Origin of the sequence: Plantibacter sp. LMC-P-059a, assembly GCF_030209505.1 — a bacterium.
Lineage (GTDB): Bacteria > Actinomycetota > Actinomycetes > Actinomycetales > Microbacteriaceae > Plantibacter.
The window spans coordinates 54,649-108,112 of record NZ_JARVRZ010000004.1 but is presented as its reverse complement, the minus strand read 5'-3'; the positions used below and the strand labels follow the sequence as shown (position 1 = coordinate 108,112).

General features: G+C 70.2%; 60 protein-coding genes (2 of these 60 running past the window's edge). 33 read left to right on the top strand and 27 right to left on the bottom strand.

Features of this window, described 5'->3' with window-relative positions; genetic code table 11:
* On the bottom strand, positions 1-221 hold the start of the coding sequence (locus QRN27_RS10115; RefSeq protein WP_285042135.1) for a LysR family transcriptional regulator. Its footprint begins 706 nt before the window's first position; only the first 221 of its 927 coding nucleotides appear in the window; the start codon lies at positions 219-221; its stop codon lies off the left edge, out of view.
* Positions 222-293: 72 nt separating this feature from the next.
* On the opposite strand from QRN27_RS10115, the gene QRN27_RS10110 reads away from it, so the two are divergent.
* Positions 294-1,232 (top strand): DMT family transporter, encoded by a 939-nt coding sequence (locus tag QRN27_RS10110; protein WP_285042134.1) that lies wholly within the window; start codon positions 294-296, stop codon positions 1,230-1,232.
* A gap of 6 nt (positions 1,233-1,238) precedes the next feature.
* Here QRN27_RS10110 and QRN27_RS10105 read toward each other — a convergent pair whose 3' ends face one another.
* From QRN27_RS10105 to QRN27_RS10090, 4 genes are read right to left on the bottom strand one after another with little or no spacing between them, the layout of a single operon-like run.
* Positions 1,239-1,589 (bottom strand): hypothetical protein, encoded by a 351-nt coding sequence (locus QRN27_RS10105; protein WP_285042133.1) that lies wholly within the window; start codon positions 1,587-1,589, stop codon positions 1,239-1,241.
* Positions 1,589-2,209, bottom strand: coding sequence for an Asp23/Gls24 family envelope stress response protein (locus QRN27_RS10100; protein ID WP_285042132.1), 621 nt, complete (start codon positions 2,207-2,209; stop codon positions 1,589-1,591). The genes QRN27_RS10105 and QRN27_RS10100 overlap by 1 nt, the downstream gene beginning before the upstream one ends.
* Positions 2,206-2,757, bottom strand: coding sequence for an RNA polymerase sigma factor (locus QRN27_RS10095; RefSeq protein WP_285042131.1), 552 nt, complete (start codon positions 2,755-2,757; stop codon positions 2,206-2,208). Before QRN27_RS10095 ends, QRN27_RS10100 begins: the two co-directional genes overlap by 4 nt.
* A 7-nt stretch (positions 2,758-2,764) precedes the next feature.
* On the bottom strand, positions 2,765-3,067 hold the full coding sequence (locus tag QRN27_RS10090; protein WP_285042130.1) for a hypothetical protein: 303 nt from the start codon (positions 3,065-3,067) through the stop codon (positions 2,765-2,767).
* Positions 3,068-3,198: 131 nt separating this feature from the next.
* On the opposite strand from QRN27_RS10090, the gene QRN27_RS10085 reads away from it, so the two are divergent.
* Positions 3,199-3,723 (top strand): MarR family winged helix-turn-helix transcriptional regulator, encoded by a 525-nt coding sequence (locus tag QRN27_RS10085; protein WP_285042129.1) that lies wholly within the window; start codon positions 3,199-3,201, stop codon positions 3,721-3,723.
* A 255-nt stretch (positions 3,724-3,978) separates the two neighbouring features.
* On the opposite strand, the gene QRN27_RS10080 is transcribed toward QRN27_RS10085, so the two are convergent.
* Complete coding sequence (locus QRN27_RS10080) at positions 3,979-4,296, bottom strand: DUF7882 family protein (protein WP_285042128.1); 318 nt, start codon at positions 4,294-4,296, stop codon at positions 3,979-3,981.
* Between the two features lie 97 nt (positions 4,297-4,393).
* Positions 4,394-4,708 carry an ArsR/SmtB family transcription factor gene (locus tag QRN27_RS10075; RefSeq protein WP_285042127.1) on the bottom strand — a complete coding sequence of 105 codons (315 nt, stop codon included), beginning with the start codon at positions 4,706-4,708 and terminating at the stop codon, positions 4,394-4,396.
* 82 nt (positions 4,709-4,790) lie between these two features.
* Here QRN27_RS10075 and QRN27_RS10070 point away from each other — a divergent pair, with 82 nt between their 5' ends.
* Positions 4,791-6,026 carry an MFS transporter gene (locus QRN27_RS10070; RefSeq protein ID WP_285042126.1) on the top strand — a complete coding sequence of 412 codons (1,236 nt, stop codon included), beginning with the start codon at positions 4,791-4,793 and terminating at the stop codon, positions 6,024-6,026.
* Positions 6,027-6,065: 39 nt separating this feature from the next.
* Here the strand turns inward: QRN27_RS10070 and QRN27_RS10065 are convergent, their stop codons facing one another.
* The gene (locus QRN27_RS10065) at positions 6,066-6,557 is read right to left on the bottom strand and encodes an Lrp/AsnC family transcriptional regulator (protein WP_285042125.1); all 492 of its coding nucleotides are present in this window, start codon (positions 6,555-6,557) and stop codon (positions 6,066-6,068) included.
* A gap of 92 nt (positions 6,558-6,649) precedes the next feature.
* On the opposite strand from QRN27_RS10065, the gene QRN27_RS10060 reads away from it, so the two are divergent.
* On the top strand, positions 6,650-7,300 hold the full coding sequence (locus tag QRN27_RS10060) for a YitT family protein (RefSeq protein WP_194668645.1): 651 nt from the start codon (positions 6,650-6,652) through the stop codon (positions 7,298-7,300).
* On the opposite strand, the gene QRN27_RS10055 is transcribed toward QRN27_RS10060, so the two are convergent.
* The 3 genes from QRN27_RS10055 to QRN27_RS10045 form a co-directional block, all read right to left on the bottom strand.
* Positions 7,297-7,728, bottom strand: coding sequence for a hypothetical protein (locus tag QRN27_RS10055; RefSeq protein WP_285042124.1), 432 nt, complete (start codon positions 7,726-7,728; stop codon positions 7,297-7,299). The genes QRN27_RS10060 and QRN27_RS10055 overlap by 4 nt on opposite strands.
* A gap of 10 nt (positions 7,729-7,738) precedes the next feature.
* Positions 7,739-8,965 (bottom strand): pyridoxal phosphate-dependent aminotransferase, encoded by a 1,227-nt coding sequence (locus tag QRN27_RS10050; protein ID WP_285042123.1) that lies wholly within the window; start codon positions 8,963-8,965, stop codon positions 7,739-7,741.
* Positions 8,966-9,047: 82 nt separating this feature from the next.
* Entirely contained in the window at positions 9,048-10,121 is a 1,074-nt protein-coding gene (locus QRN27_RS10045) for an ankyrin repeat domain-containing protein (RefSeq protein ID WP_285042122.1), read from the bottom strand.
* Between the two features lie 228 nt (positions 10,122-10,349).
* On the opposite strand from QRN27_RS10045, the gene QRN27_RS10040 reads away from it, so the two are divergent.
* From QRN27_RS10040 to QRN27_RS10020, 5 genes are all read left to right on the top strand, one after another.
* Positions 10,350-11,336, top strand: a complete 987-nt coding sequence (locus tag QRN27_RS10040; RefSeq protein WP_255515293.1) for a 3-oxoacyl-ACP synthase III — start codon at positions 10,350-10,352, stop codon at positions 11,334-11,336.
* A gap of 35 nt (positions 11,337-11,371) precedes the next feature.
* Positions 11,372-14,008, top strand: a complete 2,637-nt coding sequence (locus QRN27_RS10035) for an alpha/beta fold hydrolase (protein ID WP_285042481.1) — start codon at positions 11,372-11,374, stop codon at positions 14,006-14,008.
* Positions 14,005-14,973: an NAD-dependent epimerase/dehydratase family protein gene (locus tag QRN27_RS10030; protein ID WP_285042121.1), complete on the top strand. Its 969-nt coding sequence runs from the start codon at positions 14,005-14,007 to the stop codon at positions 14,971-14,973. Before QRN27_RS10035 ends, QRN27_RS10030 begins: the two co-directional genes overlap by 4 nt.
* A gap of 58 nt (positions 14,974-15,031) precedes the next feature.
* Positions 15,032-15,568 (top strand): GNAT family N-acetyltransferase, encoded by a 537-nt coding sequence (locus QRN27_RS10025; RefSeq protein ID WP_285042120.1) that lies wholly within the window; start codon positions 15,032-15,034, stop codon positions 15,566-15,568.
* 84 nt (positions 15,569-15,652) lie between these two features.
* A complete protein-coding gene (locus tag QRN27_RS10020) occupies positions 15,653-16,783 on the top strand; it encodes an epoxide hydrolase family protein (protein ID WP_285042119.1) in 1,131 nt (376 codons plus the stop codon).
* Between the two features lie 17 nt (positions 16,784-16,800).
* Here the strand turns inward: QRN27_RS10020 and QRN27_RS10015 are convergent, their stop codons facing one another.
* The gene (locus tag QRN27_RS10015; RefSeq protein ID WP_285042118.1) at positions 16,801-17,247 is read right to left on the bottom strand and encodes a MarR family winged helix-turn-helix transcriptional regulator; all 447 of its coding nucleotides are present in this window, start codon (positions 17,245-17,247) and stop codon (positions 16,801-16,803) included.
* An 80-nt stretch (positions 17,248-17,327) separates the two neighbouring features.
* Here QRN27_RS10015 and QRN27_RS10010 point away from each other — a divergent pair, with 80 nt between their 5' ends.
* The 7 genes from QRN27_RS10010 to QRN27_RS09980 all read left to right on the top strand — a co-directional run bounded on the left by QRN27_RS10010 (position 17,328) and on the right by QRN27_RS09980 (position 23,195).
* Positions 17,328-17,696 carry a VOC family protein gene (locus tag QRN27_RS10010; RefSeq protein ID WP_056009736.1) on the top strand — a complete coding sequence of 123 codons (369 nt, stop codon included), beginning with the start codon at positions 17,328-17,330 and terminating at the stop codon, positions 17,694-17,696.
* Positions 17,697-17,762: 66 nt separating this feature from the next.
* The gene (locus QRN27_RS10005; protein WP_285042117.1) at positions 17,763-18,296 is read left to right on the top strand and encodes a P-loop NTPase family protein; all 534 of its coding nucleotides are present in this window, start codon (positions 17,763-17,765) and stop codon (positions 18,294-18,296) included.
* A gap of 154 nt (positions 18,297-18,450) precedes the next feature.
* Positions 18,451-19,497, top strand: a complete 1,047-nt coding sequence (locus QRN27_RS10000) for an NAD(P)-dependent alcohol dehydrogenase (RefSeq protein ID WP_285035556.1) — start codon at positions 18,451-18,453, stop codon at positions 19,495-19,497.
* A gap of 176 nt (positions 19,498-19,673) precedes the next feature.
* On the top strand, positions 19,674-21,035 hold the full coding sequence (gene glnT, locus QRN27_RS09995) for a type III glutamate--ammonia ligase (protein WP_056009729.1): 1,362 nt from the start codon (positions 19,674-19,676) through the stop codon (positions 21,033-21,035).
* A 5-nt stretch (positions 21,036-21,040) separates the two neighbouring features.
* Positions 21,041-22,039: an alpha/beta fold hydrolase gene (locus QRN27_RS09990; RefSeq protein WP_285042116.1), complete on the top strand. Its 999-nt coding sequence runs from the start codon at positions 21,041-21,043 to the stop codon at positions 22,037-22,039.
* 54 nt (positions 22,040-22,093) lie between these two features.
* Positions 22,094-22,870 (top strand): TetR/AcrR family transcriptional regulator, encoded by a 777-nt coding sequence (locus QRN27_RS09985; RefSeq protein WP_285042115.1) that lies wholly within the window; start codon positions 22,094-22,096, stop codon positions 22,868-22,870.
* Positions 22,854-23,195 (top strand): hypothetical protein, encoded by a 342-nt coding sequence (locus tag QRN27_RS09980; protein ID WP_285042114.1) that lies wholly within the window; start codon positions 22,854-22,856, stop codon positions 23,193-23,195. Before QRN27_RS09985 ends, QRN27_RS09980 begins: the two co-directional genes overlap by 17 nt.
* 141 nt (positions 23,196-23,336) lie before the next feature.
* Here the strand turns inward: QRN27_RS09980 and QRN27_RS09975 are convergent, their stop codons facing one another.
* The gene (locus QRN27_RS09975) at positions 23,337-23,801 is read right to left on the bottom strand and encodes a prevent-host-death protein (protein WP_285042113.1); all 465 of its coding nucleotides are present in this window, start codon (positions 23,799-23,801) and stop codon (positions 23,337-23,339) included.
* A gap of 165 nt (positions 23,802-23,966) precedes the next feature.
* Between QRN27_RS09975 and QRN27_RS09970 the strand changes: the two genes are divergently transcribed.
* The 6 genes from QRN27_RS09970 (at position 23,967) to QRN27_RS09945 (ending at position 29,720) form a co-directional block, all read left to right on the top strand.
* Positions 23,967-25,286 carry an ammonium transporter gene (locus QRN27_RS09970; RefSeq protein ID WP_056009719.1) on the top strand — a complete coding sequence of 440 codons (1,320 nt, stop codon included), beginning with the start codon at positions 23,967-23,969 and terminating at the stop codon, positions 25,284-25,286.
* 112 nt (positions 25,287-25,398) lie between these two features.
* Entirely contained in the window at positions 25,399-26,082 is a 684-nt protein-coding gene (locus tag QRN27_RS09965) for a DedA family protein (protein ID WP_285042112.1), read from the top strand.
* Between the two features lie 5 nt (positions 26,083-26,087).
* Positions 26,088-27,329: a sensor histidine kinase gene (locus QRN27_RS09960; protein WP_285042111.1), complete on the top strand. Its 1,242-nt coding sequence runs from the start codon at positions 26,088-26,090 to the stop codon at positions 27,327-27,329.
* Complete coding sequence (locus tag QRN27_RS09955) at positions 27,326-27,994, top strand: response regulator (protein ID WP_285042110.1); 669 nt, start codon at positions 27,326-27,328, stop codon at positions 27,992-27,994. The genes QRN27_RS09960 and QRN27_RS09955 overlap by 4 nt, the downstream gene beginning before the upstream one ends.
* 121 nt (positions 27,995-28,115) lie before the next feature.
* Positions 28,116-29,480: an acyltransferase family protein gene (locus QRN27_RS09950; protein ID WP_285042109.1), complete on the top strand. Its 1,365-nt coding sequence runs from the start codon at positions 28,116-28,118 to the stop codon at positions 29,478-29,480.
* Positions 29,481-29,489: 9 nt separating this feature from the next.
* Positions 29,490-29,720 carry a hypothetical protein gene (locus tag QRN27_RS09945; RefSeq protein ID WP_285042108.1) on the top strand — a complete coding sequence of 77 codons (231 nt, stop codon included), beginning with the start codon at positions 29,490-29,492 and terminating at the stop codon, positions 29,718-29,720.
* A 21-nt stretch (positions 29,721-29,741) separates the two neighbouring features.
* Here QRN27_RS09945 and QRN27_RS09940 read toward each other — a convergent pair whose 3' ends face one another.
* The gene (locus QRN27_RS09940; RefSeq protein ID WP_285042107.1) at positions 29,742-30,314 is read right to left on the bottom strand and encodes a TetR/AcrR family transcriptional regulator; all 573 of its coding nucleotides are present in this window, start codon (positions 30,312-30,314) and stop codon (positions 29,742-29,744) included.
* 45 nt (positions 30,315-30,359) lie between these two features.
* On the opposite strand from QRN27_RS09940, the gene QRN27_RS09935 reads away from it, so the two are divergent.
* On the top strand, positions 30,360-31,430 hold the full coding sequence (locus QRN27_RS09935) for an NAD(P)-dependent alcohol dehydrogenase (protein WP_285042106.1): 1,071 nt from the start codon (positions 30,360-30,362) through the stop codon (positions 31,428-31,430).
* A gap of 3 nt (positions 31,431-31,433) precedes the next feature.
* On the opposite strand, the gene QRN27_RS09930 is transcribed toward QRN27_RS09935, so the two are convergent.
* From QRN27_RS09930 to QRN27_RS09915, 4 genes are all read right to left on the bottom strand, one after another.
* Complete coding sequence (locus tag QRN27_RS09930) at positions 31,434-33,332, bottom strand: FAD-binding monooxygenase (protein WP_285042105.1); 1,899 nt, start codon at positions 33,330-33,332, stop codon at positions 31,434-31,436.
* Between the two features lie 126 nt (positions 33,333-33,458).
* Positions 33,459-33,995 (bottom strand): hypothetical protein, encoded by a 537-nt coding sequence (locus QRN27_RS09925; RefSeq protein ID WP_285042104.1) that lies wholly within the window; start codon positions 33,993-33,995, stop codon positions 33,459-33,461.
* Positions 33,996-34,029: 34 nt separating this feature from the next.
* On the bottom strand, positions 34,030-34,926 hold the full coding sequence (locus QRN27_RS09920) for a pentapeptide repeat-containing protein (RefSeq protein WP_285042103.1): 897 nt from the start codon (positions 34,924-34,926) through the stop codon (positions 34,030-34,032).
* Between the two features lie 266 nt (positions 34,927-35,192).
* Complete coding sequence (locus QRN27_RS09915) at positions 35,193-36,005, bottom strand: isocitrate lyase/PEP mutase family protein (RefSeq protein ID WP_285042102.1); 813 nt, start codon at positions 36,003-36,005, stop codon at positions 35,193-35,195.
* Between the two features lie 80 nt (positions 36,006-36,085).
* Here QRN27_RS09915 and QRN27_RS09910 point away from each other — a divergent pair, with 80 nt between their 5' ends.
* On the top strand, positions 36,086-37,207 hold the full coding sequence (locus QRN27_RS09910) for an NUDIX domain-containing protein (protein WP_285042101.1): 1,122 nt from the start codon (positions 36,086-36,088) through the stop codon (positions 37,205-37,207).
* A 36-nt stretch (positions 37,208-37,243) separates the two neighbouring features.
* On the opposite strand, the gene QRN27_RS09905 is transcribed toward QRN27_RS09910, so the two are convergent.
* The 4 genes from QRN27_RS09905 to QRN27_RS09890 form a co-directional block, all read right to left on the bottom strand.
* Entirely contained in the window at positions 37,244-37,633 is a 390-nt protein-coding gene (locus tag QRN27_RS09905; RefSeq protein ID WP_285042100.1) for a VOC family protein, read from the bottom strand.
* 20 nt (positions 37,634-37,653) lie between these two features.
* On the bottom strand, positions 37,654-38,223 hold the full coding sequence (locus QRN27_RS09900; RefSeq protein WP_285042099.1) for a dihydrofolate reductase family protein: 570 nt from the start codon (positions 38,221-38,223) through the stop codon (positions 37,654-37,656).
* A 111-nt stretch (positions 38,224-38,334) separates the two neighbouring features.
* Positions 38,335-38,931 (bottom strand): HAD family hydrolase, encoded by a 597-nt coding sequence (locus QRN27_RS09895; RefSeq protein ID WP_285042098.1) that lies wholly within the window; start codon positions 38,929-38,931, stop codon positions 38,335-38,337.
* 52 nt (positions 38,932-38,983) lie between these two features.
* Entirely contained in the window at positions 38,984-40,669 is a 1,686-nt protein-coding gene (locus tag QRN27_RS09890) for a 2-isopropylmalate synthase (protein ID WP_285042480.1), read from the bottom strand.
* Positions 40,670-40,807: 138 nt separating this feature from the next.
* Here QRN27_RS09890 and QRN27_RS09885 point away from each other — a divergent pair, with 138 nt between their 5' ends.
* Both QRN27_RS09885 and QRN27_RS09880 read left to right on the top strand, forming a co-directional pair.
* On the top strand, positions 40,808-41,509 hold the full coding sequence (locus QRN27_RS09885) for a FadR/GntR family transcriptional regulator (RefSeq protein WP_285042097.1): 702 nt from the start codon (positions 40,808-40,810) through the stop codon (positions 41,507-41,509).
* A 73-nt stretch (positions 41,510-41,582) separates the two neighbouring features.
* Entirely contained in the window at positions 41,583-41,999 is a 417-nt protein-coding gene (locus tag QRN27_RS09880; protein WP_285042096.1) for a hypothetical protein, read from the top strand.
* A 24-nt stretch (positions 42,000-42,023) separates the two neighbouring features.
* Here the strand turns inward: QRN27_RS09880 and QRN27_RS09875 are convergent, their stop codons facing one another.
* Positions 42,024-42,869 (bottom strand): helix-turn-helix transcriptional regulator, encoded by an 846-nt coding sequence (locus QRN27_RS09875; protein WP_285042095.1) that lies wholly within the window; start codon positions 42,867-42,869, stop codon positions 42,024-42,026.
* A 100-nt stretch (positions 42,870-42,969) separates the two neighbouring features.
* Here QRN27_RS09875 and QRN27_RS09870 point away from each other — a divergent pair, with 100 nt between their 5' ends.
* Positions 42,970-43,731: an SDR family oxidoreductase gene (locus QRN27_RS09870; protein ID WP_285042094.1), complete on the top strand. Its 762-nt coding sequence runs from the start codon at positions 42,970-42,972 to the stop codon at positions 43,729-43,731.
* Positions 43,732-43,744: 13 nt separating this feature from the next.
* Here QRN27_RS09870 and QRN27_RS09865 read toward each other — a convergent pair whose 3' ends face one another.
* Positions 43,745-46,177 carry a glycoside hydrolase family 2 TIM barrel-domain containing protein gene (locus QRN27_RS09865; RefSeq protein WP_285042093.1) on the bottom strand — a complete coding sequence of 811 codons (2,433 nt, stop codon included), beginning with the start codon at positions 46,175-46,177 and terminating at the stop codon, positions 43,745-43,747.
* A gap of 154 nt (positions 46,178-46,331) precedes the next feature.
* On the opposite strand from QRN27_RS09865, the gene QRN27_RS09860 reads away from it, so the two are divergent.
* Positions 46,332-47,390, top strand: coding sequence for a LacI family DNA-binding transcriptional regulator (locus tag QRN27_RS09860; RefSeq protein WP_285042092.1), 1,059 nt, complete (start codon positions 46,332-46,334; stop codon positions 47,388-47,390).
* Here QRN27_RS09860 and QRN27_RS09855 read toward each other — a convergent pair whose 3' ends face one another.
* Positions 47,391-48,281 carry an NAD-dependent epimerase/dehydratase family protein gene (locus QRN27_RS09855; RefSeq protein ID WP_285042091.1) on the bottom strand — a complete coding sequence of 297 codons (891 nt, stop codon included), beginning with the start codon at positions 48,279-48,281 and terminating at the stop codon, positions 47,391-47,393.
* A gap of 65 nt (positions 48,282-48,346) precedes the next feature.
* Between QRN27_RS09855 and QRN27_RS09850 the strand changes: the two genes are divergently transcribed.
* Positions 48,347-48,658: a metalloregulator ArsR/SmtB family transcription factor gene (locus QRN27_RS09850; protein ID WP_056009664.1), complete on the top strand. Its 312-nt coding sequence runs from the start codon at positions 48,347-48,349 to the stop codon at positions 48,656-48,658.
* Positions 48,659-48,698: 40 nt separating this feature from the next.
* Here the strand turns inward: QRN27_RS09850 and QRN27_RS09845 are convergent, their stop codons facing one another.
* A complete protein-coding gene (locus QRN27_RS09845; RefSeq protein ID WP_285042090.1) occupies positions 48,699-49,595 on the bottom strand; it encodes an alpha/beta hydrolase fold domain-containing protein in 897 nt (298 codons plus the stop codon).
* Positions 49,596-49,690: 95 nt separating this feature from the next.
* On the opposite strand from QRN27_RS09845, the gene QRN27_RS09840 reads away from it, so the two are divergent.
* On the top strand, positions 49,691-50,023 hold the full coding sequence (locus QRN27_RS09840) for a DUF4333 domain-containing protein (protein WP_285035610.1): 333 nt from the start codon (positions 49,691-49,693) through the stop codon (positions 50,021-50,023).
* Between the two features lie 137 nt (positions 50,024-50,160).
* The gene (locus QRN27_RS09835; RefSeq protein ID WP_285042089.1) at positions 50,161-50,655 is read left to right on the top strand and encodes a GNAT family N-acetyltransferase; all 495 of its coding nucleotides are present in this window, start codon (positions 50,161-50,163) and stop codon (positions 50,653-50,655) included.
* Between the two features lie 24 nt (positions 50,656-50,679).
* Here the strand turns inward: QRN27_RS09835 and QRN27_RS09830 are convergent, their stop codons facing one another.
* Positions 50,680-51,573: a DUF808 domain-containing protein gene (locus QRN27_RS09830; RefSeq protein WP_285042088.1), complete on the bottom strand. Its 894-nt coding sequence runs from the start codon at positions 51,571-51,573 to the stop codon at positions 50,680-50,682.
* Positions 51,574-51,778: 205 nt separating this feature from the next.
* On the opposite strand from QRN27_RS09830, the gene QRN27_RS09825 reads away from it, so the two are divergent.
* Complete coding sequence (locus tag QRN27_RS09825; RefSeq protein ID WP_285042087.1) at positions 51,779-52,990, top strand: hypothetical protein; 1,212 nt, start codon at positions 51,779-51,781, stop codon at positions 52,988-52,990.
* A gap of 194 nt (positions 52,991-53,184) precedes the next feature.
* A protein-coding gene (locus tag QRN27_RS09820) for an alpha/beta fold hydrolase (RefSeq protein ID WP_285042086.1) crosses the window boundary here: on the top strand, positions 53,185-53,464 show its 5' portion. It continues 665 nt past the right edge of the window; only the first 280 of its 945 coding nucleotides appear in the window; its start codon is at positions 53,185-53,187; its stop codon lies beyond the right edge, outside the window.

The following is a 53,464-nucleotide window of genomic DNA, read 5'->3' as shown; positions in this document are numbered from 1 at the left end:
GCCTCCTCCACCCGCGCGGCTGCGACGGCGAGGGCCTCACCGGCCTCGGTGAGCACGAGCCGCCGGCCACGTTTCTCCGTGAGCGGCACCGGCAGGGTCGCCTGCAGGGCGGCGAGCTGCTGCGACACGGCGGAGGGGCTCACGTGGAGCGCTTGGGCGACGGCGACCACACTGCCGCGGTCACCCAGTTCGCGGAGGAGTCGGAGTCGGGCCGGGTCCATACGCGTCTCCTTCATCGTCGATCCAGACACTGGTGGTTGTTCTACCGGGTCCGTCTCCTGGAGAGTAGCGGCATGGCCCGCCGCGCACCCGCTGAACTCCTCGTCGACATCCTGCTCGTCGGTGTCGCGGCCGTCTGGGGCGCGAGCTTCCTCGCGGCCAAGGACCTCGCGGCCGTCACGGGGGTGCCGTCCGCCGTGGCCCTGCGCTTCCTCGTCGCGGTGATCGCGGTCGGACTCATCTGTCTCGTGCGCCGGGAACGGTTGCCGCGCGGCCGCGGGTTGCTCATCGCGGCTGGACTCGGCTGCTCGCAGGCCGCGATCATCGGCCTCGAGACCTGGGGCGTGCACCTGACGTCCGCGACCAACGCCGGTCTGCTCATCAGTCTCGCGCTCGTCATGACCCCCGTCCTCGACGGCGTCGCCTCACGATCCTGGCTGCCGCGCTCCTACTTCGTGGCGGCGGTCGCCGCCGTGGTCGGGGTGGCCCTGCTCGTCTCCGACGGCGGTCTCCGGGCACCCACCGCGGGCGACGCGCTCGTGATCGCCGCCGCGGTCGTCCGCGCCGTCCACGTGACGTCGAGCGCCCACCTGACGCGCGGTCGTCGGGACAGCACCCTCGGCGTGGTCCTCGTCCAGATGATCGTCTGCGCCGGAGTCTTCACGCTCCTCGCCGGTGGCGGGCTCGCGACGGCGGTCTCCCGCCTCGACACCCGCGGCTGGGTCGACGTGCTGTTCCTCGGCCTGCTGTGCTCCGTGTTCGCGTTCGTCGTCCAGCTCTGGGCCGTCCGCCGGACCTCGGCGTCCCGGGCGAGCATCCTCATGGGGACGGAACCCGTCTGGGCGCTCCTCGTCGGGGTGCTCGTCGCGGGCGAGGCGATCGGTCCGCTCGGGGCGTTGGGAGCAGCCCTCATCATCGTCGCCAGCTATGCGGGCCAGGCCATCGAGCGGCGTCACCGGCAGCGCACGGTCGGTACCGCACCGCCGTCGCAGCAGGAGCCGGCGCCGGTCTGAGCGCGCTCACGGTGCGGTGTCGACGCCCTCTTCGATCCGGCACACCCGCACGTCGATCCCGGTGATCGTGGCCGCGTCGTCGCGCTCGAGCAGGACCGCGCGGACCGCGTCGCCGACGAGCCGCATGGTCGCCGGGACGGGTGCCCCATCGGTCACGCCGATCGTCACACCAACCACCACGCCGTCGTCTCCGCGCGTGACGGCCACCTTCGCGGGTTCGTCCTCTCGGCCGAACGCCTCGGCGGCGACGCGCAGCACGGCACGGATCGGCGACCCTGACGCGTACACGGCGGTCACGCCCGGCGTCGCCGCGACGGCGGTGGTCAGCAGGCGTGAGAGCTCCACCTCGGTGTCCATCAGGAGTCCTCCGGCCGCATGAGGCGCTGCGTGTGGATGTCGATGATGGTGACGTCGACGGCGGTGACGTTGAGCTCGGTGTGGATCGCGAGTTCCGCGGTGACGCGATCGCGGATCCGCTGCGACAGCTGCTCCAGGTTGTTGCCGAACGCCGCCGAGGCGGTGATCGCGACCGTGACCGGGGCGTCGAGGACGGTCACGTCGCCGTCGAGGCGGACGCGTCCGATGATCGCGCCCCCGACGTCGTCGCCGACCCCGCGGATCAGGGTGCGGACCGAGCCCTCGGTCAGGTGCAGCCGCACCTCGGGATCCGGGTGTCTCAGCGGGATGTCGCGACCGGCGTGCGCCTCGAGCGAGATGTTCTGCAGCACGGCATGCATCCAGGACCGGTCGTGCTCGGAGTGGGTCGCGGCTTCCGACTTGAGGAGCGCCCAGGTCTGGGTGCGGAGCCGGAGCAGGGCGTCCAAGGCGAGCTGGCAGCCGGGGGAGTCCTCGATGCTCGGATCGCGCGGTTCGCGGCCGCGGTCGAGGTACTCGGAGAGCTCGTCGATCGTGTGTCCGTCGAGGTCCGCGCCGTCGAGACCGTCGAGGGTCGCCTCGGGGTCGACGTCGTCGTTCATCGCCACACCTCCATCTCGCGCAGGACGGTCTGTCTGGCCCGGGCGAGCTGCCCACGGACCGTCGACGCCGGCACGCCCAGCGACTCGGCGATCTCCACGTAGGAGAGGCCGCCCGTCTCCTTGAGCATCCAGCATTCGCGCTGCATCGCGGGGAGGGCGTCGAGGACCGCGGCGAGGGCGCTCATCTGCATGCGCACCTCGACGACGCGTTCCGGCGACTGATGGGACGGTGCCGGGGCATTCCAATCCTCGATGTCGCTGTGTTCGCGTCGGCGTCGGAGGCGGTCGATCGCGCGGTTGGAGACCATGCGCATGAGCCAGGACTTCACGGCGTTCGGGTCGTTCAGTCGGTCCAACTGCCCCCAGGCCTGGATGAGGACGTCCTGGACGACGTCCTCCGCCTCGGACCGGTCCCCGAGCACGCGCACGGCGTACGCACGCAGGAGGGAGCCGTGTCGGAACACGATGACCTCGAAGGCGGCGACGTCTCCGTCGGCCGCGCGCTCGGCGAGGATGCCGTCCGGGAGGAGCTCGAGTGAGCGCTTCACGGAAGGGTCAGAGGACGGCGAACGCGGTGAAGGCGACGGCGGTGGCGGACACGAGCGCGGACGCGGCGACCGTGGCCACGTACGGAAAGGGGAGCGACTTCGACGGACCGTTCTCCACCGCTTCCTTCGCGCGGAGCAGGGAGACGAAGATCCCGAGGTCCTTCCCGGTGCTCGAGGCGGCCACGAAGCGGCCGTCCCGGAACTCGACCATCCCGGCGTACTCGCCGTCGATCGAGGCGACCCAGAGGGTCGCGTCCGGCTCGGCCCAAGCGACCGTGGTCGTCGCGCCGCGCTCCAGCACCGTGCTCATGACTGCTCCTTGCTCAAGGTAAGTATTGTTAGAGAATCTAGCGATCCATGCGTCTGCATGTACCCCGCTTGACATCACGATCAGGACTCCGCTAGACGTTCTCGTTACGAGAACGACTACTGTTGGATTCCATGAACGCCCAAGCCGTTGCAGCGCAGCACTACTGGTACGAACAGGACGAGCACGAGCGCGGTCGCCGCATGCTCGAAGCCATGCGTCTGTACCGCGCTGCAGAGGCCGCCATGCGTCGCCGCACCCGCGACGAGATGCACATGGGTGAGAACGACCTGCTGGCCCTGCGCTTCATGCTGCGCGCCAAGCAGGAGCAGCGCCTCGTCAGCCCCACGGATCTCGGTGCCTACCTCGGCATCAAGACCTCATCGGTCACCGTCATGCTCGACCGCTTGGAGGCGGCGGGCCACGTGGTCCGCCGGCCGAGCGAGACCGATCGTCGCCGCGTGACCGTCTCGACCACCGATTTCGCCGACGCAGAGGTCCGCAAGACGCTCAGCCACATGCATCACCGCATGATGGAGGCGACCACCGGGATCGAGCCCGAGATCGCGGCCGGCATCGTCGACTTCCTCGACCGCATGCGCGAGGCCGTCGACTCGATCGACCGGTCGCCGGAGGACGTCGCCGAAGCGCAGCACTGATCGGCGCCCCGACCGGCCGCCGCATCGGCGGTGGGATGTACGAGGCGGGCCGCACGGTCTGATCCGTGCGACCCGCCTCCGAATGTCTTCGACGATTTCGACTACGCGCTGCGGGCCCTCCAGGCACCGCTCGAGCCGACTCTCAGAAGTCCCCGACCTTCGATGGTCTCGATGGTAATCGAGCGCCTGTCGGGCAGCTGATGCTTGAACCGCCCGAGCCGCTGTGCTACCCGCAGTCGTGTCCGCCCGGCCGACTTAGTGGTCGCCGGAGGTCTCCGGGTAGTCGCCCTCGGGCATCAGCTCGAGGCCTGCCGGCGTGTAGGTGCGGTCGAGCATGGCCTGCAGCCACGCGCGGTTGAGGGCCACCGGTCGGGAACCTGTGAACCGGAACACGATGGGCACGCCGGTCTCGATCCAGATCGCGTACCGGCCGGAGCCGTGAGCCGGGTCGATGGTCCAGGACAGCAGGAACGCCTCGCCCTTGCGGAGTTTGGAGACGACGACCATCTGCACGTGGGCGAGCGTCCGATCCTCGAGCTCCAAGGCTTCGTTCCCGTAGCGCAGCGTTCCCATGTTCCCCCTCGGAGTCGTCGTGTGAGCGGGCCTCCCCGCCCGCCAATTCTGACAGTTTCCCCGAAGTGAGGTGGGCACCTTCTTCGGGAGGGTCCGATCAGTCCGCGTCGAGGACGGCGTCGAGGAGGCCTGGGAACCGCGTGTCGAGATCGTCACGCCGCAGGGTGAGGGTCCGACGGCGGCCGTTGGGTTCGTTCCGGATGATGCCGGCCTCGCGCAGCACCTTCATGAGGTGGGACTTGGTCGACTTCGGGATCGTCGGGTCGAGGGCCGTGCAGTTCGCCGCGTCCATGGGGCCGTCCCGGAGCTGGCGCACCATCTCGAGTCGATCCGGGTCGCTCAGGGCGAAGAGGACGGCCGGCAACTCGATCGCTTCGCGGTCGGGGTGTGCGAGGTCGGCGGCGGCTGGCATGGTTCGATAATAGTTGAACAATCGTCGAGAAGCGCGTATCGTCCAACCGTTCGACTTTTTTGGAACCGAAGGACAGCGCCCCGTGTACACGACGACCCCGTCACCCCCGACCCGACCAGTGCCCACCTCTGCCGTCGGCGCGCCCGCGCTACCCCGCCGCCGCTTCGGCTTCATACTCGCGGGGCTCGGCAGCACGCTCATGCTCGCCGGTGCCAGTGCGCCGTCGCCGTTCTACCCGGAGCTCCAGGAGCGACTGGGTATCGGTCCGATCGGCGTCACCATCGCGTTCTCGGTCTACGCCCTCGCGCTCCTCATCGCCCTGCTGACGATCGGTTCCCTCTCCGACCACGTCGGCCGCCGCCCGGTCATCACCGTCGGGTTCATCGTCCTCGCCGGGAGCATGCTGCTCCTCTGGCACGTCGACTCCGGCTCGCTGCTCTACCTCGCCCGTATCCTGCAGGGGCTGGCGAGCGGTGCGCTCCTGTCCACCCTGTCGGCGACCATCATCGACCTCGCGCCGCCCGGCCGCCCGCGAGCAGCGACCCTGTTGAACGCCATCGCTCCCATGATCGGCCTCGCCGCCGGCACCATCCTCGCGGGCGTCCTCCTGCAGACGGTCGCCGATGCGTCGAGCTGGACCTTCCTGCCGCTGGCGGTCGCCTACGTGCTCATCGCCGGGCTCATCCGGCTCGTCCCGGAGACCTCGGCCCTCGCTCCCGGGTGGGCGCGGGCCGTCCGACCTCGCGCCGCGGTGCCCGCCGAGGCCAGGCGGCTCTTCGTCGTCAGCATCCCGATCGTCCTCGGCGGCTGGGCGACCGGCGGGCTCTTCCTGTCCCTCGGGCCGAGCATCATGCACACCGAACTCGGGGTGGACGGCCAGCTCGGAGGGGCGCTCCTCATCGGCCTCCTGCCGGCCGCCGGTGCCGTCGCCGCCGCGGTCCTGCACCGACGCCGACCGGTCGTCGCAGCCGTCTACGGTGCCACCGCGCTCTCCGTGGGCACGATCGTCCTGCTCGTCGCCCTCCTGCTCGGCTCGCTCCCGATCGCGGTGGTCGCCGTCGTGATCGCCGGGACCGGCTTCGGGACCGCGTTCATGGGCACGATCGCGTCACTCGTCCCGCTCGCGCCGGCCGACGAACGAGCCGAGCTGTTCGCCGCGCTCTACATCGTCGCCTACCTGTCCTTCGGGGTCCCGGCCGTCATCGCGGGGCTCCTCGCATCGGCGATCGGGCTCCACGCCACGGTCCTCGGCTACGGGACGGTCGTCGCGATCGCCGCGGGCACGGCCGCCGTGGTGCGCGCCCGATCGGGGCGCTGACGGATTCAGCGCGCGGACGGATTCAGCGCGCTGACGGCTTCAGCGCGCTGACGGTTCCTCGACCAGTCGGGCGAGGAGGCTCGACGGGCGGTAGGGGATCACCTCGATGAGGGAAACCTTCGTGTTCGTCCGGACCACCCCCGGTGCGGCGAGCAGCACGCCGGCGATGCGGTGCAGGTCCTCCGTGTCGCGCGCGACGACCTTCGCGAAGAGATCGGCGTCACCGGTGGTCGCGTGCACCTCCACGATCTCCGGAATCGACTCGAGCGCCGCATAGGCCTCGGTCGCGAGGTCCTGCCGGATGGAGATCTCGATGAAGGCGGTGAGCGGGTAGCCGAGTGCCGACAGCCGTACGCGTCGGCTGGGCGCGGCGAGTGCACCGCTCGTCTCCAGTCGCCGCAGGCGGGCGTGGACGGTGTTCCTCGCCACACCGAGTTCGCGCGACAGAGCGAGGGCGGTCATCGTCGGGTCGGTGTCCAGCTGGTTCAGGATGCGGGCATCGAGCTGGTCGACGGTCACGGCATGAAGCATGATGATCACCCTTCTGGTGTTCGACTGAGCAGGAAGCCCACTGCACTCTAGTCGTGTTGCGCAGGAGCCCGGGCTGTCGCATCGTTGGCGGAATGACCACTCCGCAGCCGAGCGCGCCGCCCGCCGCTCAGCAGACGCCAGCACCGTCTCCCGTCCGACACGGTGTGGTCGAGGACATCCTCGGGTTGCTCGTCGGCGTGACGGTCGTGTCGTTCGGGCTGTTCATCCTCAAGGCCGGCTCAGCGGTCACGGGTGGGACGGCGGGGCTCTCGTTGCTCGTCAGCTACCTCGCGCCCGTGCCGTTCCCGGTGCTGTTCATCGCGATCAACCTGCCGTTCTTCCTGCTCGCCATCCGCGGCAAGGGGTGGGTCTTCACGTTGCGGAGCGGTGGCGCGATCGTGCTCGTCTCCGTGCTGTCCGGCGTGCACCCGCTGTTCCTGCCGGTCGCGCACCTCGACCCGTTCTACGCGGCCGTCGTCGGCAACGTGCTCTGTGGCGTCGGCATCCTCATCCTGTTCCGGCATCGCGCGAGCCTCGGCGGGTTCAACATCGTCGCGCTCATCCTGCAGGACCGCTTCGGCCTCCGTGCCGGCTACGTGCTCATGGCCGTCGACACCGTCGTCGTGCTCGTGTCACTCGTCGCCGTGCCGCCCCTCAACGTCCTCGTCTCCGCGCTCGGTGCGGTGCTCCTGAACCTGATCCTCGCGCTCAACCACCGTCCGGGCCGGTATCTCGGCGTCTAGCCCGCGGCCGGCTGGTGGCGGACGCTGCCGCCGAGGCGTCGTTGCGCCTCCGCCTGCTGCGCCCGCACCGTCGTGACCGTCGCCGGGTCGACCGGTTCGAACGTGGGGACGGTTCCGCCGACTCCTGCCGCCGTCAGCCGGTAGGCGACGAGGCCGCCGCCCTGGTCGCGGGCCATGCCGCTCGGCCACACGCCCGGTTGGGCGCCGGCCACGCCGATGCGCCACCCCTGCGGCTCCAGCGTCTCGCGGATGAGGCAGAGCGCCTCGAACGCGTCCTCCGCGTGCACCTCGATCGGTTCGAAGGCCGCGGACGACAGGTTCACGACGTAATCGAGATGCCCGACGCACCGCCAACTCAGTGAAGCGTCGTGCAGCGCGCCGTCGAGACTCACCTCGATCGCCTGCGGACTCGTGAGCTGCGCAGCCATCGTCCGGTCTCTACTGCTTGTAGGAGGACAGGAAGTTGCCGAGTCGCTCGATCGCGTCGGTGAGGACGCGTTCCTCCGGCAGGGTGACGACGCGCAGGTGGTCGGGGTCCGGCCAGTTGAAGCCCGTGCCCTGAACCAGCAGGATGTGCTCCGCCACCAGCAGGTCGTGGACGAGTTGGGCATCGTCGTGGATCTCGTGGACCTCGGGATCGAGGCGCGGGAACGCGTACAGCGCGCCCATCGGCTTGGTGCAGGAGACGCCGGGGATCGAGTTGAGACCGGTCCAGGTGGCGTCGCGCTGCTCGAGAAGGCGGCCGCTCGGCGCGATCAGGGCGTCGATCGACTGCACCCCGGAGAGCGCCGCCTGCACCGCGTGTTGCGCGGGTACGTTCGGGCAGAGGCGCGTGGACGCCAAGAGGGTGATGCCCTCGAGGAAGCCGCTCGCGTGGTCGCGCGGCCCGGTGATGACGAGCCAGCCCGAACGGTAGCCGGCGACCCGGTACGTCTTCGACAGGCCGTTGAAGGTGAGGCAGAGCAGATCCGGAGCGACCGTCGCCATCGGGATGTGGACGGCGTCCTCGTACAGGATGCGGTCGTAGATCTCGTCGGCGAGCAGCAGCAGCCCGTGCTCGCGCGCGATCCCGGCGATCTGCTCCAGCACCTCGCGGGAGTACACCGCGCCCGTGGGGTTGTTCGGGTTGATGATGACGATCGCCTTGGTGTTCGGCGTGATCTTGGAGCGGATGTCCTCGATGTCCGGCGCCCAGTCGGCTTCCTCGTCGCAGCGGTAGTGCACCGGGGTGCCACCGGCGAGGCTCGTCATCGCCGTCCAGAGCGGGTAGTCGGGTGCCGGGATGAGGACCTCGTCGCCGTCGTCGAGGAGCGCCTGCATCGTCATCGTGATGAGCTCGGAGACGCCGTTGCCGAGGAACACCCACTCGGGGTCGACCCGCGGGAAGCCTTCCATCTCCTCGTAGCGGTAGGTGACGGCCTGCCGGGCGGAGAGGATGCCGCGGCTGTCGCTGTACCCGTGGGAGTGGGGGAGCGCCGCGATCATGTCGCGGACGATCTGGTGCGGCGCCTCGAAGTCGAAGATGGCGGGGTTGCCGGTGTTGAGCTTGAGGATGCGGTGTCCGTCGGCCTCGAGACGCACGGCCTCGACGAGGGCCTTCCCCCGGATCTCGTAGAGGACGCTTTTCAGCTTGGAGGACTGGTCGAGGGTGCGGCGGGTGGTCATCCCCACAGGCTACTGCGGCGGGTCGAGCCCGCGGCAGTGCCGATTGCGGGATCGCGGCTCCTCCGGTCGCCGGCTTCCGGTGTCAGACGGCCAGGGCCTCAAGGCGGGCGAGGAGTACCGGACGAGGAGGACGTGCCGCGCGGACGACGTCGAGCGCGGTGCGGCCGTCGTCGAGGACGACGGCCGGGTCGAGGCCGGGCGCAGCGAGGAGCACGTTGTACAACGGTTCGAGTCGGCTCTCGGGGAAGTTGCCCTGGCCGGCGAGCGCGGTGAACGGAACGCCGTTCGCGGGTGACGCCGCGTTGACGTCCGCACCCGCGGTGATGAGTGCGTCGAGCACCCGGGCGTCCTGTTCGGCCTCCCGCGCACCGGAGGGGTCGAGTGCGAGGTGGAGGACGCTGTCACCCCCGGCGGTGCGCAGGGTGACGTCGGCGCCGTCGGCCAGCAGCTGCGGAACGAGCACGGAGCGGACGGTGAGATCCGGGTTGCGCAGCACAGCGTGGAGCAGACTGTCACCGTTCTCATCGACGGCGGTGGCGAGTCCGGGCGTGTAGACGGCGCGGATCTCGTCGAGGTTCTGCCAGGTCGCCGTACGGGTCAGGGCCTCGCCGCTGGGAGCGAGTCCGGCTGCGTCCAGATACGCCGTCACCAGGTCGAACAGCTGCGGCCGCCGGAAGCGACTCGAGCGAGCGCGGTCGAGCACCGACCGCCCGTGCGGGTCTGGCGCGAGGAGCTCAAGGCCCGCCTGGTCGAAGAACGCCCGATAGTAGGGTTCGAGCTCCTCAGCGGACAGCTTCGGGTGGTCGACCTCCTCCACCGGGCGGCGCTGGTGTCGTCCGGCGGGACGATTCGGGTCGGCACCGGCAGCGATGAGGCGACGCACGAGGGGAGGGTCGAGCTCGGGATCCCTGGCGCGCTGCGCCAGCAGAACGTGGAGCAGGGTGTACCCCTCGGCGAGGATGACCGTCGCGTCCGCGCCATCGTCGAGGAGTCGCCCGGCGATGAACGCGCGCGTCGCCGGATCCCGGTTGGACATCGCCTCGGCCAACAGCGGCAGACCGGTCGGATCGGTGTACGTGGGCCAGGTCTCGGGGTCGTAGGCCGCCTCGAAGTCCTCGATGCTCGCGCGCTTCAACCAGTAAGGGCGGACCACCATCGGGACATCCTCCGATCAGGCGGCACCTGCGGAATGCGCCGCGGCCACCAGCCTAGGCGGACGCCCCGCGCGCTGTCCGGCTGGACCTCCGCTGTCAACGTCGGGGACACGATTCGTCCACGTTCAGGGTAGAGGAGTACCGTCAGACGCTGGCGGTCAAGACTGCCTGGTCAGAGGCACGGAGGAATCGTGACCGGAAACGCAACTACCCGATTCGACAATGTGGCCATGTTGTCGGTGGCGAGCACGCTGCCGTCCGCAGTGGTGACCTCGGTGGAGATCGAAGAGGGCCTCGCCGCCGCGATGAAACGCGCGCGGCTCCCGAAGGGCATCCTGCGACGCGTCGCCGGCGTTGTCGAGCGACGACACTGGGGACCCGGTGAGAACTCGGACGACGCCACGGTGTCCGCCGGTCGCCGCGCGCTCGCCGAGGCCGGTGTCTCGCCGTCGCAGATCGGTCTCATGATCAACACCTCGGTCACGCGGCAGCACCTCGAACCGTCCGTCGCCGTGCGCATCCACGACGGCCTCGGGCTCCCGAGCTCCGCCATCAACTTCGACATCGCCAACGCGTGCCTCGGGTTCGTCACCGGCATGACGATGGCCGCCGCGATGATCCAGTCCGGACAGATCGAGTACGCGCTCATCGTCAACGGTGAAGACGCGAGCGAGGTCCACGCCAACACGATCGAACGGCTGAGCGGCAGCACGATCGACCGCGACGACTTCATGAGCGAGTTCGCCTCACTCACGCTCGGCTCGGGGGCGGCAGCCGCCGTCATCGGCCCGGCCGACCGCCACCCCGAGGGTCACCGCATCCTCGGTGGCGTCACCCGCGCCGCGACCGAGTTCAACCACCTGTGCGTCGGCAGCGTCGACGGCATGTTCACCGACGCACGCGCTCTCCTCAAGGGCGGCCTCGACCTCGTCGTGTCGGCGTGGAAGGAAGCCGCCGGCGACGAGTGGCGCTGGTCGAAGATGGACCGCTACATCACCCACCAGGTTTCGTCCATCCACACCGACTCCATGGTGAAGGCTGCGTCGCTCGACCGCAGCCGCGTGCCCGTCACCTACCCCTACCTCGGCAACGTCGGCCCCGCGTCGATCCCGATCACGCTCGCCGACCAGCAATCGACCCTCACCAAGGGCGACCGCGTCCTGCTCATGGGCGTCGGCTCGGGGTTGAACACCGGCCTCATGGAACTCGCGTGGTAGCGGGCACCGTCGCCGCCAACATCGGGCTCCGCACCATGGGCGTCCGCGCCGCAGGGCTCCCCGGACTCCCCGCCCGGTACTCGCACCGCATCGACGTGCCCGGCCGGCTCGCGGACGAGGGCACCACGCGCAACTGGCACTACCTCGACACCGCCGAGGCGCTCGCCGAAGCCGGAGTCGAACCCGTCGGCACCATCCTCGCCGTCCACGGCAACCCGACCTGGTCGTACCTGTGGCGCTCGCTCGTCACGCAGTCCGTGGAGCAGGCCCGCGAGGGCGGCACAGCCTGGCGCGTCGTCGCCGTCGACCAGATCGAGATGGGTTGGTCGGAGCGCACCGAGCTCACGCGGACCCTGGAACAGCGGATCGCCGACCTCGCCGCCTTCACCGAGGCGCTCGGGCTCACCGGCCCCGTCGTCACCCTCGGCCACGACTGGGGCGGCGTCATCTCGCTCGGGTGGGCCACCGAGCACCCCGACCTCCTCATCGGATCGATGCTCCTCAACACGGCCGTGCACCACCCGGACGGCACGCCCATCCCTGCACCGCTGCGGCTCGCCGGAGCTCGCGGCATGCTCGGTGCCGGATCCGTCCAGACCACCGCGTTCCTGGACACCACCCTGGCGCTCGCCGCTCCGCCGCTCGCCGGCGACGTCCGTGACGCCTATCGCAGCCCGTACTCGGCTCCGGCTCGGCGCCGCGGGATCGGCGCGTTCGTCGCCGACATCCCGGCGACGCCCGAGCACGTCAGCTTCCCCCGCCTGGAGCGGCTCGCCGCCGACGTCGCCGAGCTCCGCGTCCCGGCCCTCATGCTGTGGGGCCCACGCGACCCGATCTTCAGCGACCGGTACCTCGACGACCTCGCCGACCGCCTGCCTCACGCCCAGGTGCACCGCTTCGCCGGTGCCGGCCACCTCGTCATCGAGGACGCCCCGGTCGCCGAGTCGCTGCTGTCCTGGCTCGACGAGCACCTCCCGCAGGGTCAGGCGACCACGGCCGAGGCGGCCGTCCTCGCCGACGCTCCGGCGGCCGACGCCGCCTTCGAACCGCTCTGGCGACGACTCGACGAGCGCAGTGCAGACGACGCCGACGCCATCGTGGAACAGCGTGGCGCCGGCTCCGCACGTCGCGTCAGCTGGCGCCAGCTCGACGACCGCGTGACCCGCCTCGCCGCAGGCCTCCACCGCATCGGCGTCCGCCGCGGCGACCGCGTGTCATTGCTCGTGACGCCGGGTGCCACACTCACCGCCGTCATCTACGCCTGCCTGCGCATCGGCGCGGTCGTGGTCGTCGCGGACGCCGGGCTCGGTGTCCGTGGGCTGTCGCAGGCCGTCCGTGGCGCATGGCCCGCCTACGTCATCGGAGAGACGAAGGGGCTCGCCGCCGCTCGTGCACTCGGTTGGCCCGGGGTGAAGATCTCGGCAGCGCGACTCCCCGGCGCGACCGCGGCCGCCCTCGGCGTCTCGCACAGTCTCAAGGACCTCCTCGACGAGAGCGCGGCTCCTGCGCTCCCGTCGGAGCCCGGCCCGGACGACCTCGCCGCGATCCTGTACACCTCGGGTTCGACCGGCCCGGCGAAGGGGGTCCGGTACTCGCACGCGCAGCTGTCGTCCCTCAGGGACGTCCTCTCCGCCCACTTCGGAATCACCGCCGAGTCCGGCCTCGTCACCGGGTTCGCTCCGTTCGCGCTCCTCGGCCCGGCGCTCGGTGCCCGTTCCTCGACGCCCGAGATGGACATCTCGGCCCCGCGCACGCTCACGGCCCGTGCGGTCGCCGCCGCCGTGGCCGAGGCGGACGCCGACATCGTGTTCCTCTCACCGGCGGCCATCCTCAACGTCGTGGCGACGGCCGGCGAACTCGACGACGCCGATCGTCGGGCCCTGCAGGGCGTCCGCACGGTGCTCTCGACGGGCGCACCGGTCAGCCGCCAGTTGCTCACCGCGCTCGTCGGAGTGCTCCCGAACGCGTCGGCGCACGCCGTCTACGGCATGACCGAGTGCCTCCTCGTCTCCGACATCACGCTCGACACGCTGCCCGGCGACGACTCCGAGCACACGGGTGTGTGCGTCGGGACGCCGATCGGCGGTGTCGACGTGCGTATCAGCCCGCTCGACGCGGCAGGCCGGGCGACGGGCGAGCTGACGCAGGACGCGGACCGCCTCGGTGAGGTCATCATCTCGGCGGCGCACCTCAAGTCGCAGTACGACCGCCTCTGGCTGACCGACCGCGCCGCCGTGCGCGACGTCGCCGAGGACGGCCGGTGGCACCGCACGGGCGATGTCGGGCACCTCGACGCCGACGGGCGTCTGTGGATCGAAGGCCGCCTGCCGCACGTCATCACCACGCAGGACGGGCCGGTCGCACCGGTCGGACCGGAGCAAGCGATCGAGACGGTGCCGCTCGTGCGTCGTGCCGCGGTCGTCGGTGTCGGCCCGGACGGCCTCCGGCAGTGCGTCGCGATCGTGGAGACGACCCCCGGTTCGAAGCGGGTTCGGCTCGCAGACGCCGCGCTCGCGGCCGAGGTGCGGGCGGCTTCACCGCAGCCGCTCGTCGCCGTCTTCGTGGTGCCGGAGCTGCCGACGGACATCCGACACAACTCGAAGATCGACCGCACGAGGCTCTCCGAGTGGGCCGACCGCGTCCTGGCCGGCGAACGACTGAGCGCGCCGTGACCGTCCTCGTCACCGGTGCGAGCGGCATGCTCGGTCGCGAGGTCGCCGTGGAACTGCTGCGCGGTGGCCACCATGTCCGGGTGTTGCAGCGCGGTCCGGCCAGGCTCGACGGCGTCGAGGAGGTCCGCGGATCGATCACCGATGCTGCCGCGGTCGGTCGGGCGATGCAGGGTGTCGACGCGGTCGTCCACCTGGCAGCCAAGGTGTCGTTGGCCGGTGACCCGGCGGAGTTCGAACAGGTGAACGTCGGCGGGACCGAAGTCGTCCTCGATGCCGCGGAGACGGCTGGGGTGTCGCGGTTCGTCCACATCTCCTCGCCGTCCGTCGCCCACGGCGGTTCGGCACTCGTGGGCGTCGGCGCGGAACCGGCCGACCCCGGGGCTGCGCGTGGCGAGTACGCGCGGACGAAGGCGCAGGGTGAGTTGCTCGCCCTCGAGCGCGATCGTCGCGGCTTCGCGGTCGTCGTCGTGCGGCCGCACCTCGTCTGGGGTCCCGGCGACCCGCAGCTCGTCGAGCGCATCGTCGACCGCGCGCGTCGCGGACGGCTGCCGTTGCTCGACGACGGGACGGCCCTCATCGACAGCACCTACGTCGCGAACGCGGCGTCGGCCGTCGCAGCGGCACACGAGCACGCCGAGACGGCGCACGGGCGGGCGTTCGTCGTGACGAACGGGGAGCCCCGGCCGGTCGGCGAGTTGCTCGCGGGCATCTGCCGTGCCGCCGGCGTGAAGCCGCCGTCCTTCAGCGTCCCGGCTGGCATCGCTCGCGCGGCCGGCGGCCTGGTCGAGCGTCTCTGGAGCATCCGTCCGGGTGCGGACGAGCCGCCGATGACGCGGTTCCTCGCGGAGCAGCTCTCGACCGCGCACTGGTTCGACCAGCGCGACACCCGCGAGGCCCTCCACTGGACGCCGGCGGTCTCGATCGACGAGGGTCTCGAACACCTGGCCGCCCACTACCGCGCCTGACGACGGACGCCGGAGACGGCACGCTCACCTGACGGCATGCTGCTGCCAGACTGTGCGCATGGTCGACTCGCTCTTGCGCCCCTGGAAGTCGACGGACGCGCCCTTCCTGCGCGCCGCGTTCGTCGAGAACCCAGACCTGGGCCCGCAGTTCGGCGGAGCGGACCTGTCGGACGTCGACGCTGCCGCCCGGTTTATCTCGCAGGTGCTGCAACCGTCCGACACCCGCCGCAACTGGGCGATCGTCAGCGACGGCGTAGTGGTGGGCAACGTCGGTCTGTCCGCGATCGAGCGTCGGCATGCCACTGGATGGCTGTCCTACTGGTTGAGCGGCGACGCCCGGGGTCGAGGTCTCGCAACGCGAGCGGTCGACGCCGTCGCCGAGTGGGCCTTCACAGACGGGCTGTTCCGCTTGGAGCTGGGGCACCGGGTCAACAACCCGGCGTCCTGTGCGGTCGCGACCAGGTGTGGATTCCTCGTCGAGGGTGTCGAGCGCCAGAAGCTCGTGTACGGCGAAGAGCGGTTCGACGTCGAGCTGCACGCTCGCCTGGCGACGGACCCGGGACCGAGCGGCGATCGCCTCGCGATGCCGGTGTAGAGGCCGTCTGTCGGTCGCAACGCCGCGAGACGTATGACGGCGACGTCGCTCACCCTGTCGGAGGTGTGCTCTACGTTCGAGCGCATGCGTTCGTTCCGGATCCAGGTGCCCGATGCCGACCTCGACGAGCTGCGGCGGCGACTCGAGGGGGCCCGCCTGCCGGGTGCGATCGGCGACGCAGCGGAGGAGAGCGCGCTGCCGCTCGATCGACTGCGGGCGCTCGTCGACCACTGGCGCGACGGCTTCGACTGGCGGCGGGTGGAGCGTGAGCTGGAGGCCGTCCCGCAGTTCGAGGCGGAGGTCGATGGCCAGCGACTCCACGTCGCGCGGCTGCCCGCGGCGGAGGGGGCCACGGAGACGGTCCCATTCATCGTGTTCCACGGGTGGCCCTACTCGTTCGTCGAGATGCTGCCGCTCGCGACGGCGCTCGCCGGCCGGGTCGTCGACCTCGGCGGTGGCCGGGTGCTCGGCTTCGAGGTGGTCGTCCCGTCGCTCCCCGGATACGGGTTCTCCGCGCCCCTCACCGCCGACCGCCCGTTCACGGGCCCGGTGGTCGCCGAGCTCATGCAGGGGCTCATGACCGAGGTGCTCGGCCACGCGCGGTATCTCACGTACGGCGAGGATGTCGGATCGACGACGAGCGACTGGCTCGCCGCACTGCACCCGGAGGCGGTCATCGGGCAGTTCGCGACGCACGCCGCGTTCCCTGCGGCGTCCCGGGCGCACGACCTTTCGGTGGCCGAGCAGGAGTGGCTCGACCGCCACGATCAGGAGTGGGCACGTGGGCTCGCCTACGCGCGCGTCCAGGCGACCCGACCCGAGATCCTCGCCGCAGCGCTCAACGACTCACCCGTCGGGCTTGCCGCCTGGATGATCGAGAAGCTCCTCGCCTGGGCTGGCGACGGCGCGTGGTGGACGGACGACGAGCTGCTGACGACCGTGTCCTTGTACTGGTTCACGCAGAGCATCGGGTCCTCGTTCCGCCCCTACCGCGACCACCCGAAACAGCCGGAACTGCCGCTGATCGAGGTGCCCGTCGCCGTCGCCGTGCAGACCGGAGAGCGTGGGCTTCCGCGCTCCTACGCGGCGCGGACGTACACCGACATCCGCAGTTGGACCGAGCTGGACGAGGGAGCCCACTTCACCGCCTGGCAGGTGCCGGTCGAGGTGGCCGACCGGATCGAAGCGTTCGTGGTGACTCTGCTCGACGACTGACCGGCCGGGGCGGGTCCTCAGGCGTCCGCGTCGCGAAGTGAACGGATCATGCTGCGCAGGATGGTGAGCGCCGCCTGCTGCTCGTCCGGGGTCAGCCCCTGCAGCATCCGCACCTCCACCGAGCGGACCGCTGCCGTCGCCCGCCCCAGGTGCTCACGGCCGAGCGGGGTGAGCTGCGTGGGCAGGGCTTTCCCGACAGGCGCCTGCTCCGGGCGGCTGACGAAGCCGTCCCGTTCGAGCGCCTGCAGGAGGACGTTCATCGACTGCCGGGTCACGAAGGCGCCGCGGGCGAGCTCCGAGTTGGACAGGCCGGGCCGCTGGGCGAGGAGTTCCAGGCACGAGTAGTGCGTGATCGTCATGCCGAGTGGGCGCAGGACCGCCTCCATCGCGGAGCGGAGCGCGCTCGACGCCTCCTTCAGGAGATACCCGAGCGAGGTGTCCAGTTCGATCCCGTCTTGACTCATGTCAGTATTCTGACATAGGCTGATGGTGTCAGGTAACTGACATGCCGCTTCGGCCGCCACCACGAGAACAGGAACACACCATGCCCGTCACCGGACCCGACTTCATCTCCCTCCAGGTCACCGACCTCGACGCCTCGCAGGCCTTCTACGAGCAGTACCTCGGCCTTGTCCGCTCGCAGGCCGGCCCGCCGCACGCGGTCGTCTTCGAGACCACGCCTACCGCCTTCGCCCTGCGCGACATCGTCCCCGGAACCGACCTCGCGGCCGTCGACCAGCCCGGCGTCGGAGCCGCGATCTGGTTCCACGCCACCGGCGTCCAGGAGATCCACGACGCCCTCGCCGCAGACGGTCACACGATCGTCTCGGCTCCCATCGACGGGCCGTTCGGGCGCACCTTCACCTTCGCCGACCCCGACGGCTACCAGCTCACCCTCCACGACCGCGCCTGATCGCGACCGGCCCCGCCCGGCGCCCGCGCTCGACCCGCGCGGAGCCCGACGCGTCAGAATAGACGGATGCGACGTTCGAGAGTGCACGTGATGGGGGCCAGCGGCAGCGGCGTGACGACGCTCGGGCGGGCGCTCGCCGACCACTGGTCGGCGGCGCACGCTGACGCCGACGACTACTTCTGGGTGCCCACCGACCCGCCCTACGTCACGAAGCGGGCTGATGCCGAACGGGTGCGGCTCATGCGGGAGATGTTCGTTCCGCGTGAGGCCTGGGTCCTGTCTGGTTCGATGCCGGGTTGGGGGGACGAGATCGTCGCGGAGTGCGACGCCGTCGTCTTCGTCGTCCTCGACCCGGCCGAGCGCCTGCGTCGACTGGAGGCCCGCGAGGTCGAGCGGAGGGCCGGCGAGCGGTTCGACGAGGCGGCCTGGGAGGCGTTCCGGGAGTGGGCGGCCGGCTACGACGACCCTGCGTTCGACGGACGCAGCCGCGCCTCGCATGAGGCGTGGCTGGCCACCCTGCCGCAGCCCGTCCTCCAGGTCGACAGTGCGATGTCGAGATCCCAGCTCGTCGAAGCGGTACTGGCCTGGGATCCGCGCTGAGTCACGGAGCGCGAGCGCAGGGCGTCGGCGTTGTCAACCGCGCGCCCCGCTGCCGATGGGAGGCGCATACTGGAACCGTCAGACTTATCTGACACACGTCGCTTAGTGAGCGACTGCGGCGTGCGGTTCCGACGCTCGAGGAGGATGTCCCACCATGAAGGCACTGCGGTACACGAAGATCGGCTCGGCCCCTGAGGTCGTCGAGATCGAGAAGCCGACGCCGGGGCCGGGTGAGATCCTCCTGAAGGTCACCGCTGCCGGCGTCTGCCACTCCGACGACTACGTCATGAGCCTGCCCGAGCAGGACTACCTCGAGCAGCAGTACCCGCTGCCGCTCACGCTCGGTCACGAGGGTGCGGGCGTCATCGAGGAGTTCGGGCCCGGCGTGGAGACGAGCCTGCAGCTGGGCGAGGCCGTCGCCGTCTACGGCCCGTGGGGCTGCGGGCACTGCCTGAACTGCTCGCAGGGCAAGGAGAACTACTGCACGAACGCGGCCGCAGAGGGCATCCGTCCTCCCGGGCTCGGCGCCCAGGGCTCGATGGCCGAGTACATGATCGTCGACGACGTCCGCCACCTCGTGCCGATCGGCGACCTCGACCCCGTGAAGAACGTGTCGCTCACCGACGCAGGTCTCACGCCGTACCACGCGATCAAGCGCAGCCTGCCGAAGCTCGGCGCCGGCACCTTCGCGGTCGTCATCGGCTCCGGCGGCCTCGGTCACGTCGGCATCCAGATGCTGAAGGCGCTCTCCGGTGCCACGGTCATCGTGCTCGACGTCAACGACGAGAAGCTCGAGCTGGCGAAGCACGTCGGTGCCGACGTCACCCTCATCAGCGACGAGTCGGCGGCGGGGAAGATCCGCGAGCTGACCGGCGGTGTCGGGGTCGACGCCGTGTTCGACTTCGTCGGCGCGAACCCGACCATCGCGACGGCCACCGCGGTCGCAGCGACGGAGGCCGACGTGACGATCGTGGGTATCGGCGGCGGTTCGGCCACCATCGGCTTCGGTTCGATTGCGTACGACGCCGCCGTCCGGATCCCGTATTGGGGTTCGCGCAGTGAGCTGATCGAGGTCTTCGAGCTCGCGAAGGCGGGCAAGGTCGACGTCGAGGTGCAGCCGTACTCGCTCGACGACGCTCCGAAGGCCTACGAGGATCTGCACGCGGGCACGATCCGCGGCCGGGCGGTCATCGTTCCGTAACGCTGTCCCCGAGGACCGGCGTGTGCTGCAGCTGCGGCACACGCCGGTCCTTTATTGCAGGGTTCACACCCCGGAAACATTTTCGACACCCTATTGAAACTGCGCACGCGCATACTTTCAATACAGTATCGAAATGAGTCGCAGCGACTGCAGCGACGCAACCGGAGGAGCATCCCATGACCGTCGTCGAGACCGTTACCACCGTGGAGTCCGTCCGCGCCCGCCTGCAGGAAGCCGGCGTCAAATACGCCATGGCGAGCTTCGTCGACATGCACGGCAGCATCAAGACCAAGTTCGTCCCGCTGTCACACCTCGAGCGGATGGCCGGGGGATCGGAACTCTTCACCGGCGCCGCGCTCGACGGCCTCCCGCAGGCGATCAGCGACGAGGAGCTGTCGGCCCGCCCCGACCTCGACAGCGCCGTCCAGCTGCCGTGGCGGAAGGACGTCGCCTTCTTCGCGAGCGACCTCTACACGAAGGGCGAACCGTTCGAAGCGGCCTCTCGCAACATCCTCAAGCGTCAGCTCGACGCGGCCGCCGAGATGGGCTTCACCTTCAACCTCGGCATCGAGACCGAGTTCTTCGTCCTGAAGGACACCCCCGAGGGCGTGACCGAGGTCAGCGACCGTGACGACCTCGCGAAGCCCTGCTACACGGCCACCGCGGCACTCGACAACCTGGACTGGCTCACCGAGCTCGTCGAGGCGATGACTGAGATGGGCTGGGGCGTCTACTCCTTCGACCACGAGGACGCCCCCGGGCAGTTCGAGATCGACTTCAACTACTCCGACGCGCTCACCATGGCCGACCGCGCCGTGTTCTTCCGCCTCATGGCGAACGAGATCGTCCGCAAGCACGGCTACTTCGCCACCTTCATGCCGAAGCCCTTCGCCGACCGCAGCGGTTCCGGCGCGCACTTCAACATGTCGCTCGCCGACATCGAGACCGGCGAGAACCTCTTCGAGACCGACGACGACCCGCGCGGCTGCGGCATCTCGGAGCTCGGCTACAAGTTCATCGCCGGTGTGCTCAAGCACGCACCCGCTTTGTCGGCGGTCATCGCACCGACCGTGAACAGCTACAAGCGTCTCGTGCGGCAGGGCAGCATGTCCGGCTCGACCTGGGCGCCCGTGTTCGTGAGCTACGGCAACAACAACCGCACCAACATGCTCCGCGTGCCGCTGCAGGGTGGACGCGTGGAGTGCCGCGCGGCCGACATCAGCTGCAACCCGTACCTCGGTGCCGCCCTCATCCTCGCCGCAGGCCTCGAAGGCATCCGTGAGGACCTCGACCCGGGTGCGCCGCACACCGAGAACATGTACGACTACACCGAGGCGGAGGTCGCCCAGCTCGGCATCGGCATGCTGCCGCGCAGCCTGGGTGAAGCGGTCGACGAGTTCGCCACGGACTCCCTGTCGCGGTCGGTGTTCGGCGAGGCGATGTACGACGCGTTCATCGACTACAAGCGCCAGGAGTGGAACGAGTACCAGGCGCACGTCTCCGACTGGGAGACCGCCCGCTACCTGAAGTTCTTCTGATCCCGATGCACCAGGTCCTCGACCTCGGGAGGTTCGGGCTGGAGTCCGGCGCAGACCTCCCCGAGGCCTGGCTCGCGTACACGACGCACGGTGTGCTGAACGCCGCCGGTGACAACGCGGTGCTGGTCCCGAGCTACTACACCGGCACGCATGCGAGCGCCGAGCCGTGGATCGGGACAGGCAGGGCGCTCGATCCGGCGGAGTGGTTCATCGTGTCGGTGGACCTGTTCGGCAACGGGGTCTCGACCTCGCCGTCGAACGCCGCCGCGGAGGTCCGCGGGGCCGCGTTCCCCACGGTGTCGATCGGCGACAACGTGCGCGCCCAGCACCGGCTGGCCGAGCGACTCGGCGTGCGACGGTGGCGGCTGATCGTCGGCTGGTCGATGGGGGCGCTGCAGGCCTACGAGTGGGCGATCCGGTACCCAGAGCTCGTCGACGCGTTCCTCCCCATCGCCGGTGCCGCCCGCTGTTCCCCGCACAACGCGGTCTTCCTGGCCGGTGTCGAGGCCGCGCTGCGGGCCGACCCCGTGTTCGACGGCGGCCGGTACACGATGCCGCCGCTCGCCGGACTTCGCGCCTTCGGGACGGTCTACGCGGGCTGGGCGTACTCGCAGGCCTTCTTCCGCGACGGCGTGTACCGCGAGCTCGGCTATCCCGACGTCGCCGCCCTGCTCAAGGACTGGGCCGCCGACCACGAGCGGTGGGACGCGAACGACCTGCTCGCCATGCTGCGCGCCTGGCAGCAGGCGGATCCAGGACGGGGCGCCGACGGCGGTCTCGCTGCAGCGCTCGGCGGGGTGCGTGCGCGGAGCATCGTGATGCCGTCGTCGACCGACCTCTACTTCACCGTCGACGACAACGTGCTCGAGTCGGCGATGATGGCTCGGAGCGAGGTGCGGGTCATCGTGTCCGACCTCGGCCACGTCGCCGGGCGACCCGGGGTGCGGGCCGCTGAGACGGCCGTGATCGAGGCCGCGATGCGTGAGCTGCTCGCGGATCGCTGAGGCCGCCCGCCCGTAGGATTGGCGGAGGTGTCCGCGAGCAGGGAGTGGTGATCGATGGCCGGCCGCACAGGAGCATCGCCGGGCCGTCCGCGCGCGAGTGGGATCGCCGCCGAGGATCCGCGCGAGGAGATCATCCAGGTCGCGACCCGGTTGTTCGCCGAGCGCGGCTACGAGCGCACGAGCATGACGATGCTCGCCGAGGCGTGCGGGATGAAGCAGTCGTCGCTGTACTACTGGTTCGCGAACAAGCGTGAGGTACTGCGGGCGACCGCCGCCTCGAACCGCCAGTCGGTCGGTGCTGCGGAGGCCCTCGGTTCGATCGAGGCCGCGGTCACCGCGAAGCTGTACCGGGTGTTGTACGAGGACGGTGTCGCCATCTGCGAGGCGCCCTTCGACTACAACGAGATCGAGCGGCTCGCGGCGGAGCACCCGGACGACCTCGCCTCGTTCTGGGACGACTACCGCGCGCTCTTCACCTTCATCGCCGGGCTCATCCGTGACGGCGTCGAGCAGGGCGTGCTCATCCTGGGCGGCAGCGAGACGCCGGAATGGGCGGCGGCCGCGGCGCTCCACGCGAACGAGGGCATGCAGAAGGCCTACCGGTACGGCTCCGGCGACATCGCCGCCCAGTACCCGCCGGTCGAAGCCGCGGAAGGAGCAGGCGACGCGGACCGCATCCGGGCCTTCGCCCGCCGGACGGCCGCCGCGACCGTGCACAGCCTCCTCGTCGACCGTGCGGCGCTCGCCGACGTCGAGCGCGACGCCCTCGCGCTGGACCTCGCCGTGCGATCCGCCGGAGCTGTGGGCGGTGCTCATGGGCTTCGAGACTGAGGCCGACTTCTGGGGCGACCAGGGTCGGCTGGGCGTGATTCGAACCGGTGAGCTGACCGATCATCACCTCTTCGCCTATCCAGAGAGCGTCGAGCCGTGGTGGACGGTGGTCGTTGAAACCCTGCCGGAGGCGGACGTGCCGGATGAGCGATTCATCCGGGGTTCCGGCTCATTCGCGCTGCTCATGAGGGAGTGGGACGTGGAATGGTTCCCCCGCGGGCGGGTGGAACAAGACGTCGAGTCTGCCTTATTCGGTTGGAGACCACTGGTCGGTTCGAGTTGGACGCAGGCGAGTACCGAACGGGCCCGGTTCGGCAACGCGTGATTCGTTGACATCTGGCGTTCGTCAGTCGTGCAGTCCAGTCCTGCCACCCGCTGCTGGCCTCTGCGGTGGCGAACCGAATTTCGTACTCGACCTTTCTCGGTGGGCGCGGGACCAGCTCGCCCATCTTGGATGCAGCCACAGTCAGGGACGCGCCACGGGCTCGTCGTCGTCGGTCTCGAGCCAGACGAGATCGACCGCGCCGAGACCCGCAGCCAAGGCCGTGGCCGTCTCCTTCCAGGACGTCAGTCGCGTGATCGCCAGGTGCGGCTGATCGGTCGCGATCGAAGCACGGGCGGCGTCGACGAGGTCCTGCGCGCACGTCGTCCGGTCGGCGCTGGAGAGCGCGAGCATCCACGGGAACGCTCGCGACATCCGCTCTGCGAGGGTGCCCCTGTCGTCGAGCGTCACGGTGATGAGTTGCGCGGCGAAGTCCAGGAGGTGGGCGCGCGCCTCGGCTTCGCGCTGTGACATGAGGACGAGGGGCTCGCCGTCGCGGCGAGTCACCGTGACGGGGTGGTCGTCAGCCTCGGCGAACACCTCGGCCGAGTGCTTGCTCAGGTCGGAGGATCGGCGACTGAGCGTCGGGAGGAATGTCGAGGTGGCCATGCATCGACGCTATTCGGAACGTATTCGGAAATCCAGTCGCGTTCATCCCGTAACGAACACGAAACGGATTCGATACTGCATTGAAACCGGTCGTCGCGACAATTGGATGACCTATTGAAAATGCGGTCGTCCGTTTCGGATCCCGCGCGAACCCTGGAGGTCCGAATGGACACGGCTGCAATCGCGGGCAACACGGCATGGCTCCTGACGGCGGTGGTCGCCGTCGCACTCATGCTGCCCGGCCTCGCCATGTTCTACGGCGGGATGGTCAGCCGCCGCGTCACCATGAACATGATGATGATGATCTTCGCGTCGTTCTGCCTCGTCGGGATCCTGTGGGTGGCGTTCGGCTATTCCATGGTGTTCGGCGACAGCATCGGCGGCCTCGGACTCGTCGGCGACCCGACCGAATACCCCGGCCTCGGCCAGCTCCTCGTCGCACCCGAGGGGAGCGCACTGCCGCCCCTCGCGCTCGCCGCCCTCCACCTCATGTTCGCCGGTCTCACCATCGGGATCGTCGCCGGTGCCGCCGCCGGCCGGATGAAGTTCAGCGCGTGGATGGTCTTCGCGGGCGTCTGGTCGACGCTCGTCTACTTCCCCGTCGCGCACTGGGTCTTCGCGTTCGACTCCGCCGACGGCAGCGTGCAGGGCGGCTGGCTCGCGAACACGATCGGCTCGATCGACTACGCCGGCAGCACGGCCATCCACGTCAACTCCGGGGTCGCGGCCCTCGCGCTCGCGCTCGTCCTCGGCAAGCGCAACGGCTTCCCCTCGCAGCCGAAGGCGCACAGCCTCCCGCTCACCCTGCTCGGCGCCGGCCTGCTCTTCGTTGGCTGGATCGGCTTCGACGGCAGCGCGCTCGGTGCCGCAGACAACAACGCCGCCGTCGCGGTCTTCAACACCGTCGCCGCGACCTGCGCCGGCGTCATCGTCTGGCTCGTCGTCGAGAAGCTGCGCGACGGACACCCGTCCACCCTCGGCGCCTGCTCCGGCGCGATCGCCGCACTCGTCGCCATCACGCCCTCCTGCGGTGCGGTGACCCCGCTGGGCTCGCTCGCCATCGGTGCCGCCGCAGCGGTCGTCTGCTACTTCGCCGTCAGCCTCAAGGTCCGCTTCGGCTTCGACGACGCGCTCGACGTCACCGCCCTCCACTTCGTCGGCGGGGTCGTCGGTGGTCTCCTCATCGGCATCCTCGCGGTGCCGCTCGCACCCAGCGGTGGTGAGGGGCTCCTCGCCGGTGGCGGCTTCCTCCTCCTCGGCAAGCAGGCCCTTGCGATCGTCGCCGTCTTCGTCTACACGTTCTCCATCACGTGGGTGCTCGCGAAGGTCCTCGACAAGACGATGGGCATCCGGGTGTCGGCCCAGACGGAGGCCCAGGGGCTCGACGTCGTGCTCCACGCCGAGAACGCCTACGAGATCAGCACGCACGAGGCGCTCTCACCCCGCGGGCACGCGGAACCGAAGGTCCCGGCCGTCGTCGACTGAGTCCGGTCCGCCGAGGGCTGGTCCGGGCGGCGCCGCAGAACACCACCGGGGTAGGGGGTACCGGATACCTCGGGGTGATGCTGCGGCGCCGCCCGCTTCGTAGCGTCGAAGCATGGACGTCATCAACGAACTCATCCTCTCCGCCGTGACCTCGCCGTGGCTGTACGTGGTGATGTTCCTGGCTGCCGTGATCGACGGCTTCTTCCCGCCGATCCCGAGTGAGACGGTGCTCGTCGCTGCGGTGGCCGTCGCGGTCTCGACCGGCGGATCGAACCTGCCGCTCCTCGTAGTGGTCGCGGCGCTGGGTGCCGCGATCGGCGACAACCTCGCGTACCTCATCGGTCGGGGCGTCGGCACGACCCGGTTCGCCTGGATGCGACGACCTCGGATCGCCGCGGGTTTCGACCGGGCCGGCCGCGCGCTCGGCCACCGCGGTGCGCCGCTCATCCTCGGCGCACGCTACATCCCCGTCGGTCGCGTCGTCGTCAACATGACAGCGGGCGCGCTCCACTACCCGTGGCGACGATTCGTCCCACTGAGTCTCATCGGCGGGGCGACCTGGGCTGCCTACAGCGCGCTCATCGGCATCGTCGCCGGGAAGCTCTTCGAGGACCAGCCGCTCCTCAGCTCCGTCATCGGGGTGGCGGTCGCCCTGGTGCTCGGCCTCGTGGTCGACCGGGTCGCCTCGGCCCGCCGTCGACGCCGGGAGCGCTCGGCGGCCACCGCGGCGCCCGACCGTGTGGAGGCGGACGCCGACGCCGACGCCCGACCGGTGCTGGTGCCGGTGGGAGAATGACGATCATGGATCGCACGTCGCCCGGCATCACTCGCCGGACCGTCATCCTCATCGTCCTCGCGGGCGTCGGGGTGGTCCTGCTCAGCGTCCTCGTGCCGATCCAGAGCCTCCTCTACGGCACAGTGCTCCCGGCGTCGTTCCTCCTCGGCGCCGCGATCTGCGGCGCACCGGTCCTCTCCGTCGCGCTTCCCCGGGTCGCGATCGCGCTGTTCTCCGCCGCCGCGTTCGTGCTCCCACTCGTCGCCTCAGCCGATCACGACCCGGTCTGGCCGTGGCCGTGGTCGGTGCCGGCGCTCATCGCGTTCGCCGTCCTCGTCGGGGCCGTCACCTTCCTGCACGGCTGGTTGCCCGGGCTCATCACCCTGCTCGTGAACGTCGCCGGCTCGCTCGTCGCGGCGCTGCTCGTCCCGTCCGCGGCCGACGCGACCGCCATGGCCGCGGACCTCATCGTCGCGTCCTCCATCGCCGCGGTGGCGTTCCTCGTGGCGCTCCTCGTCTCCGGGCGCGTGCGCATCGGGGAGGAGCTCACCCGGGAGCGCGAGGTCTCGGCGTCCGAGCAGTCCCGGCGGATGCTCGTCGAGGAGCGCACGCGGATCGCTCGAGAACTGCACGACGTCGTCGCGCACAGCATGTCGGTCATCCAGGTGCAGGCCTCGACCGCCAGGTACCGGGTGCCGGGCCTCGCGGACGAGGCCACGGCCGAGTTCGACGACATCGCGGCGACCGCCCGTGCGTCGCTCGTGGAGATGCGGCGCCTGCTCGGCGTCCTGCGTACGGAGGATCAGGCGGCCGAGCTCGCGCCGCAGCAGGGCATCGACGACCTTCCTGCCCTCGCGGAGGGGCTGCGTCGAGTGGGAGCCGACATCACCCTCGAGGTGGGCGACCCCGGCCACACCGTCGTCCCGCCATCCGTCCAGATCGCGGCGTTCCGCATCGTCCAGGAGGCCATGAGCAATGCGGTGCGGCACGCGCCCGGCGCGCGCGTCACCGTGGCCGTCGGCATCGACCCCGATGCGGTCCGCCTGCGTATCCACAACGGGGCTGCCCGGTCCGCCGGGGAGCACGGGGCCGGACACGGGCTCCGTGGCATGCTCGAACGCGCCGCACTCCTGGACGGCACCCTGAGCGCCGGCCCGGACGGCGAGGGCGGCTGGCTCGTCGTCGCGACCCTGCCCGTCGCCCCTCCGCCTCCGCCGCAGGTCTCGACCTCCTCGGCCCGACCCGTCTCCACGAAGGACCACCAGTGACCATCGACGTCCTCATCGCCGACGACCAGGCCATGGTCCGCGCCGGGTTCGGTGCCCTCCTCGACGCGCACGAGGGCATCAGGGTGACCGGCCAGGCGGCGAACGGTGCGGAGGCCGTGAAGCTCTCCGCACGCCTCGACCCCGACGTGATCCTCATGGACGTGCGCATGCCGGAGCTCGACGGGATCGAGGCGACCAAACGCATCCTCGGGCCGTCGTATCCGGCGGCGAAGATCCCCAGGATCATCATGCTCACCACCTTCGACATCGACGACTACGTCTACGACGCGCTCCAAGCCGGCGCGAGCGGATTCCTCCTGAAGGACGCGCTCCCCGAGGACCTCGTCCACGCCGTGCGGGTCGTGGCGGCCGGTGACGCCCTGTTGGCGCCGAGCGTGACCCGCCGGATGATCGCTCAGTTCGCCGCGCAGAAACCGCGGGTGGGCCAGGGGGTCGCCCGGCTCGCGGAGCTCACGGACCGCGAACGCGAAGTGCTCGTCCTCATCGGCAACGGCCACTCCAACAGCGAGATCGCCGCGAGCCTCTTCATCGCCGAGCAGACGGTCAAGACCCACGTCGGCAAGGTGCTCGCCAAGGTCGGCGCCCGCGACCGCGTCCAGGCCGTCATCTTCGCCTACGACACCGGGCTCGTCGCACCCTCCTGACCGGATCCGCCCTCGGCGCTCCACCTCACCCCTCGGTACGGGGCGGGTCGACACCGTCGGGTGATGTGTCTCCCCGCGCCCCGTTCGTAGCCTCCTCGGACCACCACCGAGGAGGACCGCCATGGCCATCACCCACACCCCGCCGCAGCACGCCGGACCCGCGCTCAGACCAGGGCTCGCGCCCGCAGTCGTCGCGTCCAACACCCGTGACACGGGCATCGACCTCGTCCGCGCCTGCTGCATCGTCGGAGTCGTCGTCCTCCACGCGATGATGGTCGGCGTGACGGTGACGTCCGCCGGCCCCGTGTTCGAGAACGCGAGCGACGGTACGGCGTGGATCGCACCGCTCAGCTGGATCCTACAGGTCATGCCGCTCTTCTTCGTGATCGGCGGGTTCGCTGGGCTCCTCGCCTTCCGACGGCAACGAGCCCGAGGTGTGTCGGCCTCGGCATTCGTCGCGGCACGCCTGCACCGGCTCCTCCTCCCGGCAGTCGTCACCATCGGCTGCACCGCAGTTGCGCTCGCGATGCTGACCCTGGCCGGAGTACCAGCCGACCTCGTCGCCACCGCGGGTTTCCGGTTCGGGCAGCCGCTCTGGTTCCTCGCCGTCTTCCTGCTCTGCCAGGCACTCCTCCCCGCGCTCGCGACAGCCCATGAGCGAGCTCCGCTGCGCTCGATCATGGCGCTCGCCGCCGCGGCCGTCCTCGTCGACATCCTGCGGGCGTCCACCGGTGTCGACGCCCTCGGGTTCCTCAACCTCGTCTTCGTGTGGACCGCGCTCCAGCAGCTCGGGTTCTTCCTGGCGGACGGTTCGATCGACGCGCTGGCCAAGCGGGTCCGGGTCGCAGCCGGTGCCGGAGCGGTCGTCGTGCTCGTCGTCCTGTGGTGCGCCCGGGTGTACTCGGCCGACCTCATCGCCAACATCAATCCGCCGACCGCCGCCCTCCTCCTCGTCGGGGTCGCACACACGGCCCTGCTCTCGCTGCTGCGCGAGCGGCTGACCCGACTCAGCCGGCGACCCCGGGTCGCGAGCGTGACGGCTTTTCTCACCACGCGGGCCATGACGGTCTACCTCTGGCACATGCCGGTCCTGCTGGCGATGGCGGGAACGTCCGCGGTGTTCGCGCTCACCACGGGTGTCGCGCTCCCGGAACCGAGCAGCCTCGGATGGTGGCTCGGCCGGCCGTTCTGGCTCGCCGCGGCGCTCGGGCTGACCGCCGCCGTGGCCACCGTGTTCGCGCGCGTCGAGGCGGTCACGATGCCGGTCGCGACGCGCTCGTGGAGCCGGATCACGGTCGCCGTTCTCCTCGGGCTGACCGCGGTGACCCTCCTCCTCGTCGTCGGCACCTCGGTGATGACGGGGACGCTCGCCGTGTTGATGATCCTCACCTCGCTGCACGTGTCGCGGTCGTCCTCGCGAGCCGCTCGACCGGCGGTCCTGCTGCCGCGCCCAGCGGACGGCGGGGTGCTGACGAGGGCCGCCTAAGGTGAGTCCATGGACTCCTCGACCGTGCTGATCGTCATCGGCATCGTGTTCGTGGTGCGGCTCGTACCCGTGTTCATCCTCGTGCTCGTGTGGAACCGGATCCGCGGGCAGCGCGACGCCCGGCGCCGCCAGGAGCGGTACGGCGACCCGGCAGCTCGGCACGCCGGCGGGTATCAGTCGCAGCGTGGTCGTGTCTACAAGGACGGTCTGACCAACCGCCAGCGGACGCCGAACACCTGATGAGCTCGGGCCACTGCCGCGTCAGCGCGTGCAGAGGCCGTCGCGGACGGTGGCAGCCAGCGCGGTCCGGCGACGCTCGTGGACCTCGGGCGCATCCGCCGAGGTGGCGACGACCGTCATCGACGACTGCGCCCAGGTCGCCGCGGTCGAGATGAGCATCGCCCAGATGTCGGCCGGGTCGAGATCGGGGCGGATCGACCCCGCGCGCTGTTCGGCCTCGATGTCGCGGATGTGCTGGACGTCGTGGTCTTCGAGGCTGGGGTAGAGGTAGCCGGTACTCTCCCGCTCGAGGCGCTTCCACATGACCAGGCGGGCGAGCGCCGGGTCGGCGAGGTAGTCGTCGTAGAGTCGGGCCGCGTACTCGGGGAGCTCGGCCGCGGTGAACGGGACCCGGTCGCCGTTGGCGATGACGTGGGCGTGGAACACCGCGTCGAAGAGCTGGTCCTTCGCTCCGTAGTACGCGTAGATCATGGGCTTGCTCATGCCGGACCGACGGGCGATCCGGTCCACCCGGGCACCTGCGATGCCATGGGTGGCGAACTCCTCGGTCGCGGCGTCGAGGATGCGCTGGCGAGTCTGCTCCGCGGTGGTCATCGATCGAGTGTATCGAACCTACCAACTAGTAGGTAGTATCGAGCCATGCGCACAACCGCCCTCATGTCCACCGCCACGCCACGGTCGCTCCGGCGGACCCTCATCGAACGCCGCGACCTCCGGCCCGACGACGTCGACGTCAAGGTCACCTACTGCGGGGTCTGCCACAGCGACCTGCACGCTCTCGACTCCGCCGGGCCCGCAGCCGGACTGGTGCCCGGCCACGAGTTCGTCGGTGAGGTCGTCGCCGTCGGCTCCGCGGTGACGTCGTTCGCTCCCGGAGACCCGGTCGCCGTCGGCAACATCGTCGATTCCTGCGGCACCTGCGCCATGTGTCTGCGCGGCCAGGAGAACTACTGCGCGGAGTTCCCGACCCTCACTTACGGCGGACGGGACCGCGTCGACGGGAGCACCACGCTCGGTGGCTACGCCGGACGCTACATCGTGCGCGACAGCTTCGTGTACCACCGCCCGCTCGCCCTGAATCCGGCCGGTGTCGCGCCCCTGATGTGCGCGGGCATCACCGTCTGGGAACCGCTTCGCAGCAACGGGGTGGGAGAGGGTACGCGACTCGGGGTCGTCGGTCTCGGCGGTCTCGGGCACCTCGCCGTCCGGCTCGGTCGTGCGCTCGGCGCCGACGTCACCGTCTTCACCACCTCCGAGGGCAAGGCGAGCGACGCCCTGCGGCTCGGGGCGTCACGGGTGGTGGTGTCCACCGACGCGGACGCCATGGCCGCTGCGGCCGGCAGCCTCGACCTGGTGATCGACACGGTCTCCGCCCAGCACGATCTCGCGCCGTACCTCCGCGTCCTCGACCTCGATGGGACGCTCTGCTCGCTCGGCACCCTCGGGCCGATCTCCATCCAGACCATGGACCTCCTCCTCGGCCGGAAGCGCCTGACCTCGTCCGGGAGCGGCGGTCGCCCGTGGACGCAGGACCTCCTCGACTTCTGCGGTGCACACGGCGTGACGGCCGACGTCGAGGTCGTCCGATCCGCCGACGTGGACGTGGCCCTCGACCGGCTCGCCCGCAACGACGTCCGGTACCGCTTCGTGCTGGACCTCGCCGACCTCGACGCCGAGCTGGACGCGGAACGGGACGCTCTGCCCGCCTGACGATCAGGCGGGTGTCGTCGCCTCGCGTCCCATCACGCCGTCGAAGAACGCGGCGAGTTCCGCCGTGGCGGTCAGCGGCAGCACGTGGGCGACGTACTGGTCGGGTCGCACCACGACGATCGCGCCATCGCGATCGATCCCGCGCTCCTCGAAGATGTCGACCTCGGGGTGCACCGCGTAGACCTTCTCGTAGTCGACGAGGTCGAACGGGCCGACGCGCGGGAGGAAGACCTGCGGCACGGTCCCGAGCTCGATGTCCGTGTGGTGCTCCTGGTAGACCACCTTCACGTCGAACCAGTCGTCCGCCCGCACGCCGTCAGGCACCTGGTTCAGCGGCGATTCCGGTGCGTCCTGGAGCCAGGCCGCCAACTCGGCCGAGCGGCCCGTGGCGGGGGAGGCGGCGTCGGCGAACACGTAGACCCGCCACCGCCCGTCGGCCGTGGCGTGATGGCCGAGGTGGACGTGGTTGGCGTCGGCGACCCGCGAGGTGAGGGCCGACTTGAAGCGCTTGCCGATTGGGAAGCCGGTCGCGAGATGCTGGTGGGTCGCCTCGCCGACGATGGCCGACGGGGCGTATTCGGTCATGAACCCCGCCGGGAACTCGGCCGTCCGCACGTAGAAGTCGGCGAGCTCCGAGGGGTCGGCGAACTCCTCCGGGCGCTTCGCCATGAGCGTCGACCACTCGCGGTCGAAGTCGATGAGGTCCTGTGCGACGACCTGCCGCTCTGCCGAGTATGTAGCGAGCAGGCTCTCCGGGCTGCGGCCCTCCAGCACGTGTCCGAGTTTCCAGGCGAGGTTGAAGCTGTCCTGCATCGACACGTTCATGCCCTGCCCGGCCTTCGCGCTGTGCGTGTGGCAGGCGTCGCCGGTGATGAACACTCGTGGTGTGCGCGTGCCGAGTTCGTCGAGCGGGACGTCGTCGAAACGGTCGGTCAGTCGGTGCCCGACCTCGTAGACGCTGTGCCAGGCGACGTGCTTCACGTCGAGGCGGTACGGGCTGAGGATCGCGTTCGCGTGCTCGATGATCTGCTCGATCGAGGTGGATCGGACCGCTGCGCCGCCGCCCGCCGGCACCTCGCCGAGGTCGACGTACATGCGGAACAGGTGTCCGCCCTCACGCGGGATCAGCAGGATGCTGCCGCCCGAGCCCGACTGGATCGCGCACTTCGTCCGGATGTCCGGGAAGTCCGTGACGGCCAGGGCGTCCATCACACCCCAGGCGTGGTTCGCCTGGTCGCCGGCGAGGGTGCAGCCGATCGCCTGACGCACGCCGCTCCTGGCGCCGTCCGCCCCGATCACGTATTTCGCGCGCACCGTCCTCGTGCCGCCGGTCGAGTCCTCGCTGCTGTCGAGCAGGGTCACCGTCACCGGGTACTCGGCGGTGTCGTCGATCTCGAGGCCCTGGAACGCCCAGCCGTAGTCGGGTCGCATGCGCGTGGGCGCATTGGCCATGTACTCGGCGAAGTAGTCGAGCACACGCGCCTGGTTCACGATGAGGTGCGGGTACTCGCTGACGCCCGTCGTGTCGTCGAGGGGGCGGGCGCCGCGGACGATGCGGCTCGGGTCGTCGAGGTCGGGCTTCCAGAACGCCATCTCGGTGATCCGGTACGCCTCGGCGGTGATGCGCTCCGCGAAGCCGAACGCGTTGAACGTTTCGACGCTGCGCGCCTGGATGCCGTCCGCCTGGCCGATCGCGAGGCGTCCCGGTCGTCGCTCGACGATGCGCGTGGTGATCGTCGGGAATCGGGAGAGCTGGGCGGCGGCGATCATGCCGGCGGGCCCACTGCCGACGATGAGGACGTCGACCTCGTCGGGCAGCTCGTCGGGCCGGTCGACCCCGACCCCCGCGGCGGGGAGCACGCGCGGATCGCCGGAGACGTAGCCATGGTGGTGGAACTGCATCGATTCCTCACTTCGTCGTCAAGAATTCGATAATGGAACACAGTGTTCGCTTATCGCACGGCAGACATTACCCTGCGTCGACGCGCGGCGGAAGGCCGGGCGCCGATGCAGGTGATGTCGTCGCGCTCAGTCCTTGGTCGCCCAGGTGCCGAGGTCCTTCACCTCGATCGCCGTGGGGAGCGCGTCGGCGTCACCGAGGAACGCCTGGCAGGCGACGAGCGGCGCATCGGGTGCGACCCCGGCGGTCGCGTTGCCGTCCGGCGTGCAGTCGAACTGGCCGATCACCTGGATGGGCCGGTAGGTGCCCTTGCCGGTGAGCTTCCACTCGTCGGTCTTCGGCACCGGCAGGGCCGAGCGGTCGGCGTCCGCGATCTCGCCGTCGGTGAGCGTGACCGAGTACGTGACGAAGTACGGGACCTTCCCGTCGTCCGAGGGGGTCGACTGCAAGCCCATCTCGGCGAGGTCGCTGAGCTTCCCCTCCCGGACGTCGTCGATCGAGAACGACATCTCGACCCCGGTCCCGACCTCGACGGCCACGCCCGTGCCGATCGCCAGGGCGTCATCGGGAGCCTGCTGGGCGCCGGCGGAGCATCCGGTCAGGGCGACCCCGAGGGTCGCGGCGATGAGGGCGGTCAACGTGAGGGCGCGGCGGGAGTGGGTCATGTCCTCGACGCTATCGGGGACGGGGCGCCCCCGCCTACGGGGACAACTCCCCATCCGTCGTCGAGGTGGGTGGGGACTTCGTCCAGTGCCCCGGCCGGTCGATGGTGGCCGGGAGCAGGGTCGCCGCATCACCCCGAGCGGCGTTCACCTGCGCCTGCGTGAGGAACAGGGCGTCCGCGAGGTCGGCTGCGTCGAGTCGCGCGCCGCGGAGGTCGGCACCCAGGAGGTCGACGCCCGCCAAGTCCGTTCTGCGGAGGTCGGCGCCGATGAGGAGTGCCCCGCGCAGTTCGGCTCCGCACAACCGCCGATCGCGGAGGTCCCGGCCGACCAAGTCCGCCGAGGGCTCGAGCGTGTCGTCCGGCTCGGTGTCCGCGCTCGCCAGGTACCCGCCGCGCGCCTCCTCGCTGATGTCGACCAACACCGCCCGGACGGTCGAGCGGAGCCCGTCGACGTCGCTGCCGAGGATCTCGGCCGTCCCGCCGTCGAGGACCCTCACGATCTCCGCCTGGAGGCGGGCCACCGATTCAGCGAGGTCGGTGTCGCTCGCGCGTTCGGCGGCCTCGACGAGGTACCAGCGCATCTCCTGCAGCTGCCGGACGACGCCGAAGGTGCGGAACATCTCGGCGCTCGTCTCAGGGCATTCCCGCCAGCTGGTCCCGCCGTACAACTCCTGCGACACGAGCTGCCCGGCGCCGAAGCAGTCGAACACGGTGCAGCCGCGGAAGCCTCGCGGCCGGAGGGATTCGTGGATGGTGCAGGAGAAGTCGTCGGCGAGGTTCTGGCAGGGTGTACCCGCCGGTTTGTCGATCGGGAAGTCCGCGGATCGTTGGAACCCGAAGGCGGTGCAGCAGAGGGCGAAGCAGTCAGCGCAGTTGGCGCGAAGTGCTGAGCGGGCGTCGGGAGAGTTGACGGAAGCGTCGTTGGAAGGCATGCGTGTGTGGTCTTTCCGGAGTGGTTTCGAGTGATGGCCGGGATGCGGGGGAACTCCGCAGGGAGCTCCCCTTCCGGGCGCACGAAATCACCGCCCCTCGTCGGAGGAGCGAACGGGTGTCGCTTGAGGGACTCTGGGTCACAGAGGGAAAGAACGGTTCACTGCCGAACAGAATATCGCCGGTCCGCCACTTCCCGGTCTCCTTCACGATCCGGACGCCGACGTCGGAACGGCGCGTTCGATTCGACGGCTGACTCCGCAGCGGTTCAGTCCCGGATCAGGCCGTTCATCGCGGCCCACCCGAGTGCGGGCGGCTGCGCCGGTGCCGCATCGGGGGACTCGAGCATCGCCGAGGCCCACTGGTGCGCGAGGCTGTAGGCGGCCTCGGCGATCGATGAGCCGGCGCTGATCCGGCTCGCCCCGGCCTTCGCGAGCTCGCTGATCGACAGGGTTCCGGGACCGAAGGCGACGTTGACCGGGAGCGTGGTCGCGTCCGCGAGTCGTTCGATCGTGTCGGCGCGGAGGGCGCCGAGCACGAAGATCCCGCTCGCGCCTGCCCTCGCATACGCGGCGGCACGGGTCACGGTCTCGTCGAACCAGCGGTCGCCACCGATGTCACCGAGTCGATGCGTGTCGATCCGCGCATTGATGAAGAGGGGGATCCCGGCATCGTCGGCTGCGCTTCGTGCGGCGGTGATCCGGTGCTCCTGTTCCCCGACCGGGCGGAGCGAGTCCTCGAGGTTCACCCCTGAGACGCCCGCCTCGATGCAGGCGGCGACGGTGCGGACGACCTCGGCCGGGGTGTCGCCGTAACCGCCCTCGATGTCGGCGGTGACCGGGACCGGCACAGCGGCGGCGATCCGGCGCACGGCGTCGAGAGCCGTCTCCCGGCTGAGCTCGTTCCCGTCTCGGCGCCCGAGCGACCAGGCCACACCGGCGCTCGTGGTCGCGACCGCCTGCGCGCCCGCCGCGAGCACGGCTCGGGCTGAGGCGACGTCCCACGCGTTGGGGAGGATCAGCGGGTCGCCCTGGACGTGCATCGAGTGGAGGGCGAGGGCGCGTTGGAGGTGATCGGTCATCCTCCCAGTCCAGCACATGACCGAGGTGTCGCCGACCGCGCCGCTGCTTGCTAGCGTGGGCGTCGATCGAAGGCGGGTTCATGCGTCCAGTGGTGTTGTCAGGCGGCCCCGCGGTCGGGAAGTCGACGTGCGGGCGACTGCTGGCCGAGGAGCTCGACCGCGCCGCCTTCATCGATGTCGACGACATCCGGCAACTGGTGGTGTCGGGTGAGGCCACGCTGTGGAGCGGAGACGAAGGGGTGTCCCAACACCTCCTCGCGGCCCGGAACGCGTCGGCCATGGCCAGGAACCTCATCGCCGACGGCTTCGCGGTCGTCATCGCCGACGTCGTCACGCCGGAGGCCCTCGCGGTCTACCGGGCGGAACTCCCGGACTGCCTCGTCGTACACCTGGAGCTCCCGCTCGACGAGGCGCACCAGCGCGCCACGACCCGTGCCGTCTACCTGTCCGAGGACGAGTTCGACCTGCTGCACGCGCTGCTGACGCCGCCGCCGGAGGTGGACCACGTGATCGACGTCAGTGGCATGACGGTCGGTCAGCAGCTCGAGGCGATCCGCGGTGTCTGGGCTTCGCTGCAGACGGACGGGCGTGTTCCGTCTCCAGATCCCCACAGCGACCGGGAACGGGCGGACGGCGAGATCGAGACGGGGTGGAGCACTCGGTCGACGAGGACGGTGTTCGAGGGCCGGGTCACCGTGGTCGAGCACGAGGTACAGCTGCCGGATGGTTCCCGTCTCGACTACCTCGTCGACGAGAGTGTGCCGTTTTCGGTCGCGTCACTCATCGTCGACGGGGACGACGTGATGCTGGCGCGGCAGTACCGATATCCCCTCGACCGATGGATCTACGATCTGCCGGGTGGCGGAGGCCGGAGCGAGGAGCAACCGATCGACGCTGCTCGGCGTGAGCTCGAGGAAGAGCTGGGGCTGATCGTGGACGATCTCCGACCGCTTCACACCTTCTTCATGAACCCGGGGCGCGCAGCATGGCCGACGCACCTGTTCATCTCCACGTCCGGCCTGCGAGCGGGACGTCCCGACACGTCCGACCCCGGCGAACAGGTCCGCCTTGTGCGCATGCCGCTGATCGAGCTCGACCAGCTGATCACCGACGGGACGATCGTCGATCCGCCGCTCATCGTGGCGCGAGCGGCTGCGGCCGCCCGCGGTCTGCTCCCGCCGCTCGGCCCGATCGCCGGGTGACGGAGGCGCTCAGCTCCTGACGGTGCTTCCGCGCTCTCAGGCTGCCGGCGGCCGCTCCTGGATCACCCAGCTGTTGCCGTCCGGATCGGCGAAGAACACGAACGAGTTCCAGTCACCGCCTCGGCCCTCCAGGCGGACGCCGTCTTCGAAGTGCATGACCGGTGTCACGTCGACGCCGCGCTCGGCGAGTTCGGCTCGGGCCGCGTCGACGTCGTCGACGACGAGCTGCAGGCCCTCAAGGCGGGTGTCGCCGACCTTGAGCTGGATGCTGCTCGCCGAACCGGGTGGGGTGAGCTGCACGATGCGGAGATCGTCGCTGATCCGATGGTCGAGGTCGAGATGGAACCCGACCTGCTCGTCATAGAAGGCTTTCGCCCGGTCGACGTCGGCGACGCTGACGGGGACGACTTCGAGATTCCAGTGCATGACGCGCTCCTTCGTGGGGTTCAGTCGGCCGACGGCATCGGCCGGTACCGCATGGCGACCGCACCCGAGCCGAACGGTTCGCGGTGCACCAATTCGAGCTGGATCTGTTCGCGCAACCCGGCGAGCAGCGTCGGGCCGTGGCCGGCGATGACCGGCTGCACGACGAACTCGTACTCGTTGATGAGCCCCAGGTCGGCCAGCGCACGGGGGAGCGTCACACCGCCCACCCACAGGCCGGTGCCGGGCTCCGCCTTGAGCCGCTGCACAGCGGCGCCGACATTGCCGCGGAGTAGCTCGGCGTTCCAATCGACCGACGCCAACGTGCTCGACACCACGATCTTCTGCGCTCGGTCGATGGCCTCCGCGAACGCGATCTCCGAGGCGCCCATCCAGTCGGGCCAGACGCCGTCGGGTGGCCGCCGCCAGGTGGATTCCATCATCTCGTAGGTGACCCGTCCGAAGAGCAAAGCGTCCGCTCGCTCCATTTCGGCCGTCCAGAAGCGCATCGACTCTTCGTCCGGTGGGAGCCCGGCCTCGTGATGGCAGCAACCGTCGAGCGTGACGTTGATCGAATACCGGAGTGGTCGCATCGCATCGCTCCCTCGTGATGGCTCGGGCGAATGGGGTGCCCTGACGCCCCCACTGTAGGACGATCTGCCGGCCGTGGGGAGGGGGATCGGGCGCGGTCGCCGCGCCGCGGTTCAGTGCCCGACCGGCACGCCCGCCGCGGAGAGTTCAGCGAGGAGTGCGCGGACACCGTGGAAGTGGTGCGTTCGCATGCCGAGCGTGTCGGCGCCGACGAGCTTGGACGCAGTGTCGTCGGTGAAGAACACCTCGTCCCCGGTGACGTCGAGCGCGTCGAGCACGTGCTGGAACGCCCGGACGTCGGGTTTCGCGAAGCCGATGACCGCCGAGTTAAAGATCGCATCGAACCGCCCAGTGAAGCCATGTGCGTCGACCTCGGCCGCAATGGTGTCGGTGCCGTTCGTCAGGATCGCGGTCTTGAGGCCCAGTCCTCGGATCTCGTCTGAGAGGTCCAGAACCTCGTCGTCCACCGTCGACGGGTGCCGACCCCACTCCTCAGCGGCAGCGTGATTGCCGAGTGTCTCGCCCACGCGCCTCACCCACTCGTCGCGCGTGATCCGTCCGGTGGTGACCTCCTCGATCAGCGGCTTGGAGAAGGCGACCCGCTCGATCGATCCTGGGTTCACGCCGCGACGGTGTTCGAGATCCGTCATGAATGCAGGGTCGAAGTGCCGGACGACGCCGTCGAGATCGAAGAGGACGACGTGGATCATCCGGCCATCCTCCCCGATCCCACGACGAACCGCAGCCTTCGGGCCGGACCGCTCAGTCGACGGAACGGTTCGCGGCGACTGCGGCGTTGAGGACCGCCTGCACGCTCGCCTCGAGGACGGAGCGGTCGCGGCCCGCTGCCCAGCCCGTCCGGTGGCCGAGGCGGTACTCGACGAGGGTGAGCGCCTCCGCGTCGCTCCCCGACGTCAGCGAGGTCTGGTGCAGGGAGACGATTTCGACCGGCAGACCGTGCTCGGCGAGCAACAGGGTCGTCGCCTCCACCGGGCCGACGTCGGGGAACGTCGCGGCGTGGGTGGAGCCGTCGACGGAGATCCGCAGGGAGGTCGTGGTCGTCCCGTTCGCGCTGGCCGTGTCGAGCTCGACCAGGCGTACCGACTCGGACTGCGTGAGATAGTCGCGCTCGAAGATCCCGAACAGCGCCTCCGCATCAAGTTCGCGCCCGGAGTCGTCCGTGTGCTGCTGCACCCGGCGGGAGAAGTCGACCTGCAGGCGCCGCGGCATCTCGATGCCGTAGTCGCGCTCGAGCAGGTAGGCGATGCCGCCCTTGCCCGACTGCGAGTTCACGCGGATGACCGCCTCGTAGCTGCGGCCCAGATCGGCCGGATCGACCGGCAGGTACGGCACCCGCCACGGGAGGTCCTCGGCCCGGCTGCCGGTCGCTTCGGCCCGGGCACGGTGCTCGGCGAAGCCCTTCTTGATCGCGTCCTGGTGCGTGCCGGAGAACGCGGTATGCACCAACTCCCCGACGTAGGGGTGGCGCGGATGGACGTCGATGCGGTTGCTGTGCTCGACGACCCGACGGATGTGGTCGATGTCGGAGAAGTCGATCATGGGATCGACGCCCTGCGTGTGGAGGTTCAAGGCCAGCGTCGCGATGTCGACGTTGCCGGTGCGCTCGCCGTTCCCGAAGATGCAGCCCTCGACGCGTTGGGCGCCGGCCAGTACCGCGAGTTCCGCGCACGCGATGCCGGTGCCGCGGTCGTTGTGCGGGTGCACGGAAAGGATGACCGACGACCGCCGGGCGAGGTTCCGGTGCATGTACTCGATCTGATCCGCGTACACGTTCGGCGTCGCCGCCTCGACGGTCGCCGGCAGGTTCAGGATCACCGGTCGGTCCTCCGAGGCGTCCCAGAGAGTGGTCACGGCGTCGCAGAGTTCCAGCGCGTAGTCGGGCTCCGTCAGGTTGAACACCTCGGGCGAGAACTCGAACCGGACGCCGTCGAGGTCGCCGGCGAACTCGAGCACATCCGACCCGCCCTGGAGGATCAGGGACCGCAGCGAGTCCCGGTCGTGACCGAGCACGACCTCGCGCCAGAGCGGAGCGGTCGCCGTGTACATGTGGATGACGACCGGGTTGCGGATGCCGCGGATCGACTCGACGGTCCGCTCGATGAGGTCCCGGCGTGCCGGGGTGAACACCACGATGGTGACGTCCTCGGGGGCGATGTCGGTGTCCGCGATGAGGCGCACGAAGTCGTAATCCGTCTGCGAGGCGGAGGGGTACCCGACCTCGATCTCCTTGTAGCCCATGGTGACCATGAGCTCGAAGAAGTTCCGCTTGCGCGCGGGGTCCATCGGCTCGGCCAGCGCCTGATTGCCGTCGCGCAGGTCGACCGGCACCCAGAGCGGGGCTTCGGTGAGGCGTCGTGCCGGCCACTCGCGGTCGACGAGCGGCACGTCGACGCGGGAGAACAGGTCCTGGTAGCGGTCGGACGGCATCTGTGAAGGCCGTTGGCGGTTCCAGGCGGGAGCGTGCGGAGGAACGGGGCCGGCGGGGGTGGAGAGGCGGGAGTCGGAGAGGATCACGCGGCCACGGTAACACAACTTGTCAGACAAGCTGAGGACTAAGATCGACCCATGACCACCGTGCGACGCGAATCCCTCTCGGACCAGGCAGCCCGTCTCCTCCTGGAACGGATCCAGCGCGGCGAGTGGGCGATCGGCCAGAAGCTCCCCGGGGAGACGACACTCGGGCCGCAACTCGGGGTCGGCCGATCCACCATGCGTGAGGCGATCCGGCAGCTGGCCGGGCAGGGCATCCTGACAAGCCGCCAGGGGTCGGGGATCTTCCTGCAGGCACTCGCGCCGCAGCAGGACTGGGAGGCGCTCGTGCTCCGGACGAACATCGCTTCGATCCTGGAAGCACGCCTCGCCATCGAGAGCGAGGCAGCGGCGCTCGCCGCAGAGCGCCACACCGCGGCCGACCTGGGCGCCATCCGGGAGGCGCTCGACCGCCGTAACGTCGAGCGGGCGACGATCCCGTCGAGGGTGGACGCAGACACCGCGCTCCACCGGAGCATCGTGGCCGCCTCTGGCAACCCGATCCTGACCGAACTGTTCGACACCTTCGCCGAGCGCAGCCGCGACGCCATGATCCAGATGTTGCGGCTCAGCGGCGAGCCGGGGACCGATCACGATCAGCAGGTGCACGAGCGCATCGTCGACGCCGTCGCAGACCGTGATGGCGAGGTCGCGTCCGCCCTGAGTCGTGCTCACCTCTCGGCGCTGCGCGACGCCGTCGTCGGCGACGGCGACGGAGGCGCGCCCGCCGAGTCTTGAACGACCTCGTCGTCACCCCTTGTCATGCAGCGCCACGACCGGCAGGATCTCCAGTGTTCCTTGGGGAGGTCCTATGCGTGTCTTCGGTGTGATCGCCATCGTCCTGGCGGCGCTCGGCCTGGCGGTCGGTGTGCTGTTGCTCCTCGGCAACCCCGACCTCGCGTCGCCCGGGCCGCAGCTGCTGCCATACGCGGCCTACGACTCCTGGCGGATCCTGCTCGGCGTCGTGCTGTGGTTCGCGGGACTGTTCCTCGTGGTCGGTGTTCTCGCGGTGTCGCGTCAGCCCGGCCTCGCCTGGCTGATGCTTCTGGCGTTCATCCCGCTGCTCGTCGTCTACCTGCTGGGTGGCGGGCTGATGCCGAGCCTCGGCCTGGCGATCGTCGCGGTCGTCGTCCTCGGTCTCGTCGTCCCCGCGATCATCGCCGGTGTCGGCCTCGCGATCGGCGGCGCGGTCCGTCGGCGGAAGCTCCGCACGGCGCCGACGTTCTGAGCCGCCCGCGGGAGCTCGCTCCCGCTACCGCGCCCCCTCGAAGGTCTGCGTGCCGAGGACGGCGAGCAACTTCAGCTTGCCCTCGGCCGGCGTATGGGGTGCGGCGGTGAGCACGAGCAGGGACTGCGACTGATCCTCGGTGAAGAGCGCCTGGCAGTCGAGCTCGATGGGACCGATCTCGGGATGGATGAGCACCTTGTGGTCCTCGAACCGGCGCCCGACCTCGTGCGTCGCCCACAGGCGTCGGAACTCTTCACTCCGCTCGGTGAGGTCGTCGACGATCTCGCCCGCCGGCGACTGGGCGCCGAGCGACCCGTAGGCCGCCCTGAGGGACGCGACCTGGGACCGACTCTGCCGCTCACGGTCCTCCTCCGGGTAGCGCAGCCGCTCCTCGGGCCGGAGGAACCAGCGGTGGATCGCGCTGCGTTCGAGGCCCTGGTACCGGCTCGCGTCGCCGAACAGCGCGCGGGCGGGGTCGTTCTGGACGAGTGTCTCGCCGAGGGCCGACAGGATGAGCGCCGGCGTGTCCGTGAGCCGGTCGAGGACGCGGAGGAGCGCGGGGGCGACGTAGTCCGAGGTCGCGAGGCGGGTGGGTGCGTTGTGGCCGGCGATCCGGTACAGGTAGTCGCGTTCCTCGGCGCTCAGTCGCAGGGCGCGGGCAAGCGAACCGAGCATCTGCGTGCTCGGCTGGGGACCGCGCTGCTGCTCGAGTCGCGCGTAGTAGTCGGTCGACATCGCGGCGAGCTGCGCGACCTCCTCGCGTCGGAGCCCCACCGTCCGTCGCCGAGGACCGGCGCTCAGGCCGACATCCGCGGGCTGCAAGGCCGATCGGTGACGGAGGAGGAAGTCTGCGAGCGCTGGGCGATCCATCCCGCCAGTATCCGCCCCCGAGGTTCGCCGATCCAGGGACCGCGGATCCCTGGATCGGCGAACCCTGGTGTGGCGAGTCGGACGGCCGCAGACTCGACCCATGCAGATCACCGGAAACACCGTCTTCATCCCCGGCGCGACGAGCGGCATCGGCCTCGCTCTCGCACGGCGCCTCCACTCGGCCGGCAACACCGTGATCGTCGGCGGGCGCCGCACGGAACTCCTCGAATCGATCGACGCCGACGAGCCCGGACTCCACACCGTGCGCATCGACACCGCCGACCCGGCGAGCATCGAGGCGGCGGCGGCCCAGGTCATCGCCGAACACCCCGAGCTCAACGTCCTCATCACCATGGCGGGCGTCATGCGCGGTGAGGACTGGACGGCTCCGGACTTCGTCGCGACCGCGGAGGAGATCATCACGACGAACGTCCTCGGCCCCATCCGGCTGATCGGTGCGTTCATCGAGCACCTCCGCAGCCGGCCGGACGCCACCATCATGACCGTCTCCTCGGGCCTCGCGTTCACGCCATTGCGCGTCACCCCGACGTACAACGCGAGCAAGGCCGCGATCCACATGCTGAGCGAGTCCATCCGACTGCAGCTCGCCTCCACGACCGTGCACGTCGTCGAACTCGTCCCGCCAGCCGTCCGCACCTCGCTCATGCCGGGGCAGGAGACGAGCGACTTCGCGATGCCGCTCGACGCCTACGTCGACGAGGTCATGGAACTCATCGAGGCCCAGCCCGACGCGACCGAGATCCTGGTGGAGAACGTCAAGTTCCTCCGGTTCGCCGAGGCGCGAGGCGACTACGCGCAGACCGTCGCGACGGTCAACCAGCTCGACCCGCACGGGAACTGACTCGGACCGAGCCCTACCGCGCCTCGATCTCGACGACGACCTCCGTCATGTCCGCTGAGGAGACGGTCACCGTCACGACACCGAGGCCGGTGGGGCGGATGATCGCGAGCGCCCGCCCGTCGAAGGTGGTGCGGGTGGTGGCGTCGAACCGCTCGGTCGTGCTCGGCGTGCCGGTGCCGAACCCGGCGAGGACTCCGGCGCCGGAGACGACGACCGAGACCTCCCGGTCGGCTCCCGTGACGAGCACCCCGGCTGCGTCGCGCAGCTCGATCGCGACGAAGGAGAGGTCGGTGTCGTCGGCGCGGATGACCGTGCGGTCGGCGGTGGCCGTCAGCATGGTCGGGCCGGTGGCGGAGACGAGTGAGGTGCGGCCGACCTCCGCTCCCGCCCGGTAGGCGACGGCCGCGAGCGTGCCCGGGTGGTAGACGGTCTCGAACGAGGCGAGCATCGGTCGCCGTCCGCCCACCGGCCCGCGCGCGACCTCCGTCCCGTCGAGGAGCAGTGCGACCTCGTCGGCGTCGGCCGCGACCTCGACGGTGACCGGCGCTCCCTCGAAGCCTGGCCACGTCCATGAGTCGACCGAGTCGCTCCACGCCCACGGCGACTGCATCGTCACCGTCTGGCCGTGGCGCTCGGGGCGCAGCACTGCGATCGCCGGTTCCGTGCGCAGGCCGAAGACGATCTCCCGGTAGTACGACGCGGGTCGCCGCCAGCCCGTGAGGTCGAGGTCGCCGCACCAGGCGGTGAGGTACGGGAACTCGCGTTCAAGTGCCCCGTTCGCCTCGGGGTCCTCGGCGTAGGACGTCGCTCCGATGCCGACCTCGCCGAGGTAGTCCCAGCCCGTCCAGGTGAAGTCGCCGATGACGTTCGGGTTGGCCTCGACGAGTGGCCAGAGCTCACCGATCTGCGTCGGGAAGGTCTCAGAACCCACGATCACCCGGTGGGGGAAGCGTTCGGCGTCGCTCGCGTAGCGGCCGTCCGCGTAGTTGAGGCCGAGCACGTCGAGCGCCGCGCTGGACTCCTCGGTGCGGGTCGTGACGGCGTCGGAGGAGCCGATGAGACTCATCATGTTCGCGCCCGCCTCGCCCATCAACTCGTTGAGCCCCTGGTCCGACGCCATGATCTCGTCGAGTTCGTCGAGCACCGACAGCGTCGCGTTCACGCCGTTCGTGACGGGTCGCGTCGGGTCGAGTGCGCGTACGTGCTCGGCGAGTTCGCGGGCCAGGATCGCGCCGTGCGGGGTGCCGACCTCGACGATCTCGTTGCCGATCGAGTACATGATGACGCTCGGGTGGTTGGCGTCCTTGGCCACCATCGACTCGAGGTCGGACCGCCACCACTGCTCGAAGTCGAGGGACGGGTCGAAGGTGGTCTTGCCGCGGTGCCACTGGTCGAACGCCTCGTCCATCACGAGCATCCCGATTCGGTCGCAGGCGTCGAGCATGGCCGGCGAGGCGGGGTTGTGGGCGGCCCGGATGGCGTTGAACCCGGCGTCCTTGAGAAGCTGGATGCGACGCTCCTCGGCCCGGGCGATCGAAGCGGCTCCGAGCGGGCCGTTGTCGCTGTGGATGCAGGCGCCCCGCAGCAGCACGGGTTCGCCGTTGATCCGGAGTCCCTTCCGCGGGTCGACGGTGACCGTGCGGATGCCGTGGACGGTGTGCACGGTCTGGCCGGCGTCCGACTCGCCGTCGGTGGGTACCAGCGTGGTCTGCGCGGTGTACAGCGACGGGGACTCGACGCTCCAGAGCGCCGGATCCTGGACGTAGAGGTGCTGCCGGATGGTTGCCGTGCCTGCCGGCGCGACCGTGACGGGTGTGCGGTCCTGTTCGACGACGACACCCTCGGGCGAGGTGAGTTCGGTGGTGAGGACCCGGGAGCTCGTCGTGAGGCCGCGGTTGGTGACGGTCGTAACGACCTCCAATACGGCCTGGTCGTCCTCGATGCGGACCGTCGTGATGCGGACGCCGTCGGGAACGATGTGCGTCGGCTCGTCCACGTGCAGCAGGACCGGCCGATGGAGGCCGGCGCCGGCGTACCACCGCGAGTCTTGGCCTGCGCGCACCTCGATGCGCAGGGTGTTCGTCGCACCGGCTCGGAGGTGCGGCGTGAGGTCCACGAAGAACCGGGCGAAGCCGTCGGATCGGTTGCCCGCGAATTCGTCGTTGAGGTACACCATCGCGTGGCGGAAGGCGCCCTGGACCTCGAGGCGGACGATCCGCCCCGCCCACGCGGCTGGGGCCTCGAAGGCCTTCACGTAGCTGAAGGCCCCCGCCGGGAAGTACGCGGCCCCACCCTTCGCCGGAGCGTCGGCGGAGCGGTCGGCGTCGCGGAGTGCGTCGTGCGGGAGCGTCACGGGAACCGAGTCGTCGGCTCCGCCCTGGACGGCCGCGAAGGGCCCTCGTGGGGCTCGGACGATCCAGCCGTCGGTGAACGAGGTGATGGTCATGGCGCGCTCCAGTGCGATTCGATGCGAAAGTCTTTCGTCGGTGGTCGACGGTTCGCTCAAGCTATGCGAGCGGCCTGGCTCAGGTCAACGCACCGAGCGCGAAACAGTTTCGCTACGCTGGGTCGATCCGTGACCCTGATCCTGGAGGAGCCGCATGGCACGCACGCCGATGACCGGCCCGACCCTGGCGTCGATCGCGGAACACGCCGGCGTCTCCGTTGCGACCGTCTCCAAGGTCGTCAACGGCCGCCAGGGCATGTCGGAGGCGACGCGGGCGCGCGTGGAGGCGGCCGTCCGTGAGCTGGGGTACCGCCCGGCCGCGCGCTCGGGTGGCGGAGGCCCACGTCAGATCCACGTCGTGTTCGACACCCTGCACAGCGTGTACTCCCTGCGGGTGCTCGACGGCATGGTCGCCGCCGCGCAGCGCCTCGACGTCGACCTCGTCACCCGGGTGCTGTCGCCCGCTTCCGGATTCGGGGCCGACGACGCAACCGGTGACGAGGTGACGCTCGACCGTGCCTTCGTCGAGCGGGTCGCCGCGAGGGGCGCGCTCGGCATGATCGTCGTGACGACACCGATCGACGCCGACGTGGTGGACGCCTGCCTCGATGCCGGCGTCGCGCTCGTCGCGGTCGATTCGCCGGATCCGCTCGCCCGATCGGTGGCGAGCATCGGCTCCAGTCACGCGGTCGGCGGGCAGCAGGCCGTCGAACACCTCATCGGCCTCGGCCATCGGCGGATCGCCTTCGTGGGTGGCCACCCGGCGAATCCCGGGCTGCGTGCGCGGGCGGTCGGCTACCGCGAGGCGCTCCGCTCAGCCGGCATCCCGCTCGACCCCGAGCTCGTGTCGGAGGAGGGGATGGGCACCTCGGCACCCGCCGTCGAGCGCATGCTCGCACTCGAGGACCCGCCCACGGCCGTCTTCGCGACCAACGACGCCGACGCCTTCGCCGTCATCCGCACCCTGCTCCAGGCGGGACTCCGCGTGCCGGAGGACGTCAGCGTCGTCGGCTACGACGACACGTACTCGGCCATGCTCACGGTTCCGCGCCTGACCACGGTGCACACCTCGATGCACGACATCGGCCGCGCGGCCGTCGACACCCTGCTCCGGCTGCAGGCGGGGGAGCGGCCGTTCTCCCACCACCTGGAGCTCGCGACGACGCTCATCGAGCGTGAGTCGACCGGTCCCCGTCGGCACCCCGACGGCTGATCAGGCGAACCGTCGCAGGTCGGCGAGCGTGAACCGTCCTTCGGGGAGCGCCGCGCGGATGCGTGCCTCGTCGAACCGGCGCTGGGGTCGCAGTGCCTCGGGCAGTTCTGGTGTCGGCGGCGCTGCGGCGTCGACGCCCTCGGCGAGCATCTGCGCCTGAGCCTTCGCGACGAGCGGCGTCACCATGAGCCGCTCGGTCAGGCGCGCGAGCAACCGGATCGTCCAGACCGGCACCGGGACGTACAGCGGTCGTCGGCCGGCGACGCGAGCGATCCGCCGGACGGCCGTCCCCAGCGGCAGTGTCTCGGCGCCCATCACCGCGACCGTCGGCTCGGTGACCCGGCCCTCCAGGGCAGCGACGAGGACGTCGACCGCATCGGCGACCGGCACCGGACGCACGAGGCGTTCGCGGTAGCCGACGGTCGCGAACACGGGGAAGGTGCGGACGGCCTTCGTCACGTGGTCGATCATGTGGTCGCCGGCCCCGTAGATCATCCCGAACTTCAGGACCGTGTGCGGGATGCCCGAGTCGCGGACGAGCTCTTCGGCCGCCCATTTCGTCTCGTGGTAGCCCGAGCCGCAATCGGGCCGGGCGCGGAGGAAGCTCACGAGGACGAGGTGACCGACGCCGGCTCGGCGGGCCGCATCCACGACGGCCCGGGTGCCGCGCACGTGCACACGCTCGAAGGTCTGCTCGCCGATCTCCCGGTTGATCCCGGCGCAGTGCGCGACGGCGTCGCAGCCCGCGAACGCCGTCGCGAGTGCCTCGGCGTCGTCGATGTCGACCCCGGTGCGCCGCGACACGATCACCGTCTCGTGGCCGTCTCCCTGCAGGCGTTCGGCGAGGTGCCGGCCGACGAACCCGGTGCCGCCGGTGATGGCGATGCGCATGATGACTCCTTCGCTTGTTAGCAACAGAGCTAAACCGTATATCGCAATTGTGCTAGATTGCAACCATGGCAGATACAGCGTCGGACATCTTCGCCGCACTCGCGCACCCGACGCGACGACAGATCCTCCAGGACCTCAAGGACGGCGAGCTTGCCGCCGGCGAGATCGCGTCGCGGTTCGACGCCACGGGGCCGACCATCTCGCGCCATCTCAGTGTGCTGCGGCAGGCCGGGCTCGTTTCCGAGCGTCGCGACGCCAACCGGATCCTCTACTCGCTCGTCGGCGAACGCCTCGCGCTGTCCGTCGGTGACTTCCTGTCGACGGTGTGCCCGGAGCAGATGGTGCTCCGCGAGGTCCGCAAGCGCCGCACCGCCTAGCAGCGCGACCGCTCGACTCCCGGCCGGGTCAGCGGCTGGGTCAGCGCAGCCCGCGGGCGATGCTCCGCACGATCGTCTGCGTCGCCGCCTTCCCCGAGCGGGTCGGGAGCAGCGCCCACACGTGGAACTGGCCGACGCCCTCATGGAAGTCGAGGGGCACCCCGGCCGCCCGTGCACGCTCGACGAGCAGCTCGGCGTCGGGGTTGAGGACGTCGCGTGTGCCGCTCAGCAGGGTGATCGGTCCGAGCCCGGCGAGCTCGCCGACGAGCGGACTGACCGCCGGGTCGCGGAGATCGAGATCGCCGCGCCAGTGTTCCGCGAACACCCGCCCGCCTGGCGTCGCGAGCCACGGGTCGCTCGGCTGCACGAGTGGGATCCGCGGGTTGCTCCAGGTGAGGTCGAGCGCGGGGGAGAGGAGGGTGGTCATGGGGAGGACGATGCCGTCGTCGCGCAGGCGGAGCGCCGCGGAGAGGGCGATCTGGCCACCGGCGGAGTCTCCTGCCAGGACGGTCGGTCCGTGTCGGTCCAGGCTGCGTCGGACCAGCTCGACCATGCCCATCCGGGCCTCCGCCGCGGTGCCATAGGGAACGAGGGGGTAGATCGGCAGGGTGACGGTCGCGCCGGTCTCTGCCGCGATGGTGGCCGCGAGCACCCAGTGCTGGGGTGCGATCTCGCCGACCCACCCGCCGCCGTGCGCGTACACGACCCCGCCGGTTGCGGCACGCTTCGTCGGGCTGACCGTGTACACCGGCCAGTCGCCGAACCGCTCGACGTCGACCCGGACGTCCGGCCGCAGCGTGGCCGGCGGTCCGTAGGGCACTGGGCGAAGCGCCCGTTCCCGGATCCGGCGCCGGGCACCCGCTTCGCTCACGAAGGCGCGGTTCGCGCGGATGAGGCGGAGCGCCGGGCCGACGAGGGCGTTGGGGACGATCAGCACGGTGCCTCTTCTCTGGACGGTGCCGCCACGGTAGCAGCGCCCGCTGGGGAGGACTCCCCATCGCCCACGTGCCGGAGAGCGGACAGACTGGCGGCATGACCCGTCACCGCCTCCTCCCGTCCGTCGCCGTCGCCCTGCTGCCGGTGGGGCTCCTGCTCACCGGTTGCAGCTTCAGCGCCAGCGCCGGTCTCACCGTCCCCGCCTCGGACATCGCGGACGCCGCGGCCGGCGCCCTCGAGGAGCAGGTCGGCACGAGGCCCGACCTCGACTGCGGGGACGAGCGCGTCAAGCTCATCGACGAGACCACCGTCGACTGCACGCTCACCGACCCGTCCTCGGGCTCCGAGTACGACGCCGTCGTCACGATCAGCGACGTCGAGGGCACGAAGTACCACGTGGCCGTGCAGGTGGCCGACACCGCGAACTGATCACGCGGTCGGTCGCCGGGCTTGCGCGGGTCGCATCGGTGCCCTCCTGACGCGCTCGGGCCCCGTGCTGCGTGGGAGACTGGCAGACGGCGTCGGTCGCTCGATCACGCCGTCGCAGCCCGCCCCGGAAGAAGCGCATGACCGTCGTGACCCCAGCCAGCATCGAGTCCGTCTCCTGGGACGACGAACGGGCGGTACGCCTGCGAGCCGCGATGGACGAGGAGATGGGTGCGCGGTACGCCTCCGCCTGGGAGGACTGGGATTCCGAGGCGGCCCAGCGGGCGCAGGCGGCGTTCACCGTGGATCCTGCGGACATCCGGGTGACCTTCCTCGCGCTCGTCGACGGCGAGCCGGTCGGCCATGCCGCACTGCGACGGCTCGGCGAGGAGTGGGAGCTGAAGCGTGTCGTCACCCTGCCCGGCCACCGTGGCCGGGGTGTCTCGCGCCTGCTCATCGCGGCCGTCGAGGATGCCGCGCGGGCAGAGGGCGCCGAGCGACTCATCCTGCAGACCGGCGACCGGCAGCCGGAGGCCGTCCGCCTGTACGAGTGGCTCGGCTACGAGTCGATCCCCATCTACTCGCCGTACGAGGTCATCCCGATGTCGCTCTGCTACGCGCGGCAGCTGCACTAGCGTCCGGTCGCCCGGCCGCCGTCGTCAGTGCGAGGTGGTCGCCGGCTGCTTGCCGGAGCGCAGGCGCGAGATGCCGAGGACGATCCCGACCACGATCAGGCCGAGCACGAGTCCGAACACGGCCGACATCGCGGTGTCGGCGATCCAGACGACGACGGGTCCGGCCGCTTCGATGGCGTGCGTGACGACGTGGAAGAGGTCCAACGGGCCGTGCCAGATCGTCTCGGCGAGGTTCGCGACGACGAGGTGGCCTCCGACCCACAGCATCGCGACCGTGCCGACGATGCTGATCACGCGGAAGACGGCGGGCATCGAAGCGACGATGCGCGCGCCGGTGCGCCGGACGCCACGCGAGGGGTTCTTCATGAGCCGGAGTCCGATGTCGTCGATCTTCACGAGGAGCGCGACCGCGCCGTAGACGACGGCCGTCATGACGAGGCCGATGACGAGGAGTGCGCCCAGGGTCATCCAGATGCCGAGGTCGGCGTCGAGGCTGGCCAGCGAGATGAGCATGATCTCGGTGCTGAGGATGAGGTCCGTGCGGACGGCGCCGGAGACGAGCTTCTTCTCGTCGCGGACGTCCTCCTCCGCTGCTTCGTGGTGCACGCCGAACCACTCCATGACCTTCTCGGCGCCCTCGAAGCAGAGGTAGGTGCCGCCGATGATGAGGAGGAACGGCAGGACCCAGGGTGCGAAGGCGGTGAGCAGCAGGGCGATCGGGATGATGATGACGAACTTATTGATCAGGCTGCCGCGGGCGATGCGCCAGACGACCGGCAGTTCCCGCGCCGGCGTGAGCCCCTGCACGTACTGCGGGGTGACGGCGGCATCATCGATGACGACACCCGCGGTCTTCGCGCTCGCCTTCAGAGCGGCGCTGAGGATGTCATCGACAACGGCGAGCAGGCCGACCGACATGTGCTTCTCCTTGACTCGGGTGTCGCGCCACCGCGGGCTCGGCGGGGACGGAGTCCAGAGTAGTGCGGATCCGCGGCGTCGCAGGCGGTCGAGTGCGCATCACAGGCACGCTGGCGCGGGCGTCGTCCATCGGGTAGGGGCTGCTCCCTTCCGCTCGGATACCACCCCGGTACTGTTGGCACTCACGACAGATAGGGGATTTCGAATGGTCGAGACCACACCGCGCCGCTCACGGTCGGCCGTGCTCGCGCTGACCTTGACGATCGGAACGCTCGTCGCGGCGGCGATCATCGGCGGGTACTTCATCATCGTCGGCGATCAGGCCGACATCGCCGGACGCGTCTGGCTCACGCTGCTGTTGCTCGCGGCCTTCGTGGGTGCCGTCTCCCTCGACGCGGCAGCCGGACACGGGCCCAACAAGTGGTATCTCGCGGCGTCCACCCTGGTGAACATCTTCCTCGTCACCATCGGCCTCCTGAAGCTGTGGAACGGGTGGCTCCAGCCACCGAACACCGACGACGGCTTCGTCTGGTCCGGCCAGATGATGCTGTTCTTCGGCATCGTCATCATCACCCGGCTGGCGCTCATCATCATCCAGGTGTACTTCCTCCACTTCATCACCCGCGCCAGGTCCACCGTGGTCAGGGCCACGGCCATCGTGACGATCGTGCTCATCATCGCGACGGTCCTGGTGCTCGTACTGCCGATGGCGTTCCCCGAGGGCACCTGGGCGGACTGGTGGTGGCGCATCGCTGCGGCCACGACGCTCGCTGCGGCGATCTCCGCCGTGATCCCGGTGATCGTCCGCGCGTTCTCCCCGAAGCCCGAGGGCGTACCGGTGAACTACGGGCAACAGCCCTACCGTCCCGAGGTATACCAGAGCGCGCCCGCGTACCCGATCCAGGGTCACCCCGGGCAGCACCAGCCGCCCTACCAGGGTCAGCCGCAGGGCTACCAGAACCAGCCGCAGCAGGGCTACCAGGGTCAGGGCTACCAGGGTCAGCCGCAGCAGGGGTACCAGGGTCAGCCGTATCCCGGTCAGCCCTACCAGGGGCAGCCGAGCCACGGTCAGGGTCAGGGTCAGCAGGGCCAGGGCTACCAGGCTGCGCCGTCCCAGGGGCAGTACGGCCAGCCGCAGGGGCAGCCCGCACCGCAGCCCGGCCAGCAATGGTCGGCACCCGCGTGGCAGGGATCAGCGCCTGGTCAGCAGGGACCGACGCCGAACGCCGCACCGCAGCAGTGGGGTCCGCCGCCGTCCGGGCCGCAGGCGCCAGGGCAGCCGTCGAGCCCGCAGCAGCCGCCCGCTCCCGCGCAGCAGCCGACCGTTCCGCCGCAGCAGGCGCCGCAGCAGGTGCAGCCGCCCGCTCCGCCGGAAGAGGTGGCGCCGCCCGAGCGGCCGACGCCACCCGCCGAGTAGGCGAACGCATGATGAACCGGCTGGAAGCCTTCGCTTCCAGCCGGTTCTCTGCAGGTGCGCCGAGCTGCGCACATCTGCGTACGGCCCGTCGGCGCACCCTCGCCTCACGACGGATGTGCGGCGGGCGGCCTCCCGTGAGGATGGAATCGGCGCGGTGCGACCGCCCGCCGCCGGCTCCAACACGATGGGTGACGATGCGCAAGCTCCTGAAGGTTCCACTGATCACGATCGCCACGATCGCCGGGCTGATCGGAGCGACCCTCGCCACCACGAGCATCGTCAACGCCGTCGCCAGCGCCACGGAGGCGGCGGAACTGCAACCGTACGGTCAGCTGGTCGACGTCGACGGCAAGCGGATGAACGTCGTCATCAGCGGCGACGCGCCGGAGACCATCGTCCTCCTGCCCGGTCAGGGCACCGCCGCGCCCGGTCTCGACTTCCAGCCGCTCGTCGCCGAGCTCCGCGACCAGTACC

Excerpts from the sequence above, each read along its gene's own strand:
- QRN27_RS10110 (WP_285042134.1), top strand. The coding sequence starts at position 294 with ATGGCCCGCCGCGCACCCGCTGAACTCCTCGTCGACATCCTGCTCGTC.
- QRN27_RS10105 (WP_285042133.1), bottom strand. The coding sequence starts at position 1,589 with ATGGACACCGAGGTGGAGCTCTCACGCCTGCTGACCACCGCCGTCGCG.
- QRN27_RS10100 (WP_285042132.1), bottom strand. The coding sequence starts at position 2,209 with ATGAACGACGACGTCGACCCCGAGGCGACCCTCGACGGTCTCGACGGC.
- QRN27_RS10090 (WP_285042130.1), bottom strand. The coding sequence starts at position 3,067 with ATGAGCACGGTGCTGGAGCGCGGCGCGACGACCACGGTCGCTTGGGCC.
- QRN27_RS10085 (WP_285042129.1), top strand. The coding sequence starts at position 3,199 with ATGAACGCCCAAGCCGTTGCAGCGCAGCACTACTGGTACGAACAGGAC.
- QRN27_RS10080 (WP_285042128.1), bottom strand. The coding sequence starts at position 4,296 with ATGGGAACGCTGCGCTACGGGAACGAAGCCTTGGAGCTCGAGGATCGG.
- QRN27_RS10075 (WP_285042127.1), bottom strand. The coding sequence starts at position 4,708 with ATGCCAGCCGCCGCCGACCTCGCACACCCCGACCGCGAAGCGATCGAG.
- QRN27_RS10065 (WP_285042125.1), bottom strand. The coding sequence starts at position 6,557 with ATGCTTCATGCCGTGACCGTCGACCAGCTCGATGCCCGCATCCTGAAC.
- QRN27_RS10060 (WP_194668645.1), top strand. The coding sequence starts at position 6,650 with ATGACCACTCCGCAGCCGAGCGCGCCGCCCGCCGCTCAGCAGACGCCA.
- QRN27_RS10055 (WP_285042124.1), bottom strand. The coding sequence starts at position 7,728 with ATGGCTGCGCAGCTCACGAGTCCGCAGGCGATCGAGGTGAGTCTCGAC.
- QRN27_RS10050 (WP_285042123.1), bottom strand. The coding sequence starts at position 8,965 with ATGACCACCCGCCGCACCCTCGACCAGTCCTCCAAGCTGAAAAGCGTC.
- QRN27_RS10045 (WP_285042122.1), bottom strand. The coding sequence starts at position 10,121 with ATGGTGGTCCGCCCTTACTGGTTGAAGCGCGCGAGCATCGAGGACTTC.
- QRN27_RS10040 (WP_255515293.1), top strand. The coding sequence starts at position 10,350 with ATGTTGTCGGTGGCGAGCACGCTGCCGTCCGCAGTGGTGACCTCGGTG.
- QRN27_RS10035 (WP_285042481.1), top strand. The coding sequence starts at position 11,372 with ATGGGCGTCCGCGCCGCAGGGCTCCCCGGACTCCCCGCCCGGTACTCG.
- QRN27_RS10025 (WP_285042120.1), top strand. The coding sequence starts at position 15,032 with ATGGTCGACTCGCTCTTGCGCCCCTGGAAGTCGACGGACGCGCCCTTC.
- QRN27_RS10020 (WP_285042119.1), top strand. The coding sequence starts at position 15,653 with ATGCGTTCGTTCCGGATCCAGGTGCCCGATGCCGACCTCGACGAGCTG.
- QRN27_RS10015 (WP_285042118.1), bottom strand. The coding sequence starts at position 17,247 with ATGAGTCAAGACGGGATCGAACTGGACACCTCGCTCGGGTATCTCCTG.
- QRN27_RS10010 (WP_056009736.1), top strand. The coding sequence starts at position 17,328 with ATGCCCGTCACCGGACCCGACTTCATCTCCCTCCAGGTCACCGACCTC.
- QRN27_RS10005 (WP_285042117.1), top strand. The coding sequence starts at position 17,763 with ATGCGACGTTCGAGAGTGCACGTGATGGGGGCCAGCGGCAGCGGCGTG.
- QRN27_RS10000 (WP_285035556.1), top strand. The coding sequence starts at position 18,451 with ATGAAGGCACTGCGGTACACGAAGATCGGCTCGGCCCCTGAGGTCGTC.
- glnT (WP_056009729.1), top strand. The coding sequence starts at position 19,674 with ATGACCGTCGTCGAGACCGTTACCACCGTGGAGTCCGTCCGCGCCCGC.
- QRN27_RS09990 (WP_285042116.1), top strand. The coding sequence starts at position 21,041 with ATGCACCAGGTCCTCGACCTCGGGAGGTTCGGGCTGGAGTCCGGCGCA.
- QRN27_RS09985 (WP_285042115.1), top strand. The coding sequence starts at position 22,094 with ATGGCCGGCCGCACAGGAGCATCGCCGGGCCGTCCGCGCGCGAGTGGG.
- QRN27_RS09980 (WP_285042114.1), top strand. The coding sequence starts at position 22,854 with ATGGGCTTCGAGACTGAGGCCGACTTCTGGGGCGACCAGGGTCGGCTG.
- QRN27_RS09975 (WP_285042113.1), bottom strand. The coding sequence starts at position 23,801 with ATGGCCACCTCGACATTCCTCCCGACGCTCAGTCGCCGATCCTCCGAC.
- QRN27_RS09970 (WP_056009719.1), top strand. The coding sequence starts at position 23,967 with ATGGACACGGCTGCAATCGCGGGCAACACGGCATGGCTCCTGACGGCG.
- QRN27_RS09965 (WP_285042112.1), top strand. The coding sequence starts at position 25,399 with ATGGACGTCATCAACGAACTCATCCTCTCCGCCGTGACCTCGCCGTGG.
- QRN27_RS09960 (WP_285042111.1), top strand. The coding sequence starts at position 26,088 with ATGGATCGCACGTCGCCCGGCATCACTCGCCGGACCGTCATCCTCATC.
- QRN27_RS09950 (WP_285042109.1), top strand. The coding sequence starts at position 28,116 with ATGGCCATCACCCACACCCCGCCGCAGCACGCCGGACCCGCGCTCAGA.
- QRN27_RS09945 (WP_285042108.1), top strand. The coding sequence starts at position 29,490 with ATGGACTCCTCGACCGTGCTGATCGTCATCGGCATCGTGTTCGTGGTG.
- QRN27_RS09940 (WP_285042107.1), bottom strand. The coding sequence starts at position 30,314 with ATGACCACCGCGGAGCAGACTCGCCAGCGCATCCTCGACGCCGCGACC.
- QRN27_RS09935 (WP_285042106.1), top strand. The coding sequence starts at position 30,360 with ATGCGCACAACCGCCCTCATGTCCACCGCCACGCCACGGTCGCTCCGG.
- QRN27_RS09930 (WP_285042105.1), bottom strand. The coding sequence starts at position 33,332 with ATGCAGTTCCACCACCATGGCTACGTCTCCGGCGATCCGCGCGTGCTC.
- QRN27_RS09925 (WP_285042104.1), bottom strand. The coding sequence starts at position 33,995 with ATGACCCACTCCCGCCGCGCCCTCACGTTGACCGCCCTCATCGCCGCG.
- QRN27_RS09920 (WP_285042103.1), bottom strand. The coding sequence starts at position 34,926 with ATGCCTTCCAACGACGCTTCCGTCAACTCTCCCGACGCCCGCTCAGCA.
- QRN27_RS09915 (WP_285042102.1), bottom strand. The coding sequence starts at position 36,005 with ATGACCGATCACCTCCAACGCGCCCTCGCCCTCCACTCGATGCACGTC.
- QRN27_RS09910 (WP_285042101.1), top strand. The coding sequence starts at position 36,086 with ATGCGTCCAGTGGTGTTGTCAGGCGGCCCCGCGGTCGGGAAGTCGACG.
- QRN27_RS09905 (WP_285042100.1), bottom strand. The coding sequence starts at position 37,633 with ATGCACTGGAATCTCGAAGTCGTCCCCGTCAGCGTCGCCGACGTCGAC.
- QRN27_RS09900 (WP_285042099.1), bottom strand. The coding sequence starts at position 38,223 with ATGCGACCACTCCGGTATTCGATCAACGTCACGCTCGACGGTTGCTGC.
- QRN27_RS09895 (WP_285042098.1), bottom strand. The coding sequence starts at position 38,931 with ATGATCCACGTCGTCCTCTTCGATCTCGACGGCGTCGTCCGGCACTTC.
- QRN27_RS09890 (WP_285042480.1), bottom strand. The coding sequence starts at position 40,669 with ATGCCGTCCGACCGCTACCAGGACCTGTTCTCCCGCGTCGACGTGCCG.
- QRN27_RS09885 (WP_285042097.1), top strand. The coding sequence starts at position 40,808 with ATGACCACCGTGCGACGCGAATCCCTCTCGGACCAGGCAGCCCGTCTC.
- QRN27_RS09880 (WP_285042096.1), top strand. The coding sequence starts at position 41,583 with ATGCGTGTCTTCGGTGTGATCGCCATCGTCCTGGCGGCGCTCGGCCTG.
- QRN27_RS09875 (WP_285042095.1), bottom strand. The coding sequence starts at position 42,869 with ATGGATCGCCCAGCGCTCGCAGACTTCCTCCTCCGTCACCGATCGGCC.
- QRN27_RS09870 (WP_285042094.1), top strand. The coding sequence starts at position 42,970 with ATGCAGATCACCGGAAACACCGTCTTCATCCCCGGCGCGACGAGCGGC.
- QRN27_RS09865 (WP_285042093.1), bottom strand. The coding sequence starts at position 46,177 with ATGACCATCACCTCGTTCACCGACGGCTGGATCGTCCGAGCCCCACGA.
- QRN27_RS09860 (WP_285042092.1), top strand. The coding sequence starts at position 46,332 with ATGGCACGCACGCCGATGACCGGCCCGACCCTGGCGTCGATCGCGGAA.
- QRN27_RS09855 (WP_285042091.1), bottom strand. The coding sequence starts at position 48,281 with ATGCGCATCGCCATCACCGGCGGCACCGGGTTCGTCGGCCGGCACCTC.
- QRN27_RS09850 (WP_056009664.1), top strand. The coding sequence starts at position 48,347 with ATGGCAGATACAGCGTCGGACATCTTCGCCGCACTCGCGCACCCGACG.
- QRN27_RS09840 (WP_285035610.1), top strand. The coding sequence starts at position 49,691 with ATGACCCGTCACCGCCTCCTCCCGTCCGTCGCCGTCGCCCTGCTGCCG.
- QRN27_RS09835 (WP_285042089.1), top strand. The coding sequence starts at position 50,161 with ATGACCGTCGTGACCCCAGCCAGCATCGAGTCCGTCTCCTGGGACGAC.
- QRN27_RS09830 (WP_285042088.1), bottom strand. The coding sequence starts at position 51,573 with ATGTCGGTCGGCCTGCTCGCCGTTGTCGATGACATCCTCAGCGCCGCT.
- QRN27_RS09825 (WP_285042087.1), top strand. The coding sequence starts at position 51,779 with ATGGTCGAGACCACACCGCGCCGCTCACGGTCGGCCGTGCTCGCGCTG.